Source organism: Terriglobales bacterium, assembly GCA_035624455.1.
Classification (GTDB): Bacteria; Acidobacteriota; Terriglobia; order Terriglobales; family Acidobacteriaceae; genus DASPRM01.
The window spans coordinates 115344-173014 of record DASPRM010000025.1 but is presented as its reverse complement, the minus strand read 5'-3'; the positions used below and the strand labels follow the sequence as shown (position 1 = coordinate 173014).

The following is a 57671-nucleotide window of genomic DNA, read 5'->3' as shown; positions in this document are numbered from 1 at the left end:
AGAAGGCGGCGATCGTCAGTGGCGGCAACTGCAGCCAGCCGCGCATCTCCGGGCTGGCCACCAGGCCTGGCGCGGCAAGCAACGCGCCAATCACAATCCAGATCGCGATCTGCGTCAGGCCGACGGCTCCCACGCCCAGGACCTTGCCCGCCATCAATTGCCGTGAAGTTGCCGAGGAGAGCACGACTTCCATCACCCGCGAAGTTTTCTCTTCCAGCACTGAGCGCATCACCGCCATGCCATACACCAGCAGGGTGAAGTAGAGCAGAAAGGCCATCATGAAGCTGATGAAGAATTGCTGCACACCGCCGGAACTGCTTTCTTTACCTTTTCGAATTTTCACGGTCTCCACGTTGACGTCCTTGACCAGGTTTTCGGCGTCGGCTGCGGCGATACCGCGCTCGGCCAGCCGTTCCTTCATCACAGCCACGGTGAGCGCAGAGCCCAGGCCGGCGTCCTCGATGAAGTCGCTGGTCTCGCGCGCGGCGTAGGTCACCTTGCGTTTGGCGATGGCGTCGTCAGAGAGCCACAGGAATCCGTCGAGCGAGCCATCGCTCACCCGATTGCGCAAAGCTTCGCGCTCGTTCTCGCTGACGTCGCTATCGATCTCGATTCGATAGGCTCGTTCCCCCTCCTTTCCCTTCGTGAGCTGGTGTTTTACTGCTTCGCCCAGTTGCGGATTCGACGTGACCAGCACAATGTGACGGGTTCCTTCGGCTTTCATTCCTGCCAGTTTGGCCGGCAACACCGTCACCGCCAGCATGAACAGCGGCAGGATCAGGGTGCTGATCAGAAATGATTTCGTGCGCACGCGCTCCAGATATTCGCGGCGGATGATCAGCCAGATGTTACGCATTGCCCGCCCCCACCACGTCGATAAAGATTTCCTCCAGCGAGGGCTCCACCAGCTCGAACTTGCTGACACGGGTTCGCGAGGCCGCCAGCTGCAACAGTTCCTGCGGATCGGCGCCGGGTTTCAGGCGCACTTCCACGTAATTCCCATAGTTGTTGAAGCGCTCCACCAGAGGGCTCTGCTCGAGAAAGTTGCCGTTGCCCTCATATTCGAGCTGAACGTTGTTCTTGCCGTACTTGCCCTTGATCTGCTTCAGCTCGCCTTCCAGCACCGCCCTCCCATGATTGATCAGGCAAATGCTGTCGCAGAGACGCTCGACCTGGTCCATGCGGTGAGTGGAGAAGAGAATCGTCTTCCCAGCTTTCTTCTGCTCCAGCAAAATGTCTTTCAAGACCACCGCATTGGCGGGATCGAGGCCGGCGAAGGGCTCGTCGAGGATGAGGAACTCAGGCTCGTGCAGGATGGCGGCGATGAACTGCACCTTCTGCTGCATGCCCTTGGAGAGCTCCTCTACCTTCTTGTGGATCCAGTCGTTCAATTGCAGCCGCTCGCACCAGGACGCAGCTCGGCGGGCCGCATCCTTCGCGCTCACTCCTTTCAACTCAGCCAGGAATACCAACTGGTCCAGCAGCTTCATTTTTCGATAGAGACCGCGTTCCTCCGGGAGATAGCCGATGCGCTTCAGCAGCTCGCGGCGGAAGGGCTCACCAAAAATTCGCACCTCGCCGGAATCCGGCAGGGTGATGCCAATCATCATGCGCAATGAGCTGGTTTTTCCGGCGCCGTTGGGACCGAGAAGACCGTATACACTCCCCTGGCGGATGTTAAACGAGAGATGGTCGACGGCTACGAAATGATCGTAGCTTTTGCTAATGTCTTGGAGTTTTAGAGTATGGGTCATTAGTCTGCCAGGGGATCCCCCGAATCTAGTCAGGTAAATTGTAATCGGCCTTTTATCGACAACCTTTCCGAATACGCGATAACAGGAAGGGAAAACCGGATGCCAAAACATAGAATGAAGAGTAGGAAACCGAGCGTAGCCAAGTCGGTTGACGAGTACATAGCGGCGCAGCCTGAAGGAATCCGGCCGAAGCTCGAACAGGTGCGCGCCGCGATACGGATTGCCGTACCGGAAGCAGTGGAGTACATCGGATATGGCATGCCCGGATACAAGCTACACGGAAAGGCGATGCTGTATTTCGCTGGCTTCAAGGAGCACTATTCCCTGTTTGCGGCATCAGGAACGTTCTTGGCGGCGCTGGAAGGTGAACTCAAAAGCTATGAGCTGGGAAAAGGAACGATCCATTTCCCATTCACAGAGCCGGTTCCGGTGAAGCTCATCACCCGGATCGCGAAGCTGCGTGCGGCTGGCATCGCCTCCACGGCCAAAAAGCCACCACTGGGCCGACAGGCAGAAAGGCGCAACTCAGCACAGTAGGAGACATGGTAGCCCACCCGCGCGCGGTCGTTTTGCTCCTTAGCCCTGATTGGTGTAAACGTAATCTGCAAAGCAGGCGCGGCTGCGGTTGGCCGGTCAACTGATGTCCAGATATTCCTCAATCCATTGTTTCACGCTGAGCCGGCCGTCATCCGCAATGTCGAAGCGCAAGCCTGACATCTGCTGCTCGCTGTCCACCCAGGAAACCACGGCCCGGCAGGAAAGACCGGGCTTGCCTGGCAGATCGAATTTCAGCTCGGTTTCCTCGCCCAGCACAAACTTGCCCTCGTGCCGCATCGACATGCCCCCGCCGCTCACTTCCACCGTGCTTCCTTGAATTTTGCGGCCAGCCATGCGGGCCTCCAGCTTCACGATTACAGGGATCCTGACGTAGCGGCGGAACTCATGCAGGATGAGCAGGTGAGTGGATTTCACCGCGCGCAGGGCCGCCTGCCGCTCGACTGGACTCTCCAGCAGCACGTTGAGCCCGTAGCGCGAGTGCTTTATCGCTTCCCCCAGGCTGGCACAAACGGCAAAGATCAGCATGCGGCGGTTGTATTTAGATTCGCGGGCTGCTTTCAGCACCTCGGCTGCATGCTCATCGATGCCCACGGCACAGGCGTCGAACTTTTCATTCAGCAGGCGCTGTGCTTCGTCAGCGGTCAAGATATCTGTACCGATGCCAAACTGCTTGAAGCAATCGCGTAGGATTGCCGCCGACTTACTGTCGAGATTGACCAGGGCGGCCCGAGCGTGGACCTTCTTTGCCTGCGGCAGCTCCGCAAATCCTATTACCATCTTCGATCGATTAATCCCTTGATTCTTGAGCCCACAAAATACAGAGATGCTTCGCCACGCTCAGCGCCCGCCAAGGGCGGCTGTGAGACGGTCCCAGCAACGCTTCCAGAAGACTAGTGCGTCCAGCGCCGGAAGATCAGGCATCCATTGGTGCCGCCAAAGCCGAAGGAATTCGACATCGCGTACTCAACGTCATGCACCCGACGAGCCGTGTTGGGTACGTAATCCAGGTCGCACTCGGGGTCCGGAGTCTCGTAGTTGATGGTCGGCGGAAGCATCTGATCGCGCAACGCCAGCACGGTGATTCCCGCCTCCAGGCCGCCCGCGCCGCCCAGCAGATGTCCGGTCATGGACTTGGTGGAGCTCACCGGCATCTGGTAGGCATGCTCTCCAAAGGCGCTCTTGATGGCCATAGTTTCCAGCTGATCCCCAATGTCGGTCGAGGTTCCGTGTGCGTTGATGTATCCCACCTGGCTGGGCTGAATTTTGGCGTCCGCCAGCGCGTTCAGCATCACGCGGTATCCGCCTTCGTGTCCGGGGGCCGGCTGGGTGATGTGGTAGGCGTCCCCGCTCATGCCATAACCTGCGACCTCGGACAGGATCGTGGCTCCCCGCCGCAGGGCGTGCTCCAGTTCCTCCATGACCAGGATCCCCGCACCTTCGCCTACGACAAAGCCGTCACGATCCTTGTCCCAGGGACGGCTGGCACGCCCGGGGGCATCGTTGCGGGTGGAGAGTGCGCGCATGGCGGCAAATCCGCCAATGCCCATGGGAGTGATGGCGGCTTCCGTTCCTCCTGCGATCATCACGTCGGCATCGCAGCGCTGAATGATCTTGAAGGAATCGCCAATCGAGTGCGCACTCGTGGTGCAGGCAGTGGCGGTTGCCTCGTTCGGGCCCTTGGCCCCGAAGCGCATGCTCACGTGCCCGGCCGCCAGGTTCACGATGGACGCCGGAATGAAGAAGGGTGAGATTTTGCGCGGCCCCCCTTGCAACAGATTGGCGTGCTCGCGCTCGATGATGTCGAATCCGCCGATGCCGGAGCCGATATGTACTCCCACGCGGGTGGCGTTTTCCGCCGTCACTTTCAGGCCCGACGTCCGCATGGCTTCATCCGCAGCGGCCATAGCCAGGTGGATGAAGCGCCCCATCTTCTTGACTTCTTTCTTCTCGATGAAGTTGAGGGGATCGAAATTGTGGACTTCGGCGGCAATCTGGCAGGCGAAATCGGAGGCGTCAAAATGGGTGATGCGTGAAACTCCGCTCTGGCCGGCGAGAAGGTTCTTCCAGACCTCTTGGGTGGTATTGCCGACATCACAGATGAGCCCAATGCCAGTGATAACGACGCGGCGCTGCAACTATTTCCCGCCTTTCGCGTGCTTCTGAATGTATTCGATGGCGTCCTTGACGGTGCGGATTTTTTCCGCATCTTCATCGGGAATCTCCAGATCAAAGGCCTCTTCGAAGGCCATCACCAGCTCGACCGTGTCCAGGGAGTCGGCGCCCAGATCATCCACGAAGGAGGCGCTGGGTGTGACTTCGGCTTCCTCCACGCCCAGTTGTTCCACGACGATCTGCTTCACTTTGTCGTCTAAGGCTGCCATCGCAGAGAATCTCCGGTGCCTGGCTCGCTACTGAACGCAGTATGGCCTCGCCGAGCGGGAGACCGACGGGAAATTGAGCGGAACAGGTTTTACTGCTTAACCTTGGCGTTCTTGCTGATGTAGTCGACGGCGTCTTGCACGGTGCGGATCTTCTCCGCATCCTCATCGGGAATCTCCAGGTCAAAGGCTTCCTCGAAGGCCATCACCAGCTCGACCGTGTCCAAAGAGTCGGCGCCGAGGTCGTCCACGAACGACGCGTTCGAAGTTACTTCGGCTTCATCCACTCCTAACTGTTCCACGATGATCTGCTTTACCTTTTCGTCAACCGATGCCATCGTCCTTGGCGCCTCCTATTAGTGAACGGCTAGTGTAAATGGCGCTGGAACGCCTGTAAAGAAAACGCCCTGCACACGTTGCTGTCCCACCCGGAAAAGACGGTCGGACTGCGACTGCCACTTCACGCCGGTCACCCATGCTAGCGACTGCCCGGGGGCGCGGTCAAACTGGAGGAAGATCAGGGAATAAGCGGTTGCCAGCAGCTGAATGGTACGTGCGCCATCGATATCAGCCGGAAAAGCAGCTCCCTCCACGCGCGATCTGATTGGCAGAGCCAATCCGATCGCTTGGTGGGATGATAGGTTTCAGGCAACAAAGGGCCCCCACGGCTCCGTGCAAGTGACCTGTATCACCATTCATAGCGACGAGGGCCATCGCCGGATACCCGACGGATACATTATGGTTGCGCGATAAAACGACGCTGTCATCCCGAGCGCAGAGATCGTTCGCTTAGCGAACGATCTTCGGAGTCGAGGGACCTGCTGTTCGAAATGGAATAAGGAAATGAAGGGCCATGTACGGTGTCTACCTTGTTGCGAGCAAGTCGCGCGCCTTGTACATCGGGGTGACGAACAACTTAGAGCGCCGCGTTTGGGAACACAAGTACGATTTGATTGATGGTTTCAGCAGTCAATATAAGTGCCACCGTCTGGTGTATTACGAATTGTTTGACGACGTTCATAAAGCGATCAGCCGAGAGAAACAACTGAAGCGCTGGAGTAGGGCGAAAAAAGAATGGCTGATCAAGCGACATAATCCGACGTGGGAGGATCTAGCGGCCGAGTGGTACGTGCGGCATCGGTATCAGCCGGAAAAGCAGGTCCCTCCACGCGCGATCCGATTGGCACAGCCAATCCGATCGCTTGGTCGGGATGACAGATAAGGGAGTGCCCGCTGCCTCTACTTTCGTCCGCTTCCCTTTGTTGGCACCATCTCCGGTATGGTCACGAACCTGTAACCTTCACCCAGATAACGTGCCACCAGCCGATCGAGGGCTTCGACTGTGGCCACACGATTTACCGCGAACTCAGTGTGCCCGCCGTCGTGCATCAGGATCACATCGCCGCCTCGGATCTGAGATACAACTTTTCTCTCGATCTCGCCCGCCGACTTCAGCCTCCAATCCCAGGCGCTGGCGCTCCACATTACGGGGGTGAGGGCGAGACTGCGAAGCGTCCGCAGCACCGCCGGTCGTCGTCCTCCGTAGGGAGGGCGGAACAGAGGAGCCAATTTCTCGCCCACCGCGTCTTCATATGCGCGTTCGCAATCCCGAATCTGGCGCCGCAATTTACTCTGTGACTGGAAAATCAGGTTGGGATGGCTGTATGTATGATTCCCTACGATGTGTCCTGCCCGGCGAATCTCCCGGGCAATTTGCGGCCTCTGCTTTACGAAACGGCCGATAACAAAAAAGGTGGCGCGAACGCTGTGCCGGGCCAGTACCTCGAGGATTCGGTGGGTGTAGGGATCGTTCGGTCCATCGTCGAAAGTCAGCGCCAGTTGCCGGTTTCCGGGCTTCAGGCCGATGAAGGTCCGCCCGTACAGCTGCGACTGCGGGGCCATGGTGTTGTACCCGGCCACCACTGCAGCCACCGTTCCCAAACTGGAAGCCGCCACTAATCCCAACATTCCATTGGGATTGTATCGCGACGAGAAAAAGTGACATCTTTTGCGCTTGCAATCGCACGGGTTCGCCCTATACTGACCATCAGTTTCCCGGGTGTTTTCTCAGCCCGAACCAGCCTAACGCTCCTGTGCTCGAACGGGAGGAGGGCATGAGAGAGAAGTCGATTTTCGCTGTGTCATCCAACCAGGCCAAACGGGTTCTCTTAGTAGATACCACGCGCACTGATGCAAGAATCTGCGCCGAGCACCTGCGCCGCTTCGGCTACGTTGTTGATTGCGTCGACACCGCTGGTCTGGCCTGCTCCTATACCCGCAACAATCGTTATAACGTGATCGTGATTGCGCTCGCCGGCGATGCGCGCTCCTCGGAGAGTCTGTACCGCAAGCTTCGCCGTATCTCCCCGGGCTCCGCTGTAGCTTATCTGATGCGTCAGGACGGACCGATTCCTCAGGTCCCCTGGCACAACTTGCTGTGGAGTGAAGAGCGGCCGGAGTATTTTCTGGCTCGCCTCGAAGCGATTACTGCCGCATAGAAAAAACCAGCATTCAGCGATGTTTTCTGATCAGTGTCCAGCCGATTTCCTGAATTGGGACGCAACGAGCAAATCTGTCATTGAATTGGCTGACTGCTGATTGCAGAATGCTGCTTTCGATTGCTGTTTTCCACAATTGTGTCGGACGAACTCCCGAGCTATCCTGCAGGAGATTCTTCGCGGGACCCTGATTCATGGCCAAGCTCTTCGAACTTCCCCGCTATATTGCGGTAGAAGGTCCCATTCGCGTTGGCAAGACCACTTTGGCCAATGTCATCGCTGACCGGCTGCATGCGCAGCTGATCGTGGAGCCTGAGGATAATCCCTTCCTCTCTTCTTTTCATAAGGGCAATGGCGGAGCCGCATTCCAGGCCCAGTTTTCCTTCCTGATCCGGCGCTTCGAGCAGTTGCGGGCGCTTGACGTGGGGCCACAGTCGCAGAAGGTGGTTGTGGCTGACTACATTTTCGAAAAGGACAAACTCTTCGCCTGTTTGAACCTGAGTGACCCCGAGCTTGAGCTTTATAACCGCTACTACTCGCTGTTTCGCGAACAGCTGCCTTCGCCCGACCTGGTGATTTATCTGCAGGCCACTCCCGAGGTGCTGAAGAAACGGCTGCGCAAGAAAGGGGCTTCCGCCGAGGCCGCAATCAGCGACGATTACATCGAGGCGATCGCCAAGGCTTACGAACATTTCTTCTTCCACTACACCTCATCCGATCTGCTGATTGTCAACACTTCGGATATCGATTTTGTGGACCGCAACGAAGACCTGCAGGAATTGCTGCGCAAGGTGAGCGAACCCGTTCGCGGGACACAGTATTTTTTGCCCCTCGGCAGTTCCCGCCCGGCCGCGGTCTGAATCAGGCTGCCGGTTTGTCCGACCACCGTTTACCAGGTTTCCCGGATCACCTGATTCCCCTTCGTTACTTGCCGTGTTACCTCGAAACGCGCAAACTTAGTGGGTTTACGGGCATAACTTGATCTGGGAGTTGGGATAAGACGAGGTCTCGCTGATGACTCCTTTTCGCTCCTCAACAGGGCTTGCGAAACCCCTGTGCTTCCTGCCGGTGATGATTCTGGTGGCGGCTCTCGTCGCATGCGGGAATGGCGGGGGTACGGGCACATCCAAGGGAACCGACGGAGGCGGAGGAACCACCGGAATTCTGCTGGTGCAGCTAAGCGACGCAACCGCGGACCAGGTGGCTGCTCTCAGCCTGTCGTTCTCGTCGCTTACTCTGACTTCGCAAGCCGGCTCGACTGTCACTGTGCTCTCGACTCCGGTCACGATTGAGATCACACGGCTGGCGGGTACCTCGACTCCGCTGGCGGTGCTTAGCAGCATTCCGCAGGGAACCTACACCTCGCTCACGCTGGTGGTAGGCTCTCCCGCACTCACGCTGCTCTCGCCCACAACCCAGCAGCCCAGCCACCCGAACCTGCCGGCGGGGCCTTTCACCGTGAGCCTTACGTTCAGTCCTGCTATGGTCATCTCCACCACGCCAATGGTTCTCACGCTGGACGTGAATACAGCCGCTTCGCTCACCAGCGATTCGCAGGGCAATATCAGCTTCAGTCCGTCCGTGAACCTGACGACCGCGGCACTGGCTTCCTCCAACCTGAATCCATTCAATGGTCAGTTGGAGCACGTGGTGGGCCAGGTTAGTTCCGTCAGCACAAATTCTTTCACTATGACCCTGCGCTTCGGTGATCAGTCGCTCACTTTCAACACCGATTCCAACACGAAATTCACCGGCATCACCGGCTTGAGCCAGCTCACGACGGGCCAGCTGGGGGTGGTGGATGGCTCACTGCAGTCCAATGGTTCCTTTCTGGCCGGTAACGTTAAGGCGTCGAGTTTGCCTCAGTTTGCTTTTCACACGCAGGGACTGCTAACCGCCCGAATTCCTGCCGCGCCCGGGGACGTAACCAACTTCCAGATGGCGGCGCGCGAACTCACCGGCGGCGGCTTGCAGTCGAACTTCCTGGGCAATGGGCTGAACATCGCCGTGACGAACACGGGAAACACGCCCACGGTGTATGTCATCAACCAGGCGGGGGTCGATCTTACCAACCTGCCTTTCACAGCTACATTTGACGCCACCACCGTAGTTCCGGGGCAGGCGGTTGAGGCCAGCAGCACCGGTCAGTTATTGCCTGCGAGCACTACGTTCAGCGGCGTGGGCGCGTTCCCCTCGCAACTTGTATTCGGGGAAGTTTCCACGTTGGAAGTGGATCTGCAGCAGCAGTCGTTGAGCGGAACCGTTTCAAACCTGACGGGGAACACGTTTACCCTGACGCTCACGTCAGATTCGGTCTTCGCTACCCTCACCGGCGCAACCACCGCTGTGGTCTATATTCAGCCGGACACGCAGTCGATTGGCATTACTGTCGCCGATGGCGCGAGCGTGACCGTCCACGGCCTGCTGTTTAAGGATTCTTCGACTTACAGGCTGGTGGCTGCCCGCATTCTGCCCAAGGTCTAATCACCGAGAGCGCGATCCTTCATCCATCGCCTGGTTAGCTAAGCGGTCTGCATCTGCGTTTTTTCCGCGCAGTACGTGCTCGATCTCGAACCAGTCCAGCTGACGAATCAGATTTTTGGCGCGGCTGTGCAGCTCTTTTAAAGTTGGATTGCTGACCTTGTACTCGCCGCGGATTTGTTTCACCATCAGCTCAGAGTCACTGCGGACCTTGAGCGCTTTCCAGCCGTGCGCAATCGCGTACTCAAGAGCAGCGAGAAGGGCGGAATATTCAGCGTAGTTGTTTGTCTGATGACCGAGGTACCGGTTCAGCTCCGCCACGAGTTTTCCAGTCTGATCTTCGACAACCACTCCATATCCGGCGGGTCCGGGGTTGCCGCGCGCGCCTCCGTCGGTGCTGGCCACCAGGTAAGTTTGCGGCCGCGGTGGAGTTGAATCAAACAGGCCGCCGGTCTTGGGTTCTTTCTTTGTCGCAGGATGCTGGCGGAAGGGCATGCAGGCGAGTTTATCAGGCGCTATGTGAGAAAGCAGCGCTCAACAATAGACAGCTCGCCACTGAGGAAACTGCAGATTCCTCGTCGGACTTCGTCTTCCTCGTGATGACAGGGGAGAGCATTGCTTGCGCTCGTATTTGACCTGCAGTTCGTTTTGAGGCTAGATTCAATCGCTTTCAGCAGAGGGGAAACCATTGCGTCGCAAAATTCTGATCCTTGTCCTTATTTTCTTCCTCGCCTCACAGGTCTATGCCCAGCAACCCGATCAGGCGCATCGCATACAAGCTAATGTTCTCGGCATCGACACACACAACGATACGGTGCAGCGAGTGGTTTTCGAGCGCGTTGACCTCGGCCAGCGCCTGCCTGACGGCGCTATCGACCTGGTTCGGTTGCAGGAGGGCGGCATACACGTTCCTTTTTTCGCTCTCTGGGTTCCTACCTACTATCCCGGAGCTGAAGCCGTGCGCCGTACCCTCGACTTCCGCGACGCTATGCAAGCGGTTTTCGACAAATACCCTGATCGGATCGAACTGGCCACCAGCGCACGCGACATCGAGCGAATTGTCGGCCAGAAGAAAATCGCCGCGGTGCTGACCATCGAAGGCGGCCACCAGATCGATAATGATCTCGCGGTTCTGCGCATGTACCGCCGCATGGGCATACTCTCCATGACGCTCACGCACTTCCGCAACAACGATTGGGCGGACTCCTCCACCGATAAGCCCCTGCACAATGGGCTGACGGATTTCGGGAAGCAAGTGGTGCGGGAGATGAATTCGCTGGGCATGCTGGTCGACATCTCGCATGTCTCGGATAAGACTTTTTATGACGTGCTGCAGGTCACAACCAAGCCGGTCATCGCTTCGCACTCCTCCTGCCGCTCTATCTCTGACATTCCTCGCAACATGACTGACGACATGCTGCGTGCGCTGGCCCACAACGGTGGCGTCGTAGGTATTAATTTCGGGGCAGCATTTCTGAATGCCAAGGATGGAGAGGATTTCAAGCAAGTGGTCGAACGCCGAAACGAAACGGAGCCCAGTCTCACAGGCGCGGCCTTGGACGAATTTGCTGCTGCGGATCATCGCAAGAGCGCCATCGGCCATCCGCGAGTTGGCCAGGCCACGGTGGACGACGCCGCCGCCTGTATCGATCACATCGTCAAAGTGGCGGGCATCGATCATGTCGGGATCGGCAGCGATTTTGATGGCGTCAGCATCGTGCCGCGCGGGCTCGAGGATGTCTCCAAGATGCCCAGTCTCACCGCTGCCCTGCTCGAGCGCGGCTACAGCGAACAGGACATCCAGAAGATCATGGGTGGGAACTTCCTGCGGGTGATTCGCGAGGTGGTGGGAAATTGAAGGCGCGTCTTGGCCTCCCACCATAAGCACCAGTGAGTCTGCCACTCTCAGTAGCCGAAATTTTGCGCGCCGAGCCAAGGCGTCGATAGGTCTAGACGTGTGAATCGTCGTGGGCTGCCTGCCCGCATAGAAGTTCTCCTCACCTTCCCCTATGACACTCATCACAGCCCTGGCGTGAGAGTGGGAGTTGAATGCTCCCAGCCGAGGTGTACGACCATGAAAACCAGGGCTGTATGGGTTGTTTTCTTTGGCTTCGCCTTGCTGCTGCTTGTCCCTGCTCTTTCTATTCGCCCGGCTCCATTCAGCAGCGCGCTAGTGGCACAGGTGGCTCCGCAGCTGCCGTCACAGATGCCCCGAGGCCTGGCGGGTGGACGTCCCGGCATCTTTCGCTTCATTCCCCGTGAGCAGTTGCTGGCCGATCGTTCGGAGATCCAGCAGTTGCGTGCTTCTCTCGAGCGCTGGCAGGTTCTGGCCGATGGCGTGCAGGATCCGACCGCCCGGCGCCAACTCGAGGCCGATCTCGAACTCTGGCAGACTCATCTCGAACGGGCGCAACTGCGTCTGACTGCCAGCGCCAGTCCGACCGCGCAATCCGTGGAGATCCAGTTGAACGACATGAAGGGCACGCGCATGTGCGGGGTCTGCCACGAAGGTGGGATGTTGGCCGAGTCTCACGCCGGGTGGGCGGCAAGGTAAAAGTCGGAAGAGCTAGCCGCGGTTTTCACTGATGCTTACGCGTCCCAATCATTCAATCCAACCCCGGAAAAGGCCGGATCGGCAATCAGGTCGGCGTTTCGCGAGAAGGCTTACCAGCGAGGCCTTTAGACAGATCTAAGAAAATCCGTGAAATCCGTGGCTAAGGCTTCACGGTTTGCCGCAGCCACTCCAGCACCAGTGGGCTCACGGTTTCGCTGAAACGTCCGCCGGTCCCGTTGAACGCCGCCACCGGGGTTTCGTAAACGTTGTAGCCATGGTCCATTTTCGGGATTTCGACAAATTTGCCGAAGCCCGGTTTGTTGGCATTGACGATTCCAGCAATCATTTGGTGATCCTGGCCGGTCATGATCCAGTCATATTCGCCGTGCACCGAGAGCACCGGAACGTTCACCTTCTGCCAGGCCGCAGCCAGGTTCAGATCCTGTAATTGCTGATAAAACGCTGCCGGCCGCCCGTATTGATGGCCGCCATCCTCGGTCCATAATGGCGCCAGGTTGGGCTTCTCGCGCAGAACTTCTCCCGGCGTTTTTACCCCGTTCAGATAAAGATCGTAGAACTCCTCGTAGCCGCGCATCTGGTCTGAGACCTCACCCGGATTTTTTCCTGACAATGTAAGCCTGCGCCGTTCGATCTCCAGCATGTGCTCCAACCAGGTCTTCACCCAGCCTCCGCTGACGACGTAACCCGCCACCGGATAATCGCCTGCTACCAGCGGCAGCACTCCGCCGCCGTTGCTCATACCCAGCATGACGATTTTTTTCGGATCCACATATTGAGAGCGGGTGAAGCTCTCGAATGCTGCACGGTATCCGGCCAATTCAGTCAGGAAATCCGTATCTGAGCAAATTCCCTCACTGTCGCCGACTCCCGGTTTATCCATGCGCATCATGACAAAGCCGGACTGTGTAATCAGATTGCGAATGAAGCGCGCGAAGCCGTCTTGTATCCCCAGCGGCGCCTCCGCGCTATCGCAGCTCAGCCACCCGACGAGGAAGATGCCCGGCAGGCGCCCGGTGGCGGATCTGGGTCTGGTCAGGATAGTGCGCAGGCGCAGGCCTTTGTCCGCGGTGACCGAGCCATAGATCACGTCGAAGTCCTGAATTTCTTCTTTGGGCAGCGGGGGAACGGTCACTACGAGAGCTGATTCTTTGCCATCGCGCAGCACGCCCAGCTTGACCTGATCGCCGGCGCGGAGCGTCTCCCAGGCGCGGTCGATGGCAATTGGATCATTCAGAGGGGTCGAGTTCACGCTGAGAATTCGATCCCCGGATTTTAGGCCCAGCTGCGCGGCAGCCGTCCCAGGCGTGACTCGTCGGATTTCCGCACCCGGCTTGCCGGGCTGTGGATCGTGTAGCGAGACACCGAGGTAGCCTTTTCGGGGCAGATCGGGTCGCGGAGCTGCAGTGGGCGTGCTGTTTTGCGAAAATCCGGCCGCCAATAGCAGCAGAACGGGAAGCACCCTGGCAGATTTCATGCGAGCTCCTCCCCGGGGATGGTCGGAGGATTGGACGAAGGAAGTGGAATTTCGTCGCGTTTACACCGCCAAATGGTTCACCAATCACACCAGCCTGCGGGTCTTCAATTTCACCGGAATCACTTGCCCGCCCCGCTTCACTTCCAGACGGTATTCACGATCAGGCTGGCGGAATAGTCGGCGCACCTCCTCGAGTGTGAGTTGCGCAGCGGGCCGGCCCTCGATGGAGGTGATCACGTCGCCGATCTGAAGTCCCACCTGTGCCGCTGGTGAGTTCGCGATCACACGGTTCACGCGGAACGTCCTGAAATCCGAGGCTTCTGCCACCAGTTGCAGGCCGCTCATGTCAAACTCGAAAGGCTCACGCAGCGAGCTGTTGGGCTCGAGAATTATCTTTTGCTGTCCGTAATCGAAAACCACCCGGAAGCGGCGGAGGACTTCGCCGCCCATCAGTCCGGCATCGTCGGGGTTCGCTTCGCCGCCCTTGGTCTCGAGCGAGAAGCTGGCGACGGGCCGCTCCAAGGTGATCGCGCCAATCTTGAGCGCAGCCAACCGCCCGACACGTTGCTTCGTTTGTCCACCGAGTCCAAAGCCAAACGGAGCATCGATGGTTCCCGGAACCTTGTCCAGAAGCCGATTGCTGGTAATGAATGGTGAGTACAGGTTGAGCGCCATACGCGCGCCCGTATCGACCAGCAATTTGGCGGAAAGGGATTTGCCGTTGGGCAACGCAAGGCTGGCGGTGATCTTCGGCAGGTTGCCTTCAAAGATGAACGGCACTACATCACCATTGCCGCTGTACCGGTAGGTGCGCGGATCGTGAAGGATGATTTTTCGCGCCGCGTAGTCGATCTCTACCACGAAACTGCTGATGACGTCATACCCAAGGATGCCGTCGATCGCGCGGCCCTCGATGGGCTGGAGCGGACCGAGGGGAACGGCGGCGACGGGGCGCGGAGTCATGGTGACTCCCGGCAGGACGATTACGGCGTTATCGACGATGCCGGTTTCCACCGACTCTTCTCCAGCGCCTCGTGACTCCAGGGCTCCTTCCATACGGAGACCCAGCGCCTGCGCCCGGGCGCGGTCTATCACGGTGGCTTCGGCGCCGCTGTCGAAGATCATCCACAGGGGAGGCGAGCGATTGATGCGGACTTCTACGTAGATGTGGTTACTGCTGAGTTCGAAAGGAATGCGCGCGCTCTGGCCAGAGAGAAACTGGAAGTCGGGCGCGGCGGTTGGCGGCTTGCCGAAAAGATCGGCTGCCAGTTCCGGATTCCACTCCAGCTTCTCGGTCACCAGCACGGTGTCGAATTTGGGATCGCCCGTGCTCTGTCGGCCGCGTGTCCAGAATTTGATGCCATCATGATCACGCCACTCGGAGTATGAAAAGGTAGCAGTGCGGTCCTGCTGCTGCCGCTCTTCTTTCGCAGGCAGACCGGTCTGCTTGTCGAGGTAAACCGTGACCACCTTCCCGCCCTTCGGCGCGATGCGCAGCTTGTAGAATTGGGCATCTTCACCGAGCAACTCGATCTGCCCAGGCCAGCGCTCAGGGAAGAATTGCGCATTGCTGGCGAAGTAGGCGGCAGTGACTTCGTCCTCGAGTTCCGTTCCGCCCAGCGAGCGAACTTTGCCGGTTTGATCGAGCTGCCAACCCTGGCTGCCGTCAAAGACCGTGGTCTGCTGAAACGCTCCCAGCACCAGTTGGGTTTTGTGCTGTCCGCGAGAGTTTTGCCAGATTTCGAGGGAGCCGTGGAGGTTGCCGGTGTCCATCGAGAGGCGGACATATACCGATCGCACGGATGCAAGCTTCTCTTTGCCGCCTAGGGCCGCCGCCCAGCGGCCGAGGACTTGTTCCTTGCTGGCAGCGGCGGGCGCTTGCGCCAGTAACAATGAAGAAGCTCCGGGAAATGCAAGGAGAAGGGCTAACGCAACGATGCAACGGCGGAAAATCTTCATGGGTTGATTGATTACGATACGCAATTGGGCCCCCACGAGTTCGGGAGATTTTGGGGCACGAGTCTGTATGAGAACTGAAATAGTTTCAGCCTCTCATCCTGAGCGACGCGCCCGTCTTGCTTTTTCGACCCGCGCTTTTCGCAGGTCGCGGGCGCGGAGCCGAAGGATCTTGCGTTTCTGTTCCCGTAATTCCATAACGGCTGAGGGCTGAGTGCTGACGGCTACCTTCTGCGATAATCGTAACGACCTCAATTTCTATGCTCCGCAGGCTCACTCTCATTCTTATCGCACTAATTCCCACGCTGAGCGCGGCCGACATTATCACTGACGTCCGCTCCGCCGACGCTCGCCGCGATTTCCACGCCGCCGAGCAACTCATCCGTGAATATCGCGCGCTGCAAGGCGTGACCTCGGAGATGCTGGAGGCGCTCTCCTGGGTGGCGCGGGACACTCTCGCCGCGCGCCAATACGATAAGGCGCTCGCGTCCGCCCGCGAAACTCATCAGCTTGCAGTGAAGATGGCGGGGACGCGCCCGATCGACTCGGATCCGCATCTTGCGACCGCGCTGGGAGCGGCGATTGAAGTGCAGGCTCAGGTGATGGCTGCCCGCGGCGACCGAGCTGCCGCGGTCGAGGATCTTCGCGGTGAGTTGAAGCGGTATCAGTCAACCAGCATCGCCGCCCGCATACAGAAAAACATCAATCTGCTCAGCCTGGAAGGGAAACCTGCTCCGGAGTTGAGCGAAAGTGTATATCTGGGCGCAAAGCCGGCGTCCCTGGCGGCCCTGAAGGGCAAGCCGGTGGTTCTGTTTTTCTGGGCGCACTGGTGTCCGGATTGCAAGATTGAGGGACCGATCCTGGCCAGGCTGAAGTCAGAGTTTGCCGCCCAAGGTCTAAGCTTGATTGCTCCCACTCAGCAGTACGGATTCATTGCCGGCGGCGCCGAGGCTAACCCGCAAACTGAACTCAGGTACATCGATCAGGTCAGGCAGCAATACTACTCGAGTCTGACTGATGTTCCGGTTCCGGTCAGCTCACAGAACTTCCGTACCTACGGTTGCAGCACCACACCCACGCTGGTTCTGATCAACCGGGCCGGCCGCGTCGCGCTCTATCATCCTGGACGGATGACGTACGAGGAGCTTCGTCCGAAGATCGAGGCGCTGGTGCGGTAGGGATCGCGGGTTATTTGATCGCGCTCAGTTGCGCTAACGCCTGGTAACAACTGTAATCTAGACGCTGGTGGTCCACCCTGCGAGAATGGCTGTGTGGATTGGGAATTGCTCTTGCCGTTTGGTTTTGCTCTGCTTGCACCAATGGGATTCCTGTGCAGCGTGCTTGGCGGGTATCGGTATTGGCGATTTGAGAAAGGTGACGGATCGCCTAATGTACCAACTGGAATTGTGATCTTCGCAACTCAATACGCTCTTGTTCTTGTCTTGTACATGGTGCAGGGCTACCTCCTATTACCAACGATCTTAATGTCCCTTATAGCAGTGGCGTTGATCACAGTGCTCCGGCTTGGTTTACAAGCTCACAGTCCAGCCGGAAGGAGGTTGTCTCTCGCCGGGTTGCTTACCCTCTGTGCATATCTCTCCAAACTGGGCAGCGATTATTACCAGTTTCTAAAATTCCATTTTCCGCTATAGAGAAGATCTCTTCACGTTTATCTCTTAGGTAAGTGAATCTGCGTTGCTGTCGCCGGACTGACGTATAATCCCTGCCGCCATGCACTATCGAGCGATCGGCAAAGCGACCTGCCGCAGCTGTCATAACGTTTGGGTAATCGACACCGACCAGAGTGAGCCGGGATTTATCGACGCCGAGAGCGAATCGGCAGCCGCCGAGCGCTTCAAGCTGATGAATCGTCTCTGCCCGACATGTCTTAAGGCCGGCAATCCGGTCGCAGTCGAGTTCGACACTTACATTCACGTCGACCGCCAGCCGTTGTTTGGAACCAAGTGACCTTGGCTTCACTGGCGGCCTCCGCAGTCGCTAATCCCCTGCACGAACGCCACTAGAGGTCTGGTGAACGCGCCAGAAGCAGGCCCAGTCAGCTAATGAATCCTCGTGCTCAGCAGTAGCAGCGCCAGCGCCAACAGGATCGCCAGCACCCCCAGGACGGCGGCGAAGAACATCCAAGCCGCCTCCATGCTGCGACGCAGCTTCTTGTGCTTCTGCACCACTCCGAGGTCGCGCTGGATCGCCGGCTGGTATGGCGAAGAAGACGCCGTCTCCTGAATTTCTCTTACAGGAGCCACGAAGCGGTAACCGACCTTGGGGATGGTTTCGATGTAGCGAGCGGGATGGCTCGTATCGCCCAAAATTTTCCGCAACAGACACACATTTCTTGCCAGGCCACTCTCTTCCACTACCGCATCGGGCCAGACATTTTCTATCAGATCATCCTTCGTGAGCAGATGCCCTGCGTGGCTGACCAGTACCAGCAGGGTTCGATAAACCTTGGGCGTGAGCTCCAAAGGATTTCCTTCGCAGATCAGCATGTGTTCTGAGGTATCAAGGACGAAGGGGCTGAAGGAATACGATACCCCACCCGCTGTGGTGCGATGTGCCGCGCTTTTCGTGCTTGCGGGCATAAGGGTCCCTGGGGTGCGCCGGGATCCCCCGACTGCTGAGTTTCCCTATTCGAGTAAATGCTAGGTCCGTTCGATACGGGAGCACGGGAATTATTCATCTAGACCTGAGACTTACCCACTACGGGAATATAGCCCTGTGCAGAATTTCATCAGATCGGAGCGGCTCAACCCCCTGAGCCGCATTCGCCAAAAGTAATCAATCTGTAAGAAGGGCGTAAAGACAAGAATCTTTCTTCGAAGTAATTGGTGTGATGATTCCTCTTTTCTCCCCTGGTCTCCGGTCCCTCTTCTCAGAGCGATGTTCACCCCACGCAGTCTCTTCCAGAGGAGGAAGTCATGCGCCCGCCACTTCGCCCTTCCGCCCTGCTTCTGGTCTTTGCTGCCCTGGCACTTTGCATGCCCGTACTCAGGGCGCAGGACAACATCGAGATCCACAATGGCTACAAGGTCGCTGCCCGCGAAGCCATCGTTCGCTTCGAAGGCATGACACCTGGCTGGCTGCAACGCTTGTGGAGGGATCACGATCTGGATTCGGCAAAACCAGTTGGAAGGCTGAAGCAGGTTTATCGCCTCCACTCACGCTCGAAGAAGCTGGCCGTCCTGCTCCAGCAATTGAGAAATGCCGAGGGAGTCGTTTACGCGGAGCCCAATTACATCATCGATGTAATCGGCGAGCCGAATGATCCTCGGTTTGTAGAACTCTGGGGGCTGCAAAACACCGGGCAGTCGTTCGGGTACTCGCCGGGAACACCCGGAGCTGACATCAGCGCCGCTTCCGCCTGGAATATCTCAACGGGATCCTCCGATGAGGTGGTGGCGGTGATTGACACAGGAATTGACTACACCCACCCCGATCTCGCCGCTAATGTCTGGTCTGCGCCATCGGATTTCTCCGTCGTCATAGCGGGGCAGACAATCACCTGCCCAGCCGGCTCCCACGGCTTCAATGCCATCACAAATTCCTGTGATCCCATGGATGATCATGGTCACGGGACGCACGTCTCGGGCACAATCGGCGCGGCCGGCAATAACGGGTTAGGTGTGGTGGGGGTCAATTGGACGACCAAACTGATCGGAGCCAAATTCCTGGATTCCAGTGGTTCGGGGACGGCGGCGGATGCCATCGAGGCCATCGAGTTCCTGGTGCAGGCCAAGCAGGCTTTTGCACCCACGAAGAGCGCCAACATTCGCGTGGTTTCGAACAGCTGGGGCGGAGGCGGCTACTCCCAGGCGCTGGCTGATGAAATCCAACACGCCGCCGACAATGACATGCTGTTCGTTTTTGCCGCAGGTAACAATGGATCCAATAACGACGTCATGCCCTTCTATCCCGCCGCTTACAACTTGCCCAGCCTGATTGCCGTGGCCGCCACGGACAACAACGATAACCGGGCGTCGTTCTCGAATTACGGAGCAGGAAGCGTTCACCTGGGGGCGCCGGGAGTGAGTATTCTCTCTACGATTCCCGGAGGCAACTACCAATTGATGAGCGGAACTTCGATGGCTACCCCGCACGTCTCCGGCGCGGCTGCACTGGTGCTGTCGCGCTGCCCACTGAGCACCTCGTCGCTCAAAGCGGATCTTCTGAATAATGTCGATAACATCGCTTCCATGACGGGGATCACGGTCAGCGGAGGGCGCCTGAATGTGGATAAAGCGCTGCAAGCCTGCACGGCTCCGGTAAGCTTGTCGCCGGCAGCGGTTTCTTTTGGCAATCAGAATCTGAACACCACCAGCGGCCCACGCACGGTAACCCTCACCAACAACCAGACCACGCCGCTGACCGTGGTCAGCATTGCTGCCACCGGCGATTTTGCGCAGACGAATGCCTGTCCCACGAGTCTGGCGCCGGGCACGAACTGCGCGATAACGGTCACCTTTACCCCAAGAACAGCGGGTTCCCTGAGTGGCGCTCTCACCGTTACCGACGATGCGCCCAACAGCCCGCAGATTTCAGCGCTGTCGGGTATCGGTTATGTGCCGCCGCCGGTCACTCTGGCGCCTGATGCCCTCGATTTTGGCAGCGTGCCGATCGGCAGTACCAGCGCGCCCAAGCAAGTAGTGCTGACCAACAATCAGACGCAAACCCCGCTTCACATTGTTAGCATCGTGATCAGCGGTGACTTCAACCAGAGCAACAACTGTGGAAGCACTGTGGCGGGTAGTGGAAGCTGCACGATTACGGTGACATTCACGCCGTCGGCGGTAGGAAATCGGAGTGGCAGCCTGACCGTCTCACATGACGCCAGCAACAGTCCGCAATCGATCAGCCTGCAAGGTTCGGGAGCAGGATTGCCAGACCTGGTTGAGACCGCGGCAAGTCTGACAGGGCCGCTCGCCGCCGGAGTGTCGGTGCAGGTTTCCGATACCGTGCTGAACCAGGGAACCGGCAATGCGGGTAATTCCTATACCGGCTATTACCTGTCCACCACACCCAACAAGACCAGCTCCAGTGTGCTGCTGGGAACGAGCCGCTCCGTACCGGCTCTGCCGTCGGGAGCCAGTTCTTCCGGTCTCGCCACGGTAATGATTCCCCTGAACACGGCGGCTGGTAGCTATTACGTGCTTGCCTGCGCTGATCAGTACAACTACGTGAGGGAGAGCGACGAAACTAACAACTGCGTGGCTACAGCGGCTCCGCTTCCGATGGGTTTGCCCGACCTGGTTGAGAGCAGCCTCAGCGTGCCGGGACCGTTGGCGGCCGGAGTTGCGGTGCAGATTTCCGACACCGTGATGAATCAGGGGACGGGCAACGCGGCTGCTTCCTACACTGGCTATTACCTGTCCACCACACCGGCTAAAACCGGATCGAGTGTGCTGCTGGGAACCAACCGCTCAGTTCCGGCATTGGCGGCGAGCGCCACCTCTTCGGGAGTGGCTACTGTAACCATTCCACTCAACACAGCGGCCGGCAGCTATTACCTGATTGCTTGCGCCGATCAATATAACTACTCGAAGGAGAGCGACGAAACCAACAACTGCCTGGCTACGTCTGCGCCTCTGCCGATGGGCATGCCCGACCTGGTCGAGAGCAGCGTCAATCCCCTCGGGCCGTTAGCTGCGGGAATTGCGGTGCAGATCTCCGACACTGTGCTCAACCAGGGGGCCGGCAACGCTGCAAGTTCCTACACCGCCTACTACTTGTCCACCACACTGAGCAAGAGCGGGTCCAGCGTGCAGTTGGGTGCGACTCGTTCCGTGCCAGCGTTGGCAGCGGGAGCCAGTTCCTCAGGCGCAGCTACCGTTACTATTCCGCTGAATACCGCCCCGGGCAGCTACTATCTGATTGCCTGTGCCGACCAGTACAACTACGTGAAGGAGACCGACGAGACCAATAACTGCGTGGCCACCTCCGCGCCTCTGCCGGTAGGCGTGCCCGACCTGGTGGAGACCAGCGTCAGCGTGCCGCAAACCTTGACGGCGGGGGCCGCGGCGCAGCTCTCCGATACCCTACTGAATCAAGGGAGCGGCAACGCGGCTGCTTCTTACACCGGCTATTACCTGTCCACTACTCCAACCAAGAGCGGATCCAGCGTGCAACTGGGCGCGACTCGCTCCGTGTCGGCGCTGCCGTCGGGAGCCAGCTCTGCGGGCACAACTATGGTCACCATTCCGGCAAGCACGGCTGCGGGCAGCTACTACCTGATCGCCTGTGCCGATCAGTACAACTACGTGAAAGAAGCCGATGAAACCAACAACTGTCTGGCATCGGCGCCGGTAAGCGTGTCGCACTAAACATAAACTCACCCTTCCGAATTCGATCCCTGCAAAGGGTTGCGATTCCTGACCCAGGAACACCAAACGCCTGCATTCGCCCGAAGCGGGATGCCGCCGCGGCAAGCCTGGCTTAGAGCGCTCCGGCAGCGGGAACCGCTGTACAATGGCTCCGCCTTTTATCTCCAAAATTTATTTGCGCCGAGCGCAGGAAAACGACCATGACTACAGCTGAGCAACAGGTCGAGGCCGCCAGGCAATGGTTTGCCGATCCACGGTTTGCGGGCATCGTCCGTCTCTACTCGCCACGCCAGGTGGCGGAGCAGCAAGGAACGATTCCGGGTGACTACACGGTCGCGCGGCGCGCTGCCGAAGCGTTCTACGCGCGCTTGCGCGAGCTGTTCCAGCAACGCAAGCAGATCACGACCTTCGGTCCTTATTCCCCCGGGCAGGCCGTGACCATGAAGCGCATCGGGATGGAAGGGATCTACCTGGGAGGTTGGGCGACGTCGGCTAAGGGATCGTCCGACGAGGATCCCGGCCCCGACCTGGCAAGCTATCCGCTCAGCCAGGTGCCGGACGAGGCAGCCGGATTGGTACGCGCGCTGCTCACGGCTGACAAGAATCAGCACTTCGCGCGCATGCGCATGAGCGAAGAGCAACGCAAGGCGAACCCAGTGGTTGACTATCGTCCGTTCATCATCGCTGACGCCGATACCGGCCACGGCGGCGACGCGCATGTGCGCAACCTGATCCGGCGGCTGGTCGAGGCCGGCGTACCCGGTTACCACATCGAAGATCAGAAGCCCGGAGCCAAGAAGTGCGGCCACCAGGGTGGGAAGGTGCTGGTGGCGGAAGACGAGCAGATCAAACGGCTCAACGCCGCCCGCCTGCAGCTCGACATCATGCGGGTTCCGGGCATCATCGTGGCGCGTACCGACGCCGAATCTGCGACGTTTCTGGAGAATCGCAGCGACGAGCGCGATCAGCCCTTCATCCTGGGCGCGACCAATCTCGACCTGCCCAGCTACAAGCTTGGGTATCTGGCTATTTTGCGGAAGCTCTCTGAGTTGGGAGTGGAGGAGGTCCGCGGACACTTGTTGTTCGCCGTCTCCGAGGCCGCATACCAGGCCGCATTCGCCTGGCTGGAGCGCGTGGGGCTGATGCCACTCATCGCGGAGAGTGCGAAGTCGCTCAAGAACGCCAGCGCCAACTGGCTCGACAACGCGCTCGACAAGATTGACACCCGCTACATGGAAGTGTGGCAGTCAGAAGCGGGGCTGAAGACTTATGCGCAGGCAGTCGCCGAGGTAATGGAGTCGCGCACCTACGAGGGCGTGAGCTTCGACATGACCGTCGAAGAATGGCTCGCCTTCTCGCGGCGCGCTTCGTTTTACGATGTGCAGGAGCGCGCGAAAGCCATGGGAGTTCGGGTCAGCTGGGATTGCGAGCTGCCGAAGACTCCCGAGGGCTTCTACCAGGTCGAGGGTGGAATCGATTACGCAATCGCCAAGTCCCTGGCGGCGGCTCCCTTCGCCGACATTCTGTGGATGGAGACTAAGACTGCCGATCTCGAAGACGCCGCGAAGTTCGCGGACGCAATTCGTGCGGAATTTCCAGACAAGATGCTAGCCTACAACTTGTCGCCATCGTTCAACTGGGACACCACCGGCATGAGCGACGAAGAAATGCGGCGGTTCCCCGAAGAATTGGGGAAACTGGGCTTCGTTTTCAACTTCATCACCTATGGCGGGCATCAGATCGACGGTCTGGCTGCCGAGGAGTTTGCCACCGCGCTGAAGCAGGACGGAATGCTGGCGCTGGCGCGCCTGCAGCGCAAATTCAGGCTGCTGGAATCGCCGTATCGGACTCCGCAAACGCTGGTGGGAGGACCACGGCTGGACGCCGCATTGATCGCGGTTTCCGGACGCACCGCTGCCACCAAGGCGATGGGCAAGGGATCGACGCAGTTCCAGCATCTGGTGCAGACGGAGTTCCCGACCAAGGTGCTGGAGGAGTGGCTGGCGGAGTGGCGGAAGCATTTTGCTTATCCGGAAAAATTGCGCGTCGAGCTGCGTCCCCATACCGCCGGTTCCGAGTTGCTGGAAATAAGCGTGCTTAGCGACGCCGATCGCGAGAAGCTAGCCAATGTTGTCTTTGCCAACATTCAGGATCGGCGCGGGCGCAACATCCTCTCGGTTCGCGACCAGAACACCACCCCGGCGCTCCGCAAGAAGCGGCTGATGACGCTGGTGCAGCTGTTCCTGATTCACCGCTACAACGCAGGCGCAGTGCACTACGTGACCCCGACCGAAGACAACCAGATGCAGACCCAGAGGATGAAGAGCCTCGGTATCTTTTCGAACGTCAATACCGAGATCGGGCAAATCATCGTGGCGGACGTAAACAGGGAAGGTGTGGCCGAACTGCTCAAGCCGGAGCGCGTAGCGCTCATGGAGATGATCCAAAAGGCGACGTCGCCGGCGCTGCAGGCTCAGAGCTGACGCGTGGTTGGACTTTCCGCCTGCACGCAAAAAATCCCCACTCAATGGGTACCCCATTCAAGCTTTTATTTGGCTTGAGTGGGGCAGTTTCTTAGTGGGTGGGCGCGTGGCCCACTTGGCCGATCGGCAGGATTGGCCGATCAGCCGGATTGCCCCAGGCTGGAGATTACCCGATTACCCATTACCCGATTCCCACTCAGCCGATTACAATTCGGCAGGTTGTGGGCCGATGTATCTTGTCTACAGTGCGCTGCTGGCGCTGGCGCTTCTGGTTAGCCTGCCTTATTGGCTGCTGCGCATGCTGGCCAGCGGCAAATACCGCGAAGGCTTGAGAGAGCGGTTCGGAAGCCTGCCACAGAGACTGAAATGGGGCAGCGCTGACATGTCCGCTATCTGGGTGCATGCCGTCTCGGTGGGCGAGGTGCTGGCGGTCAGCGGCCTGATTGCAAGCCTCCGTGAGCGCTTCCCCGACCACAAGATCATGGTTTCCACTACCACCGCCACCGGACAGAAGCTGGCCCGCGAGCGCTTCGGAGAACGTAATGTCTTTTATTTTCCGGTGGACTTCGCTTTCGCCATCCGGCCGTATCTGAAACTGCTTCGCCCGCGATTGGTGGTGATTGCGGAAACCGAGTTTTGGCCGAATTTCCTTCGCTTGGCCAAAGATAGTGGAACGCGCATTGTTGTGGTTAATGCCCGCCTCTCGGACCGTTCCTTTCCGCGATATCAGCGCTTTCGGTCGCTGCTGCGCGGCGTGCTCGGCAATGTGGACGCGTTCCTGGCGCAGAGCGAAGAGGATCGCGGACGTCTGTTTCTGATCGGAGCGGACGCCCGCAAGGTCAAGGTTGTAGGCAACCTTAAGTTCGATATTCCCGCCGCCAAACCGGTGGCGATCACCGCCACTCTGAAAGCAGCACTGGCCAAGGGGGAAGCCAGTCCTGTCGTCGTGTGCGGAAGTACTGTGCAAGGCGAAGAACGCATGGTGCTCGATGCATTCCAGCAGGTGCTGGAGCGCTTCCCTAAGGCGCTGCTGATTCTTGCTCCGCGCCATCCGGAACGCTGGCCCGAGGTGGCGGAATTCGTAAAGCGCTCAGGGGTGCAGTGGTGGCGAAGGTCGCAATGGAAGGAGACTGACCCTCAGCTGCTGCGCTCGGGCGTGTTTCTGCTGGACAGCATCGGAGAGCTGGCGTCGGTTTATTCCTTAGCGACTTTGGCTTTTGTGGGCGGCAGCCTGGTTCCGCGTGGCGGACACAACATAATGGAACCTGCCCAACATGGGGTGGCAATTCTGGTTGGCCCTTATACCGAGAACTTTCGCGAAGTGGTCTCCGTTTTCATACGCGCTGGCGCAGTGGATGTCGTACAGCCTGATAGTGTCGGCAAGGAAATGCTTCATTTATTGTTTCAGGAAGAGAAGCGGGCTCTGCTGGCGAAGCATGCGCGCGAAGTTGTGACTGCCAATACTGGGGCAACCGAGCGGACGCTGGCGGTGCTGGAAAAGCTTCTCGCTCCCGAACCCCAGCCCGCGGTGGCGCCGTCCGCGCAAAAGCCAGTGGTCACGAATCGGGGGCGCTGATGGCGAGCGCTCTGCTCTCCGCCGCGTTCGGCGCCGGAGTGCGTACCCGCAACGCACTGTACGACAAGGGTACCTTACGCCCCAGATCGCTTAAGGGTCCGGTGGTCAGTGTTGGCAGCCTGAGTGTCGGAGGAGCCGGCAAAACACCGTTCGTCATTCTGCTGGGCGAGTGCCTGAAGAAGCGCGGCATCGCCTTCGACGTCCTTAGCCGCGGATATCGCCGCCAGACCAAAGGAGTTGCTCTGGTTGACCCCAGCGGCCTGCCCGCCCAGTTCGGAGACGAGCCGCTGTTGATGTCACGCAAGCTCGCTGTGCCAGTGATTGTGGGAGAAGACCGCCATCTCGCCGGCGAATTTGCCGAACGCCAATTCGGACCGCGTCTGCACCTGCTCGACGACGGCTTCCAGCACAGGCAACTGGCGCGCGATTTTGACATCGTGCTGGTGACTCCGGACGACACAAGTGATCGTCTGCTGCCGGCAGGCCGTTTGCGCGAGCCGCTCTCGGCCTTGCGCCGGGCGGATGCTGTGGTGCTGACCAGCGGAGCTACTCCCGACAAGTTTCCGATCCAGAACAAGACGGTTTGGCGGGTTCGCCGTGGAATTGTGATGAAAGATTTTCCTTCCCGACCGGTTGTGTTTTGTGGGATCGCCCGGCCGGCGCAATTTCTTGCCCAGCTGCGCGTGGCCGGCGTGGATGTCGTGGCGGAAGCTAGTTTCCGCGATCATCACGCCTACACGGAGGAGGACGTCCGCGATCTCCTGCAATTGCGCTCGCAAAGCCAGGCTGATGGCTTCATCACGACGGAGAAAGACGCCGTCAACCTGGGGGGATACTTTGCAGCCCTTGAGCCCATCCGGGTAGTAGTGGTGAAGATGGAGTTGGCAGATGCCGATCGCGCGATCGATCATATGTTGGAGGTTTTGGACCGGCGAGTAAAGCCACGGCGGGACAAATAGTGCCGCCCTTCCAATTACCTGATAACCAATTACCCGATTACAATTTCCATCTGCCCCAATGAAGACGACCCGGCAATACGAACGGCTGCGTCACCTCGTCGAATCGTTTCCCGATGTGACGGTAACCGTGCTGGCCGACCTGGTGGCCGACGAATTCGTCTTCGGCGAAATCTCCCGCGTATCGCGCGAGGCTCCTGTACTCATCCTCAAGCACCGCGAACGCACCGTAGTTCCTGGCGGCGGCGGCAATGCCATCTGCAACCTGGCCGATCTGGGAGTGAACGTACTCCCCGTGGGCATCGTAGGACTCGACGAACCTGGGCGGCTCTTGCTGCACAGTTTCCGGCAGCGCCACATTCCGTTGAGCGGAATCCAAAAGCTGCGTGGGTATCCCACCGTGACCAAGACACGCATTCTTGCGGGCATGGCGCACACCTCTCGTCAGCAAGTAGTACGTGTCGATCGCGAAGCAGAGCGCGCCATCGATCCGCGCACGGTGCGGGAGTTGGTTATCTCGGCGCGTCAATACGCCCGCGTTTCCGACGCCGTACTCATTTCCGACTACGGTTATGGCGCCGCCACTCCGGAGATTCTGGCGGGCCTCGGCCGGCTCGACGGCATTCCGGTCACACTGGATTCGCGCTATCGACTGCTGTCGTATTGCGGCGTCGCCTATGCGACTCCCAACGAACCGGAGGTGGAAGAAGCCCTGGGGATAAAAATCGGCCATGACCGCGAAAAGCTCTTCGCTGCCGGTGATGAACTGCTGCGCCGCATGAAGCTGCAGTCGCTGGTAATCACCCGGGGCCGTGACGGAATGGTGGCCTTCGCGCGCCGCCACAAGCCTCTGGATATCCCCATCTTCGGCGAGGACCAGGTGGTCGATGTAACCGGCGCAGGCGATACCGTCATTGCCACCCTCACCGCCGCTATCGCCGCCGGAGCCAATACCGAAGAAGCAGCCCGGTTGGCCAACTATGCAGGGGGAATCGTGGTGATGAAGCGGGGTACTGCCACCGTCACACAGAAGGAATTGCTGGCGGCTCTGGAGAAGGACCTCTTGCACAAACCGCATCACGAATGAGCACGCCCCAAACAAAAATAGTTCGCCGCGAAGAGCTGCAAGAAACGGCAGCCCGCTGGCGTGCCGAAGGCCACCGCATCGTTCTGGCTAATGGCGTCTTCGATCTGCTGCACGTGGGCCACACCCGCTACCTGCATGGCGCCAAACAATTGGGGGATCTCCTACTTGTGGCAGTGAACTCCGATGAAAGCGTGCGCCGGCTGAAAGGCACAAATCGGCCAGTTACTCCCGCTGGCGAAAGAGCTGAAATCCTGGCTGCGCTGGCCGATGTCGATGCGGTGGTGATTTTCTCCGAACCTGATGTCCGAGCCATCATCCGGGAGGTTCGGCCCGATGTGCACGCCAAAGGTACGGATTACACAGTCGAGACCGTCCCCGAACGCGACGTGGTACGCGAGTGCGGCGGACAAGTAGCCATCGTCGGGGACCCCAAAGACCATTCCGTTACTGACATTCTCGAAAACAAGCTGCCGCAAGCGGGCCGCTCGCAGGAGAGTTGATGGAGACTGGGCAGCCAATGCAGCCTCGCAGCATCCTTGTATTGCGCCTAGGCTCCATGGGCGACATCATTCACACTCACGCTGCTTTCGCGACTTTGCGTGCGGCGTTCCCCGCTGCCACTCTCGGCTGGGTGATCGAAGATCGCTGGCGTGCGCTATTGCCATCGGGTGTTGACGTGGTGCACGCTGTCGATACCAAAGCCTGGCGAAGTGCGCCATTATCCGACGAAACCTGGGAGGAGATCCTCGATGCGATTCGCGGCCTGCGCAAGATTTCCTACGATGTGGCCGTGGACTTTCAGGGTGCGATTCGCTCTTCCCTGATTGCCCGCTTCTGTGGGGCTCCGCGCAGAATAGGATTTGCTCAGTCACGAGAAAAAATAGCCACCATGTTCTATACGCATCTGGTACGACCGCTGGCTCGCCATGTGGTGGAGCAGAATGTCGAATTGGCGCTGGCCGTAGCGCCCAGGATTCGCCCGCAATTCCGATCGTCACTCTACAGCACGAGCGCAGCCCGCGACTGGTGGTCTGACCAAATGAAGCGTCTCGGTTTGCACGTCCAGGGCTATGCGGTGGTCAATCCGGGGGCGGGCTGGGGAGCCAAGCGCTGGCCTCCGGAGAGATTCGGCAGTGTCGTCGAGATCCTGGGGGCAAACGGATTGCCGTCGGTTATCAACTTTGGCCCGGGTGAAGAAGAGTTGGCGCAGGCTGTGGCGTCGGCCAGCGCAGGCTTCGCTCACGCGGTTCTCTGTTCAGTCGAAGAACTGGTTGAGGTGACGCGCTGTGCCCGTATCTTCGTCGGCGGCGACACCGGGCCCGTGCACCTGGCTGCAGCTCTGGGCAAACCTGTCGTAGCCATTTTTGGACCTACCGATCCCGAGCGCACCGGGCCGTTTGGCGTGGAGGCGGTGGTGCTGAGGAGCTCATCCAGCCGGACGACCTTCAGCCATCACCGTGAAACCGAACAAGGCTTGCTGGAGATCACCCCCGAGCAGGTAGCGAGTGCTGCTTTAGGATTGCTGCAGCGCCAGAAGGAAAAGTTGCATTCCACCAACGAAACTGCGCTCTATCCGGAGCAGCTTTCGTGAGTTTCCAAACCGGATGGGGCCACATTGCACGCCGCGCCCGCGTACCTCTTGGCTTCCTGTTTGCCATTGTGTATTTGTGCCTGGCTCGTCCGAGCGGGGGATCGATCCTCGTCGGCGGCGCCGTTGCAGTCTGCGGGGTACTGCTGCGGGCTGCCGCTTCCGGTCATGTACAAAAAAACGAGGCGCTTACCACCACCGGTCCCTATGCCTACACGCGCAACCCGCTGTATCTTGGCTCGGTGATCATCGCCGCCGGATTCGCCATCGCCGCGCGCAGCTGGTGGATAGTCGTCGCGCTTCTGCTGCTGTTCGTCACCGTCTACCTGCCAGTCATCCACTCTGAAGAAGCTTTTCTGCGGCAGCGCTTCCCTGAATTTGCCGACTATGCACGCCGTGTTCCGCGCCTCATCCCTCGTTTCGCGAACGTGACCAAAGGCGCTGGCACTTTTTCCTCACAACTCTACCTGCAACATCGCGAGTACAATGCTGCCATGGGCACCGCGGCGATGCTGGCAGCGCTGGTGGCCAAGCTCTTGTGGTTTCAACACTGATGCCAGGGTATCGAATGCGGCCCCAGCGGTTTCGAATGGTTGCGCTTCTCGCCTTGCTTAGCCTGGCTTCACTGCTTGGGGCACAGCGCAGGGACCCAGGGCAGTCTCATTCCTCTTCGGCTTCGCCAGTCACAGCCCCGCCCGCTGGTGCTGTCATCGGGCCGCTCTCCATGATTCATCCTCCAGCGCCTGACCACGCCTTCCCCAACGGCGAGACCTACAGTTACTTCGCGGAGTGGCGGATCTGGACCGCGGGAACGGTGAAACTTGGAATCAGCAACGACAGCAGTGGACAAAAAGTTCACGGCAGTGCTGACTCACTTGGGGTGGTGTCTGCCCTTTACCCGGTACACGACCGTTTTGATTCCATATTCGACAAGGCATCTTTCTGCTCCCAGAACCTGAAGAAGCACATCGAAGAAGGCTTTCGCGCCCACGACAGCCTCATCACCTATAACTATCAGCGGCGCAAAAGCATACTCGACGAAACTAACTTGAAGACTAAGGAGCGCAAACGCGTGGAAAACGACATTCCCGGCTGCGTGACCGACGTCGTCTCAGGACTCTACTACCTTGGCGCGCAACCGCTGATTCCCGGCGCGAGCTACCGGTTTCCTATCAATGACGGAGGTCAAACCGTGGAAGTGCAGGCCAAAGTGGAGGCCAAGGAGATCCTGAAGCTTCCTGCTGGGACCTTCAACAGCATTCGTGTTTCCTCGGAAGTAGTGAGCGGCCCACTCAGCAAGCGCGGGAAAGTCTGGATCTGGTATAGCGACGATTCCCGCCGGATTCCGGTGCAGATGCGCGGGCGGATGTTCTGGGGCACACTTACCTTTAAGCTGCAACAGATCGAGAACAAATAGCCCAGCCGAGCCTCTACTGCAGGCGGAAGCGCTCATTCATGAGGCGCTGCAGCCGCGGCCGGTAAATCAGATCGTAGGCGAGTTCCTTGTCGGGAAACAAGGCGAGAGCTGCACGCTTGCTGCTGGCGCAGAGTTCACTTGCCTCCTCCACGCTCAGGTTGGGATCCTGGCTGAGCACCGACATCACCATGCTCATCATGATTTGCAGCCGGCGCAGTTTTCGGTTTTCTTCCTCGACTTCTGCGGAATTGGATTTGCCTATGTCCGAGTTATCCATGTGGCCTCAAAACGGGGTTCCTTCCCCAGTACTTGGCTCATTGGCCTAAAGGCGAGCGGCGCCTCAAGAAGGTTGGCTCCCCGCTGGCTTTGCCAGTCTATTTTTTGGATGATTCCTCGCCCCATCCTGTTGCGCCCTTTTGGCCTGTTAAAGCTATCGTCCGCCGGAATGCTCGGACGCGCAAGATAACTCTTCGTACACGGCCCATTGGGATTAGTCCAGAGATTTAATCGACACGATTTCGGCGCCTCGGTGGGTCAGGTGACATGCTGTCTTTTCCCAGGGCTGGTATCATTCGCATGCAGCGTTTCGAGCAAAAACGGAGCAAAACGGAGAAATTATGGCGACACAACCCAAGTCCAACCAGGAAGCAAAGGAACTCGTTCCCGTGTTCGACACGCAGGAGGAATCGGAGGCGATGATCGTGCGTGGCTTGCTGGAAAGCGCCGGCATCGAATCGATTATCACCGGGCTGGACGCTCCCCAGGACATCCTTCCGGGGGTGGGCGGCGTTCTGGTGCAGGTACCGTCCGAGAAAGCGGATGACGCCCGGCAGATCATCGAGGACTACCGCACCGCGGGCGACGCCGAGGCCGGCGAACTCAGTTCGGAGGAATCCGGGCCTTCTTCGGAGGAATAACGACATTCCCGTCCAGGTAGAATGTGAGACTGCCGCTCAGGTCGGTGCGGTAAGTGGCAATGCCTGCAGCTTGCAGCCGCGCCAGAACCTCAGGGCGGGGATGATGGAACTGGTTGCGATATCCCACTGAGATAGCCGCATACCGCGGCTGGGCTGCTGCCAGGAGCTCGCTGGAAGTTGAGGTCAGGCTGCCATTATGGGCCAGCTTCAGCAGATCGGCGCGCGGCCTGAATGCCAGCATCAGCAACTCCATCTTCCTATCGGCATCGCCCTCCAGCATCAGAGCAGTCTTGCCGTAAGTGATTTCGAGTGCCAGGGAGTCGCTGTTGCGCACCTGGGCCGAGGGTCTCCAGTCGCGCGGAGGAGAGAGCACCCGAATCTCGGCACCACCCCAGGTAAATTCGTCGCCGGCAAGCAGATAGCGGACCTTCATGTGCAACTTTTCCGCCTGGTTATACAGAGCTCGCACCGGCTCTATGTCAGCATTGGGTCCGATCCACAGTTCGCGCGGACGAAAATTCTGGATCACCGACCGCATGCCTCCAATGTGGTCGGAATGGGCGTGCGTGACCATCACCGCGTCGAGCCGCGAAAAACTCCGGGACCACAAGTACGGCGAAACCACATTCTCTCCGAAATCAAATTCCGAACTGCTGTTGCCCAACGGACCCGCCGCATCGATCAGCAGCGACTTCCCTTCAGGCGACACTAGCAGAGTCGAATCTGCCTGGCCGACATCGATGGCTGTGAACTCCAGCACGTGGGCGCGAATCTGTGGAGGTGCGGGGAAGGCCACGATCCACACGGCGCTGGCAGCAAGCGTTCCCAACCCGGCAACTACCCACCTCCGCCGTCTCCACACCGTGGCCATTGCGAACAAAAACGCGGAAGCAGCCAACAGAGAAGTTGCCAGTGTGGGGTCGGCAACGCGCACGTCGGAAGCATGCGGACCTCCCAGCCAGCGTACTGTGCTGGTGATTCCCTCCAGCGACCATCCGGCAACCCACGCCGGGACGATCGCGAGAAAGCGAGAAACATAGCCCAGTCCTAATGCCGCGACTGATGCTGGCATCAACACTTCCGCTAAAGGAAGCGCGGCTGCATTCGCCGGCAGCGCCAGCAACGTTGCGCGATGAAAATACGCTGCCATCGGCAGCGCCATCGTGACTTGCATGAGCGCGGAAATCAGCAGGACTTCATAGATGGACAAAGCCGCCGAGACCGATTTCACGACGGCGAATTTCGAGATTGGCCGACCGAAGCCGCTGCTCAGGCGCTCCCCGAGGGTTCGCAGCCCTACACGGAATTCCGCCAGGCGAGGCGCCAGCGTGAGATCGTAGCTCGTGGACTCCAGCAGCCGCAGCGCGCTTTTCCATGGCTGCGAGGTCCGCTCCAGCAGCGGTATTCCAAGTCCCCCGATCACCAGGACAGAAAGAAACGTCATCTGGAAACTGGCGTCAAAAAGCGCCGGCGGATCTGCCACCAACACGAACAGGGCGGCCGCTCCCACCGCATTCAGAGGTGAGCGATTTCGGTACAGCAATCGCGCTCCTAGATATATGCAGAGCATCAGCGTGGCCCGTAAAATGGGCGCACCACCGTCGCAGACGAACGCATAGAACGCAGACAGAATTACAGTAAGCAGCGATGCGCTCCATTCGCCCAGGCGCAGCCGGCGCAGCAGCCAGAACACTACAAACGCGAGGATCGCCACGTTCATTCCCGAGACCACCAGCAGGTGGTAGGTCCCCGAACGCTGAAAGTCGGTGTTCAATTCGCGTTCGATGTAAACCCGTTCCCCGATGAGCATGGCATCCATCAGTGAAGCTTGCTCGGGTGGCCAGATGGTGTGCACCATGTGCAGCACGCTGCGGCGCGTGCGATTCTGCCATTGCCCCGGGAGCGTGCCAGAGAAGCCGGGAAGCGGTTCGATTTTGTCGGCACTTACAGAGCCAAGCGCGAAGATATTCTCGCGCGCAAGATATGCCTGATAATCGAAGGCGCCGGTATTGCGAAAATTTCGCGGCTCGCGCAGTTTGACCGGAAAACGAATGCGCTCACCATAATTCAGTGGCTTGACCAGAGTAACCTGCTCCCCATGCGGCGAGTGTGGCGACGCGGCTTTCCGGGGCCGGTAAACGGACATCCGGATTCCTCCTGCGGCAGGATGTTCGGCTCCTGCAAGTCCGATGGTCTCGCTCTCCACATCCACCATCTGGCGATCTTCATTAAGGCGTCGCGGAACTCCGTTCGCGGCTGCGACTCTCAGAGTTGCGTCACGCAGCACGTGAGCTCTGATCAGCACTTCTTCGCCAGTCGCGAACGGGGCAACTCCGTTCTGCCGGCCTCTGGCTGCCTGCGCCAGATGCGCTCCTTGCAATGCAAGCGCGCCAAGTAACGACAGCACCACGAGCGCGAGCGAAAGACTCGCCCACGGTCGTCGCGCCAGGAAGTAAAACCCGAAAACACAGAGCAGAACCGCGCCGGCTATGAGCCAGAGAATTGGGCGCCAACAGTAGCAGGCGAACACAATGCCGGAAGCGAACGCCACCGCGGCCGGCAGCATGGGAGACCGCGGCCGCTTCAGAAGCTCGGGTTTCAGAAGCTGGGGCGCGGTCTGAATGTTCGGACGAGATGAATCGTCAGGCACAGCTCAGAGGCAATTATCTGTGCGCGCGAACACGACGCGGTCTCGGTAACTGCGGCTCCTCAGAGGTCTTCACCGCCGAAACGGGAGACTAGCAATCGACTTACCGCGCCAGGCGGAACACGCTTTCGATGTGAAACGTCTGCGGGAAAAGATCGACCAGATGGGCCTCTTGAATCCTATAGCCCGATTGGAGCAGCACGGGAAGATCGCGGGCCAGGGTGGAAGGATCGCATGACACATAGGTCAGTTGTGGCGAAAAGAGCTTACCGAGCCTTTCTGCTACCCGCCGTCCCAGCCCAGCCCTCGGGGGGTCCACCACAACATAGTCTGGGGGTTTGCTTCCGCGCTCCAGATAGTGCTCGGTGGCGGCTTCCAGTGCCTGTACATGCGGTGGCGCATTATGCTTCAAATCCGCAGCGGAACGGGGAGCCGATTCCACAGCCACCACTCGCTCGAACTGCCGTGCCAGTGGAAGCGAGAACAATCCCACTCCCGCATACAAATCCAGTGCAAACTTTCCAGCGCGATCCCGCGTAACCAGCTCGACCACGGTGTCTGTGAGGAATCGATTGGTCTGAAAGAATGAGCCTGCACTTACGCGATATTCGCCCGATGCCGTTGTAAAGGGCAAGGCATCTTCGCCGAAAACGGCCAGCGGCTTACCCGCCGCCGAACTCGCGGAGAGCTCCGGAGCAGCTGTGGCTTCGCCCGCGTCGATGGATGCGTGGCCAGCTACCACGCCTCGAAGCTCGGGGATAGCGGTGCGCAGGCCTTCGGCCATGGGTTTGAACCTGGCCGGCGAAAACATCGCTCGACGATCGACCTGACCCTGCACCAGCAGCCCAGTGTCGTCATTCGTAGCAAATAGCTCCACCGCCACCAGCGCCTCAGGGAATCCTTCGGCTTCGCCGATCTTCCATATCTGCGCCAGCGCGCGATTGATCAGAGGCGAACTGATAGGACACTCCCGCACCGGTTCCAGCGCATGCGAACCCAGGCGGTGATACCCGATTTCAAACTTGCCGGCGCCATTGCGCACATGCAGCCGCGTGCGATTGCGGTAGTTCCAAGCCGGAGATGCATGCGTGGCCAATTCACCGACTTCCAGCTTGGCAATGCGCGCCAGCGTTTCGCGCAAGATTTCTCCCTTCAGCCGCAGTTGATCCTCGTAGCTCGCCTGCTGATAATGGCAACCGCCACATCTGGCAAAATAAGGACAAAGTGGCAGAATTCGAAACGGCGCCGAGTCCAGCACCTGCTTGAGCTGGGCTCGCGCGAATGCAGGCCGATCCTCTACGATCTCGGCATCCACCCGCTCCCCGGGCAACACCAACGGCACGAACACAGTCTTCCGGCGGCCCTGCTCGTCAGGCGCGAGACGTGCTAGTCCATCGCCGCCATACACAAGTTTTTCAATGGTGAGTTCCAAGGGACGAATTATAGGCGGCGGAGGTCTTCCGTGCGGGGTGCTGCGGGCTTCGACCTTATTTTGGACCCGCATTTGTCTTGACCTAGCCGGCACGGCTGAAGTTGCGCGCCAATTCAGAAGGATTTGTGAGATGGCCTCTGAGTGCTGAACGGTGATACTGAATTCACATGTAGAACAGACTCAGCCTCGGCAGCTGCCACCTCTCCAGCAGCCGCTTGTGCATGAATTGTCTCTGTAGCTGATCGATCTGCATGGACGGCATGTTGCGGCGATAGGGCGCCATCTCGCGGTCAGCTTCCGCTCGCAAAGACAGCAGCTCTTCCTGAGAAGTGCAGCTCACCACAGCCGCATGCAGCCTGTCTTCAATTGCGCTCAACCGCTGCTCCAGGTCCTGGAGGCGTGTTGTCCTCTTCTGCAGCAGATCCCCTGCAATTGTTCGCAGGTTGTGCGCCACGTCGTTGGCGATCTCCTGGCCAACGGCGGGAAGCTCCGCTCGCTCGATCTGCCCGGCATTATGCAACAGAAATTCGCAGATCCGTGGAAGTTCGAGTCCAGTCTCGACTGCCTTTTTGGACTCTGACGACTCTGCCGGCGTGACGGTTCCGGCGGCTGCTTCTTTCATTTCCTCGGCAGCCGCCAGCACTTCCTGGGCGCAGTAAGCAAGGCTGTTCACCTTGCGGGTCTTGCTCGGACGCTGGTCATAGCGGTGAAACGCGGAATCGATTCCGCGAATCACGGCTTCGAGCGGCACCCCGGCATCCTTCCAGGTTTCAATCAGCGCCCAGTCCAGCGTGCTCAGCAGTAGCCCGGTACCGCGGCACTGTTGAAAGTGCTCCTCAATTTCCGTGAAGTAATTGAAGTAGTTTTCCACCGAAGATAATGTAGCAACCGGCGGAGTGGATGTCAGCCAGAGCCCAGGTTGATTCAACTGGACTGCACGACGCTAAGTCGCGGAACGGGGATCGTGAACTGGATTGTTCAAGGTATGTCGGGGCTCAGCGCTGATCTGGGCGTGGTTCTGGAAGATTACCAACCGCCGCCTCCTCCGCCTCCCCCTCCGCCTCCGGAGGATCCTCCACCGCTCGAGCCCGAACTCGATCCGGGAGGAGTAGCCGCACTGGATATCGCGGAGGTGAGTGCATCACCGATGCCGGAAGCAAAACCGGCGGCCGAGCCGCCAGCGACCTCAGCGGCCAGAAGTCTGGTGGTGGCATCAGAAGACGCTCCTGCCCCGACGGGAACCAGGGTCGATGCCAGCACATGCGCGAATTTCGCCGACCATTGTTGTTCCACGTCCAAAGCCACGGCGTACGGCAAAAGGCGGTTGAAGGTATCGAGGTTCCAGTTCACCGGCCCCAGGCGCTTCAGCTGATCTTCTTCGGTGGCAGCGAGGAACATCTTGAAGCCCTGAATCTTGTCCAATAATTCGCGCCCCATATGCGTCGGCGCCTTGAGCAGCTCGTGATAAATGAAGTTGCAGGCAATGAGCAAAGCAAACACGCTCACGCACAAAACGGAAGTGGCATGCACGAGCATGCCGATTCCGAACAACTCTCCTGCCAGGAAGGGAAGCGCAAACAATGTAATGAAAATGGCGCCGCCGAACTTCAACGCTTGCTGGCCTCCGCCATGAAGCGCCGAGCGCCACACGCTCACAACCCGCATGGAGAGGGCGGCCACACCCAGGGTCCAGAAGCCGAGCCAGAACATCATGAATAGAGCCACCGGTTTGAGCTGAGAGTCCGCATAGTAGGCGATGGCGAGAAAGCTCAGGATGGTCAGCACGACACTGGGTGCCATGTATCCGGCATTGCGCACGAAATAGATTCTCTCCATGCGCGTCGACAGTGACGTCTTCAGCGCCTTCATCGCCTCCGAGAGACTTTCACGGTTCAGTGGCGTCAGCAGGAGCCGGTCATTGGTTGTGAAAAGACGTCGCGCCACCAGTCTTTCTTCCGCGGTAAGGGCGCTCTCCGCCGCGGGATTACTGCTCTTCACCAGGGTGTACTGTCCCGTTTCGTCCTGCTCGATAGACAAGTATTTCTTCGCCGCCAAGCCCAGGATCTCTGCCGCAAAGGCGCGATTGTCGAAGCCCATCTTCACCATCTCGCGCACCGCAGCGGCAGAAAAACCGTCAGGGGGAATGTATTGCGGCACGATGGTTCCGGCCGCCGGATCGCGCCCCACCATGATCCAGGTGATCACTTGATACAGAAGCACCAGCACCAGTCCGATCACGGCAGCAACAGCGGGAGCATTATCGGCGAAAAAGTATTCCAGCTTGTCGGTTGGCGGCTGGATATAGCCGCGCGGCCACCATGCGACTACTGTGAAGCCCTCGTGCACGCCTAGCGGCGCCCTGGTCTCATAGTGCAGGCGCCCCAGGCCGTCTTTAATGGCGTAAAAGTCGCGCCCGGTGTAGCCTTTAGGACCGGTGTAGCCGTAGGTCTCAACAAAGTTGCGCGGAATCTGTAACGGCAAAACCACCGTCGCGGTGGCGTGATCGATGGGAAAGGCCCAGCCGTTCCCGGTGACATTCCAGTAGAGCTCCTCGCGATCGCTATAAAACCCCATCTGCCGCGATGTCACGTAAGAAAGACTGTAGGTGTATTCGCTGGGGATGAGGGTCGCCCAGCGGCTGCCCATGTACACGCGGGTGCCGTTCAGCAGACGCTCGGTGTGATAGTCCTCGGGCTGGTTGTCCCGGCGCACCTCGACGATATCGAAGGGAACGGTATAGCGGTTGCCCAGCTTGTCGGTGTAGCGGGTGGGGAAGTCGCGATAAATTCCGTGCCGGATCTGAACACCCAACGCACGCACGCGGATATTTTCGGTGACGTGAATCGAGCCATCTTCCATCAGCGTGATTTCGCTGTCATAGGAAAGGATGCGCTCTCCGCCCGGCACCATCTGCGCCGACGCCAGCACAGGCGCGAGAAGAAAGACCAAAAAACAAAATTGCAGAACACGTTTCATGCGAGCTTCCCACGAGACACCAGGGCACACGCCGGGTTGCCCACCTAAAGTGTCCCGTACATGCTGGCTTCCGAAAAGGGGAATTGCGATCCAGGGAGTTACATGAGTGTGCGACCTCCAGGTAAGGTGCACCAGGACCTGAAGGAGCTGGAAACGACCTGTTGCAAGAGAAAATGCAGGGCAGCTCAGGCCCAGGCTACCTTCGCAGCTCCCCATCTCCGGCGATTGCAAACAGGCCCGATTGGGCGTAGCGCTCGGAAAAGGCCGCCTGATCCATTGTCAGGTAAGCTCCATCGGGTTGCTGATGAGTGCGGCGATAATCACGGGCATGTTCTTCTGACCAGAAGAATACGGTCTGATTTCAATAGTCGTGGATGATGTTTATTCCGCGAAAGCTCGCCCAGTTAATGTCAGGCTCGAACAGCAACGGAGAAGCGCCGTCCGAGAGAACCTGCCACCTGAGATCATCATCGACTTCGATTGCCAGCGGGCGCGCGCAATGCTGGCATTCGGAATCGATGCGCACCCGCAGCTTTTCTCCCCGAAGGCGTCCTTCGACGAAGGACGTAGCGAAGGCATCCTCCGCTCAAGCGCCAAAGGTATGCTCGCCAGTAGAGAATGTCAGCCGATGTGGCGTCCGATCTGTGGTCACGGGAAATGCCCAGTTCACATTCCCACCGGCGTCGCGCACGAGAAAAAAAAGATGCTCTTCCAAATCTTGCAGGATGGCCGATACTTTCGCGACTTCCAACGCCGTGACCTGCGCAATCTGCGCCGGCGAGAGCGGCTGTGGCTTCACTTGTCGCGGCAGTTCCCGCACCACGAAGTCGCGGATGACGTGGTGATCCGGTGACATGAAGGCCAGTCGCTTCGCCATTCGATCGGGAAGATTTCTGATCGCTTCTACAAATTTGTCATCCGAAGTAGTCCGAAGTTCCCGGCCAACGCCTAAGAGAATTTTCCCGCTCATCAGCAAGCTCCTTTTACTCGCTCTCCGATCGCCGGACGCCCGATTATCTTCCAGCACAGCCGCCCGATCGGCACTCAAAAATTGCCCGCCGAGACTTACTCGGTCATAAGAAAAACCCGAAGCTCGAACCGTTGGTTCCGGGATCGATGCTTCGGGTTAGCTGCCGCTCAGTTGAAGAAAGACAGATGCATCAGGCCGCGCGCGCACCGAAAGACTCGAGGGCGGCTTCTTCGTGCTCGTGCACATCCAACACTTGGTACAGATTGGTGATCGCAAACACCTCCCGCAGCCGCGCGTCCAGGTTGCAGATTTTCAACGCCAGCCCGCGGGTCTCGGCCCGCTTGCTGGAGGCCACCAGTACTCCAAGACCTCCGCCGTCAATCGTCGTGACCTCTTCCAGGTTCAGAACCACCGACAACCTCCGATCCAGCAGTTCCACTACGTGCTCAGAGAGTGCTCGCGCTTCATCGCGGAAGACCAACTTCCCCGCCAGGTGCACCACTGCAATCTCTCCGAGAACTCGCGTCTCGACCGTGAGACCCACGAACTTCCTCCTTGAGTTGTGCCGGTTTGTCCATCGTGCGGCTCGCCGCACGCTATCCATTCCTTTCTGCAGCTTACTGAATTTTGATTGCAGCATGATTGAGCCACCGTAAAGACCAGGTGAAAAGTCTTCCTCTGTTTGCTTTTTTGATTCGTCCCAACACCCCTAACAATGTTCATTTACTTAGACGATTACGGGAGCCGGTTGTTATCAATTTCTTTTTCTGGAATTCACCGAACATTTACAAGAATGCAATCGTCGGTTAACACGAAACAGCGACATTAGAGCCTCGACATGTACCTCCTAACCCAGATGGCTGGACAGTCCGGCAGCTCCGGCTGGACTGTCCGTTTTTTCTAAGCAATCAGCCCTCAGCATTCAGCAATCAGACATCAGGCTGCCGCTTCTAAAGACGAATCCGCCGGCATTTTTGAGAATTCTCGATGTGTCAAACCACGTGGAAGCGGAGGTCCCGTCCGCTCAAGGCGAGCGCAGCTCGGCGCCGCGGATACAGCAAGCCTGCCCTATCGCGTCGTAAACGTCAGCGCACTCTCGGCGGGAATGATTGCCTCTTCTTTCCCGGTGGCAGCAGCCACGCCGGTTCCTCCTGCTGCCCCAACGCCAGCGCCAATCGCTGCGCCTTTTCCGCCACCCGCGAGTCCTCCGATCAGCGCTCCCGCTGCCGTTCCTCCGCCAATCTTGGTGACGTTGCTCTTCGTATGGCTCTTCCCGGTGCGCGCGAGGGAATTGGTGCTCACCTTTCTTCCATGCACCGAGATCAGCCGGACACTCAACTGTCCCGGGGCATGCAGCCGTCCACTCGATTTTGCGTTGGTCACCTTGAGCTGCGCCGGTGCTCCCGATTTCGCGATCGTCGTTCCGTTGACCACCAGACTCTTGGCCAACGTGCCCTCGAAGATCTGGCCAGCTTCAGCCTTTCCTGAGCTGATTTCGCTATTCACTCGCACCGTGATTTTCGTTCCCGCAGGAATCTCTACCGCTCGCGTTGCCAGCGCTCCCATTAGAATCACTAACAAGGCGGTGGTCAGACGTCGGATGCTCATGTTCTCCTCCAGGTGAAGTTTCGGAGCTGGTACCAGCTCCGATCAGTGTTCTGAGATGCGCCCAAGAGTCAAGCCGATTACAAAACTGGCCTCATGGAAGTCTGCCATCGTACCGTACCGGGAGCCGGAGCCGGGTTCGCACGCCACAGGGGACCAAATTTTGTCAGCCGATTTTTACGCCCGTGAGCCACGCCTGGTTTCGCGTGACCTGCTGGGCAAGGTTCTCATCCGCCGCGAAGCCAGGCGAGTGTTGGCTGGGCGGATCGTGGAAGTCGAGGCCTATCTTGGGGAAAACGATCCGGCTGCTCATGCGGCCGCCGGGCGTACCGCGCGCAATTATGTCCTGTTCGGACCGCCCGGCCGAGCCTACGTATATTTCATCTATGGCAATCATTATTGCCTGAATGTCTCCTGCGAGCCCGATGGCATCGCGGGTGGGGTTTTGTTTCGCGCTCTGGAACCAATTGCTGGAATCGAGTGGATGGCCAAACAGCGTGGAATTTCAATCGACCGGGGAAAGCCGGCGAGTTTGCGTCTGTTGACCTCGGGGCCTGGCCGGCTGGCAGAAGCATTTGGGGTCACGCGGCTGCGCGACAACGACAAAGACCTGACCTCGCCGACATCCGATCTGCAGATCGTTGACGACGGCTATGCTTCGCCTCGCGTGGTGGTAGGCCCACGCATCGGAATCACCAAGGCCGTTGCGCATCCACTGCGCTACATCATCGCCGGAAACCCATTCGTCTCGGGAAAGAGAGCGCCTGCAGATCCGAGGAGTCAGCGGTGAGTCTTGCCGGACGAAAATCTTGAGGGTTCGCCACGTTCGCGCCGCTTTTTTCGGCGCTAACTGGGAGCTGGCAAAATCCGCGACAGGTCTACCCGGGCAAAAAAATGTTATCGATCAGCCTCGTGCTCCCCACCCATGCTGCCACAGCGACCAGCGCACCACGCGAAACTTCGTTTACCGGATCCAGCGTATCTGGATCAACGATGGCGAAATAATCCAAGCGTGCCGCAGGTTCCTCCGCGATCGTCCGCTTACCACATTCGATCAACGGTTCCGACTGCTGCTCTCCGCGATCAAACAGCGAGCGTACCTGACAGAGTGACCGGTACAGCACCGTCGCTCTTTTCCGCTCGTCCCCACTGAGATACTGGTTGCGCGAGCTCATAGCTAACCCATCCGGCTCACGCACGATCGGACAAGGGACGATCTGCACGTCCATATTCTGATCGCGGACCATCCGACGAATGATCGCCAATTGCGCCGCATCCTTCTGTCCAAAAAACGCCAGATCGGGCTGCACGATGTGAAAGAGTTTGGCTACGACGGTAGCGACGCCGCGGAAATGTCCGGGACGCGACTTGCCGTCCAGTTTGTCACTCAAGCCTGCGACTTCGACGAATGTGCTGGCACCTGGGGGGTACATGGCCTGGGCGGACGGAGCCAATAAAAGATCAACTCTTTCCGCTTCCAGCAACGCACGGTCGCGCTCGAACGTTCGCGGATATTTCGAATAGTCCTCTTTTGGCCCGAACTGCAGCGGATTCACGAACAGAGACACGGCCACAACATCGCACTGCGCCCGCGCGGCACGCACCAGCGATAAGTGTCCTTCGTGAAGGGCTCCCATAGTAGGCACGAGGCCGAGCCGTTTTCCGCTGCGGCGCACGTCACGGCAGACAGACTGCATCTGCTCCAGGGATTCGATGGCGCGCATGGAGGTAGTTGTTAGCAAAGCGAAACTACGCCACCCTGGTCAGAAGACGGCGAGAGTGGGCCACCCTAAAGATTCTTGCGACAACGTGACCGTTGCAGACGACCGCGCTCACCGCATCGCCCGCTTGCGCTCGTTGATCGTTTCCAGCACCGCCTGCGTTTCCTTGGGCAGGTGATAGGACTCGTGCTCCCCAGGATACTGCCCGGAGACGACATCCGCCTTGTAAGCCTGAAGCGCCTCGCTGATCACTCCGCGCACATCAGCATAGCGCCGCACAAACTTGGCGGGCGGCGTGAAGGTCAGGCCAAGCAGGTCATGGATCACGAGCACCTGCCCATCGCAGTCCCGACCAGCTCCTATCCCGATGGTTGGAGCGGAGACCTCGGCAGTGATCATGGCGGCCACCTCTCGCGGCATGCCTTCCAGGACAATGCTGAAAACGCCGGCCCGGTCGAGCGCCACGGCATCGCGCATGAGTTGCTCAACGGCGCTCAGCGTCTTGCCCTGCACCCTGTACCCGCCCATCACGTTCACCGATTGCGGGGTCAGGCCGATGTGGCCCATTACTGGGATCTCGGCATCGAGCATGCGCCGAACCAACTCCGAGCGCTTCTCGCCGCCCTCCAGCTTCACCGCCTCGGCCCCGCCCTCCTTGATGAAGCGCGTGGCATTGCGGACAGCTTCTTCGATGCTGGCATGGTAGGCGCCATAAGGCATGTCGGCCACCAGCAACGCGCGCTTTACCGCCCGGCGAGCGGCGCGCGTGTGGTGGACCATTTCGTCCATGGTGACGGGCAGGGTGCTGTCATAGCCCAGCACGACCTGCGCCAACGAGTCTCCGACCAGCACGATATCGATGCCGGCCTCATCTACCAGGCGGGCGGTGGCGTAGTCATAGGCCGTCAGACAGGTGATGGGTTCACGGTGCTGTTTCTTTTCGCGAAGGGTAAGAGGGGTGACTTTCAGACGGCTTTCGCCGATGGATGTGATGCTCACTGTAACCTCCAGTGCAGTTCCGCCTTGCGGATACCGCCTGTTCCGGCCGCCAGGTGGCAGCCCCTAACGCATACAGATGCGAGCAACACTATTGTAGCTCCGGAATAAGAAAGCGCAAGTGGCGGCTGGTAACGCCTGCCGGTAACACAGGACGAGCGTTGGGCCTAAAGCAGATCAAATATGCGTCTTTCGTAGCACATCACACCCTCGTGCCTTTGCGCTCCCGTTTGTAGTCGTAGGTGCGTTCGTAGTCAATTTTGCCAAATAGCGTCAGGATCTCTCGTTGCTTTCGCCGTGCGATGTACTCCCCCAAGAGCGGCAGTAACCGCTCCTCGCCTGGTGCGGTGCCCGCCCAGCCTTTGCGCTTCTTGCAAAAGTCGGCTGTCGATCGCGACATTGATCAGCATTGATTTCCCCACGTGCATGTAATCACTGGGCGGGCGCAGCACGCTACATAAGCTCCGCCCCGCGGCTGCCGAATCGTCTGAGCTTCTACTTCACCGGCTGGTACGTCAGGTACTTCTCCATGGGGATTTCGAAGTACATCAGCTCCTGGCCATTGTTGTCTTTGAGACCGGAAACATACAAATGCGAGCCTGCCAGGGGCTGCGAGATGCCCTCAACATCGAAAAACACGAACCCGGCCTGGTTTTCATGTGGCTCCACGGCCTTTGCCTTGAACATGGAGGCCTGAAATTCGTCCCGTCCTTCCGCCGAGACACCGGTTTTCGGTCCCTTGCGGGGCAGCGGAATGGGTGTGGGATTGCGGCTGGGCTCGTCGCCCCGGCGCTCCAAATGCGAAAACCGCCGATACAAGTCGTCTTCGGTCGCCGGCAGCAGCTTCGCCTTGCGCGTTCCGGTCACATATTCGATTTTCAGGTTCAACACCGAGATGGGCGCGTCTCCATCATTCGATATGACCAGCAGGATCGGCAGGAACCCGTTCTCCTTGTACTTGAGATGGAACGCGGCCTCCTCCTTCTCCTGCAGATCGTAGGGATCGCCAGCAACGGTGATCTTTTCCATCGGATGCTCGTCGCGCGCGGGATAGGTTTTGGCGTTATAGATGCGCGGCGGCGTGTACTGCTTGGCGGCGTAGGCGAGGGTCGCCAGAATGACCAGCGGGCCCAACATGGCCAAAAGTAGCTTGGATTTCCTGCTCTGCAATTTTTGGCACGCGCCCGGCAAAATGCCGGAACCACTCAGTTCAGAAGTCATGTTGGAATGCCTGTGAGGCTGGCAGAAACTTCTATCACGAAGTTGGATGGGAAGTCATGCGGTATGGTTGGGTGGACGATCCAGAACCCGGGGACACAACCAATTGCTTTCTGAAAAATCTGGTTGAGATGTCAATGTGTTTGCGAAGACTTGCCAGCGGGAACGTACAACGACTTGAGCACGTTTGCATAGGCAGCCAGTTCGTCCTGAGTTGCAGGAACCTTCTCCTTTGTCATCGAAACCGAGAGAGTGAACCAGGAATTTGGTCCAGGGTTGAGATAAGCAACGTAGTCGTAGAAGTCGCCTGGAAACAGGAACAGTTTTGCGTGGGTCCGATATTCGGGATGAGCTACGTCTAAGGCAGCAAACTGCACCTTTGGGTATTCTTTCTTGTATTGGCGCATATCGGAATTCAAATCCTCGAGCGTGTTCTCGTCCACCTTCTTATTAACCCGGACGCGGATCTCAACGCGGTGCGCTCGTGAGTCTGCTGAACTCGGAAATAGCACGGCATTAGCCTGGTACTGAGTTGCGCGCTGCCCTCAAATGCAGCGCCAGCTCTGCGGCTCCTTCAGCGCAAAAACGAAACCGTCTCCGCAGACCAGGATACTGTCCAATGCTGTGTTGGAACGCGGTGAAGTAGATTGGGCAGATGCGGTGATGCCGAGCATGGCGAGTATCATCGCCGCTACAAAATTGCTTGGTCGAAGCATTCCAGAATTATCGTTGCCGTGAACGCTACAGTCTCGGAACGAAGGTCGTGAGACACCGGTAACGAGTCAAGCACCTGAGCGCCGGAGTCCCGGGTGGGATACAACAGTTCGGCACGCTTATGATGTGATCCAACCGAGGTACAAACCAGCTAAAACCACCAGCGCGTAAATGCTCATTACGGTCCAGTAGGTTCTGGGTCGTGTGCGCCTGGTGGCCCAGACCGCCCATCGCAAGTTAAGCAGTTTTCTCGAAGCTAGCTGGTAAATGAGTATTGCGAGCAGCGCCAGGAAGCCAACCCAGGGGAAGCCTCCTCCCCCTAAGTACGGCAAGAGAGCACAATGACGTAATCATGGAATTGTGTTAAAAGCCGAACCGATAAAGAGAACGGATCCAAGCGACTGCAGTGCACGCACCCTAATCCATCCCAATCGGTTCCCAGCGGTACTTCTTCCCGTCAAAGAAAATCAGCGCCGAAAGCCCCGCCGCCTCGTGTGTGGTTATCGCCGAAACCATCTTCTTCTTGAGAGTCGCGTGCGACATGGCTGCCTGCTCGAAGGGAACATTGACCAGCACAAACTTGGCCTTGGGCGTCTGCAGTTTCCATCCGTGTACGACCAGAAAGTGCCGCTCCTGCGGACCTCCAGTGGTGTACTGCGCCATGATGCGGGCATTGCCGAAACCGTAGTAGGCGTCGTACGGATCCTGGACACGATACTGAAACTGGCCTTCAGCCCCCATCACATTCTTGCCGCGTGCGATGAGGATTACATCTTCTTCGCCGTCCCCATCGAAGTCGCCCACAAACGGGGCGAATGCAGGATCGTATTTGAGATCCGGGCCAAAATTCTTTTCGATGAACTGCTGAATCGCTTCCGACCTGGCGGCCTGCTCCGGACTGGTCGCCGAAGCAGCCGGCGCGGGCGCTGCCGATTGCGCGGCAGGCGCGGCCTGGGCTGCCGCCAACGAACAGATTGAGAGCCCAGCAAAAATCGCAACCAGCCAGTGCGGAACAAATCGCATACGGTTACTCTATCCTGTGCAGCAGCTATGGCAAGCTGTTGAACCTCTAATGCCAACTCTATCGTAACTTTGGGACGGCCAGCGCAGTCTCTGTGTGCATTTCCGCCAGGAGATTCCGAAATGAGAATCATCGTCAGCGGCGCCAGCGGGCTTATAGGCTCAGCACTCGTCACAGCCCTGGAGAAAAGCGGTCACCAGGTCACGCGACTTGTTCGCCGCAATTCCAGCGCTCCCAATGAAGTCGGCTGGGATCCCTACGGCGCTATCGACCCTTCATTGTTCGAAAGCTCCGATGCCGTCGTTCATCTTGCAGGTGAGAGCATCGCGACCCGGTGGACTGAAACCATCAAGAGCCGCATTCAGAACAGCCGGGCGCAGGGAACGCAGACCATCTCCTCCGGCATTGCGCGCGCATCAAAACGGCCCGCGGTATTAATTTGTGCTTCGGCGGTCGGCTACTACGGGGAGCGCGGCGACGAGATCCTGACCGAGAACAGCCCTCCCGGGACCGGATTTCTGGCGGAAGTCTGTCGTCAGTGGGAAGCGGCCGCCCAGCCTGCGGCAGCGGCCGGCGTACGCACCGTGCACCTGCGAACGGGATTCGTCCTGAGCCGCATCGGCGGAGGACTTGCCAAGATGCTCACCCCCTTCCGGCTCGGCGTTGGGGGACGCGTAGGCGGCGGGCGCCAATGGATGAGCTGGATCGAGCTCGCCGACGTCATCGGCGCGATCCAGCATGCGCTCACCGACGCTCGCGTCTCAGGCCCGGTGAATGTCACGGGGCCCAATCCGGCAACCAATGCTGAATTCACCAAGACGCTCGGACAAGCCCTACACAGGCCGACCATGTTCCCCATGCCGGAATTCGCGGTGAAGCTTGCCTTTGGTGAAATGGGCGAGGAGATTCTGCTCGCCAGCCAGCGCGCCATGCCCGCCAAACTCACGACCGTGGGATACCAGTTCCGATATCCGGAATTGAGCGGGGCACTGAAGGCGGCGCTGGCAGACTAGGTTGGTTTCGGTCGCGGATTTTTCAGAAATTCTCACGAATCAGAAGCAGAGGATGACTAGTATTGAACAACCGCGAGGTCCTTCGACTCGGACGCGGCTTCCACCCCAACAAACCAACAGCGGGTTTGCCGGGGCCCCGGGTTTTGCCGCGTCCTCGCTCAGGATGACATCGAAAGTTGTTGCGGCATCAGTCGCTCTGCTTCTTCCATGCGCTCATGAACCCCTCCACCCGCTCGCACACACTCTTCACGTGCTGCGGAAGCGGCAAGCGGCTGCCCTCTTCGAGAATGGGGATCAGCTTGTCGAAGTCGGGTCCGGAATGCGACCCGGTCAGAATGATGCGCACCGGATGAAACAAGTCTTTGCCCTTTGCGCCGGACTTCTCCTTCACCTGGTTCATGATCGCCTTGAAGCGTTCCGGCGTGAGTTCGTCCGCTCCGTTCGAGCAAACGGCGCGTGCAAACGACTCAACCACAGTCTCTGACGTGGCCGCCGCGAGCACTTGAGGGTTCTCATCGTGCACCAGAGCATGCTCCGGGTCGTAGCGAAAAATGAGTTGAGCTCGATGCGGCAATTGTTCCAGGCGATCAACCGCCGGAGCGAGCAATCCCACGACCTTCGCGAACCAGCCACTCGTCGGCTCATCGAGCTTGTCCGGCAACAAGCCCTCCTGCTGGAAGAAGGGCAACGCCAAATCAACGATCCTCGATGGCACGCTTTGCTTGATGTAGTGCCGGTTGAGCCAGTAGAGTTTCTCCACATCGAAAACCGCGGCCGATGGGGTGACGCGCTTCAGATCGAAATGCTTGATCAACTCCTCGTGATTGAAAATCTCGCGCATGCCTCCCGGCGCACCCCAGCCAAGCAGGGCAAGATAATTCATTAACGCTTCTGGCAACACTCCCGATTCGCGGAAATTAGCGATCGAAGTTGCGCCGTGCCGTTTAGAAAGCCGGGTGCGGTCGGCTCCGAGAATCGTGGACAGATGCGCAAACTCCGGCGTCTTCCAGCCTAACGCCTCGTAGAGCGCCACCTGCTTCGGAGTATTGGAAAGGTGATCGTCGCCGCGGATCACATGGGTAATCTTCATCAGCCCGTCGTCGATCACCACCACGTAGTTGTAAACCGGCATTCCCGAAGAACGGAGAATGATGGGATCGCTTACCACTTCGTTGGGAAACTCGACGTCGCCACGCACGATATCGCGGAAGCGTATGGGATGCTCAGGAATCTTCAGGCGAATGGCGGCGGGCTCGCCCTCCGCACGCTTGCGCCTGGCTTCTTGCGGATCGAGCGCGCGGCATTTTCCGGAGTAGGTTTGCTGCAATCCCTCCGAGATGGCGCGGTCGCGCTCAGCCTGTAAATCCTCTTCCTTGCAGAAACAGAGATACGCTTTAGCGTCCGCGAGCAGTTGTTCAGCATGCTGGCGGTAGAGATCGAGTCGGTCCGACTGCCGGTACGGCTGATATGGGCCACCCACATCGGGGCCCTCGTCCCAATCAATGCCCAGCCACTTCAGATCGTCCAACAATTGCTGTTCGAAGCGCGCTTCGCTGCGCTCGACATCGGTATCTTCGATGCGCAGCACCATCGTGCCTTTATGTTGACGCGCGAACAGCCAGTTCACCAGCGCCGTGCGGGCATTCCCCACGTGCAGTTGACCGGTTGGAGAGGGCGCGAATCGCACCCGGACGATTTCCTGCGTACTCACCAGATTGATGTTATCAGAGGACAACAGGCTAGCTTGGGGGCGTGGGAGGCTCTTGCCTATTGTTGAGTTGCGCTTGCAATTCTCGCAATAGCTCTTCTCGTCTGTTGCCGTCTAACTCCTTCTCGAGTTCCTGCAGGGCCAGAGCTACCACGTGGTAATGATGCAGGCCGGAATACTTCGGATCGGAAGTGATATTCAGCCACAGCTTATGCATGAGCTGCACATCCTCCTCGCGCATGCGCGGAGCATGCGGTCCCAGCAGATACTCCCTGTGCGTGGCGTCTGGTTCCACCACCTCCAGGGTGACGCGAGGCCGGGGCTCGGGCAAGCGCTCCCATGCGTCTCCGGTCAACTTGCCCTGTTCTTCGGAACTCAGGTGGGAGGAGAGCCCACAGACTACACGCGTTGAATCCAGCCGCTGCGCCGTCATCATGATGGTGTCAAAAACATTCGTGCCAGGCACCACCAGCAGGTAGACGGGCTTGCCTTCTTTTTCCGCTACCGCCACCACGCGCGAAAACAGCTCCTGCTCATAGGTGTCGAAGACGTCCTTGGCCTCGTACATGGTGTTGCCGCTGAAAGAGTGCTCGCGAGGAGAAAGGCGGGCGGTCATCACCACCACATCCTGCTTGGTGGTGTCTGTACGCTGCAGCACATCGCGCAGGTAGTAAAGATTGCGCGGATCGCGCACTGAAACCAGCACGTTGCCCGGCCGGACGCGCAATGCGGTGTAGTCCAGCTCGGGATTTCCGAAAACCCGGAACTGCTCCACGTTTTCGTGGTGCCCGTGCCGGCGCGCGTTGTAACGCTCCGAAGCAACCAGGATTCCGAAGAAAATGGCGCTGAAGGTTACGCCGGCAATCGTGGCCTCTGTCTTGGTGAATAGATTCACAATGGCAGTCATAAACAGAATCACCGTGATCACCGCCAGCCCAAGCGGGACCTCCCTGCCACCGATCTGCAGATTCCCGGGCACCTTCCACTGCCGGTTCTCAGGCTCGGTAAAGCGCAGCACGAAGACGGCCAGGGCCTTGAACGCGAAGCTCCAGATCACACCGAAGGCATACAGCGCCGCCAGCAGGTAGACATTCCCCCGGCTGACGATGATGGTCAAGACTTGGAGCCCCACAATCAGGTTGATGATGCGGTAGCTAGTGCCGTAGCGCTTCTGCGGCCGCTGAAACCACGAGGTCAGAACTCCGTCTTCGCTCAGGCGGTTCAACACGCCATTGGCGCCAACAATAGACGTATTCAGCGCGCCCGAAAGAATCAGGATTCCAACCAACACTACGAAGGCATGAAAGACCAGCCGCAGAACTTCCGGCCCCGCCAGATAGATCGCAATCCCACCGATCAGGTTGCTGAAGTAATCGGGCCGAATCTGGTCGGGAATGATCATGACTGCGAAGAATGACACAAGCGACGTGAACAGCAGGCTATAGAGAAAGATCACCAGCCCGGCTCGCTCCAGGTTCTTAAGCTTGGGGCTTTCGATCTCGCGATTGACCTGCGCGAGCGTCTCTTCGCCGCTCATCGCCAGCACCGAGTGCCCAAACCCTACCAGAAGAGCGATCAATGTGATTTCACTAAGCCGTGTCCCGGTCAGCCATCCCCACGCCTCTCGGCTGTGATGCATGTTTGCCAGATTCGGCAGCGGCGGCAGGTGCGCGCTCGTGGACTTCAGGATGGTAATCACGCACCATACGATCAGCATCACCACCATGACGGTGGTGATCTTCATGATCTTCATGGCTTTGTCAGACGACTCGTGGATGCCTTGGGTGTTCTTCCACCAGAAGTAGAGGGATACAGCTACGGCAAACGCTGCTGCAAAATGGTTGATGTCATCGTCGTTCCAGGAAAGCGGGTGATGCACATATCTGGAGACATCGATGATAAAGCCGCCGAGATATTGGCCAGCGGAGACGCCGCTGATCGGGCCTGTGAGGACATAGTCAAATAGCAAAGCGGATACGGAAAACTTGGCCAGGCTACCGCCCATGGCCTCTTTGACTACCCGGTACACTCCGCCGCGCACGAACATGCTGCTCGACTCGATGTACACCGCGCGCACGGCGTAGCTAAACAGCATCACCGCCAGGATGAACCAAGGGGCGCTTTTGCCGATCACCTTCTCGGCGTCACCGCCCGCGTAATAAGCGGACGAAGCCAGGTCGGCAAGCACCACCGCCGCCACCCGCCAGAAGGAGATGAAGCTCAGCATCACCGTGGTGGCGATGAATACCGGTACGGCTGGACGCTTCAGATCCTTAATCGAGGTGGACATAAGAAACGGGTCATTTCGTGGCAGATCGTGGGTATTCGGAGTAAAACTCTACCTCGGCCAATCCTCGCAATAGGATTCACTAATATACGCCAGATGCTGGCCTTTTTTGAGCGGTACGGCTGAATCTGCAGGCGGGAGGAGAGGAATTACGCTGCGAGAGCGCGCCAGGCATTCAGTGGGGCCGGGATGCTACATAGGTGCGCGTAATGCGGTCGTGCCAGCAGAGTGTGTCGGGATCGTAAAAAGCCCATAGGAAGCCGAGTCCAGCGGGACAGCACGAGACTAGCAGCATCAGCGCGCGGTATTGCCGCAAGTGTCTGCGGACACCCTCCCCTTCGAAGTGCAGAATGTGCAATCGCATAAGGCGCATGCCCGGAGTGATGCCGGCGTAGGCGAGAAACACGTATTGATAGATGATCCACAGCATTGCAGGGATAGACATGGCCATTGCAAGGGTGGATCGCCTGTCCTGAAGCAGTTGTCCAGGCCCCACTTTCAGCGCCACGACCGCGAAGACTGCGGTCGCAAGCAGCACGATGAGTCCGTCCAGCAAGGCCGCTGACAACCTGCGCGACACCGGGGCCACCCGCAGGGGTACCTCGAGTGGTTGTTCATTGGTTTCGGCTGGCGTTTCCAGGCATAGACCATCGAGCGGCGGCGGGTCAACCGGAACACTCTCCGGTACATCCAGAATCCGCGGCGACGTAAGCACCGGTTCAGCCAACTCGCTGACCGTGTGCGTCATATAGGAGGGTCGCGGAAACTCGATCAGTTTGCCTTGTTCCGGAACCGGGCCTCGTGCCGGTCGCGACCGCGGCTCAGGCCTTTCTTGTTCTGATTCTTCTTCAGTTACCAGTTCGTGTTCAGGGGCTTGCGCAAGCGCTGAGGCCAGATTCGAAGGGCTGGAAGTGACAATGGCATTCCCTGCCTCGATCCGTTTTTCCGGCTCGGTAAAGTTCGCAGGCGCGACGTCAAATGGAAACTCGGGCTTAAGGAAAACGTGATTGCCGGTCGTAGACTCGAAGTTGAAGTGCAGCGATCCCTGGCCGAGCTTCCGGTATCGCCTGGCTTTGTAGCTGCGGATGCGGGAAGCAACGGCATCTTTCCACAATTCGCTATCATCCACAGAGTCCGTCGCAGGCTCGTGATTGGAAGGCTCGGCAGGGGCGATCACAAGCGAATCCGAAGTGCTCTCGACGCCTGCACCAGGATCGCTGCTCGCACGTCCTGCAGCCGTTGCCAGGCTCGAGCCGGCTAGCTGCTGAGTCTCACTCCCGCTCTCTGGCGGAGGAGATTCGTCCGGCTCGAGGCTTGAGGCAAACTGCTGCTCGCTGGGATCAAACCCTTCCGGATCCACTAGAACGATGCTGCGTGATCCAGCTGAGTTCCCCGGTGTGCAGCGGCAGAATTCGCCACAGGTAGGGCAGGCCATCGCAAGTAGAGAAATCGCTGAGCCGCGATCACATCATCGCAATCTTACGGGCGGTTCACGCCTGCGGATTCTCTTTCCCTGGCGAACGTGTTACCTTGCCCGGAGTGTCCCCTGCGCGCCTGTCATCCTGGCTTGTCGGCAAAGGTGGCCGTGCGCCGCTGGGAAAGCTCACGCGCATGCGATGACTTCCCGCATACGAATCCTTATCACGGCTATCTTCCTTTGTCATCAGCTTGGCTCGCCTCGGCTAGTTACCAGCCAGTTGCCACGACTGGCGGTCCCGCCCCAAGTGGAAGAAGTAACGATCAAAGCCGATCAGCAGGAAAAAGTGGGTGACGTTTACCGCCTCATGGGAAGCGTGGAAGTCGATTTTCGCACTTTCGTTATTCGTGCCGACAGAGTTACTTACAACTCCGACACCGGCGAGGTCACCGCTGAAGGGCATTTCGTCTTTGATGGCGGTCCGCACGACGAGCACATTGAGGCCACTCACGGCACATATAACGTGCACACCGACAGCGGCACATTCTATGACGTAGTGGGCAGCACCGGTGCACGGGTTCGCGGCGCCAATGTACTGCTCACCTCCTCCAACCCCTTCACATTTGCGGGACAGATTGTCAAAAAGACGGGTCCCGACCATTTCGTTGTGGAGCATGGTTATGTGACCTCATGCCAGGTCACCAGCCGGAAATGGACGTTCAATTCCGAAAAAGTGGTGGTCGAGGTTGGGCAGGACGCCAAGCTGTACCACAGCAATTTTCGTTTCTTCCATGTTCCCCTGATTTACTTTCCTTATGCCCGATTGCCGGTAGAGAAGATCGGACGCCAATCAGGATTTTTGATCCCCGTACTGGGCCAGTCTTCGCGTAAGGGCACCATCATTGGCGAATCCGTGTACTGGGCCATCAATCGCAGCATGGATGCCACCATTGGCGCGGAATATTTCTCCCATCGAGGTTGGGCGCAGCACGGTGAATTTCGCGTCAAGCCAAGTGAAACGTCGTATCTCAACGTTCACTACTTTGGCGTGCTCGATCGCGGGTTCGGTCAAGCCCAGGCGGTTCCAGGGACACCCAGTGGGTGCGTGAGCATCAGCGCGAGCGGCAGCTGCAATCAGGGGGGAGAGGAAGTTAGCGTCAACGGCGAAGCCAAGCTGGCACATGACATCCGTGCGGTGGCCGATCTGAATTATCTGAGCTCGTTTGTTTTCCGCCTGGCGTTTGCAGAATCATTTACTCAGGCTGTCAATTCTGAAGTCAAGTCCGTGGCGTTCCTCTCTAAGAGCTACAACGGCTACTTCTTCAATGGCATGGCGTCCCGGTATCAAAACTACCAGAGTACAGATCCAGGAGACCTGATCACCATCATTCACGCGCCGAGCGTGGACCTGGGCAGCGTAGAGCATCGGCTCGGCCCCACTCCGGTGGAATGGTCTTATGACTTCAGCGCCCAGGGTGTCTCACGGCGCGAGCCCGATTTTGTCACCGATAACCTTGTCGGCCGGATTGACGTGCATCCCCACGTCGCCGTCCCCTTGCACTGGCAAGGCTGGGATTTTCGGCCCGAACTTGCACTGCGGGACACCTACTACACGCAAGATCGAATTCCAGGTCCCGGGATCGGCACCCCCGGAACGGGAACAGTGAATCGCCGTGCCCTGGAGACTGCTTTTGAAATCCGGCCACCCTCTGTCTCACGCATTTTTCGGCGCAAGATCCGCGATTACAGCATCAAGCACATCATTGAGCCGCGTGTGACCTATCGCTATGTGACTGGGGTGGACAACTTCGCCAACATCATCCGTTTCGATGCCCAGGACATTCTCAGCAATACCAATGAAATCGAGTACGGGGTCATTAACCGCATTTACGTGAAGGGCGGCAAGCAGGCCAACTGCGAAGTTCCTGCGCAGCGCCCGAGTGAAGCTCCCCAGCCACCCTCCTTGCCCGGTACTTCCGCCGAGCAACAAATCCGCGCTGCCGGACGGACCACACCCTGCCAGGTGGCAAGCGCCCGCGAGATCATCACCTGGGAAATCAAGCAAAAATACTTTTTTGATCCCACGTTCGGAGGCGCGCTGGTCACCGGCCAGCGCAACGTCTTCACCACTACCGCCGAATTCGCCGGCATCGCTTTCCTCACCGATCCTCGCAACTTTTCGCCCATCGTCTCCCGCTTGCGCGTCAAGACCACATCCAAGACCGACGTGCAGTGGGAACTCGATTACGACACCAAGAAAGGGCGCATCAATTCCAGCACCGCTATCGTCAGCTACCGGATTGGAGACTATTACATCGCCGGAAGCCATTCCTACTTCCTCACACCCGGCGAGGTTTCGGTCTCAACCTCGGCGCCCGCGCCAACCGACTTCAACCAGTTCCGCTGGTTGGTGGGATATGGCAACCCCAACAAGAGAGGAATTAACGCCGCCGTTAATATTGGTTTCGATGTGAACACCGATTTCCTCCAGTATTCGGCAGTTCAAGCCAGCTATAACTGGGACTGCTGCGGACTAAATTTTGAATACCGACGCCTGGCGCTGGGGCAGGTGCGCAACGAAAATCAATACCTGTTCGCATTGACTTTGACCAATATCGGCACCTTCGGCACCTTGCGTCGTCAACAGCGCCTGTTCTGAACCATGGACCAGGTGGGAAGGGACGCCCCCGTCCTTCCAGGTCGAGGCGCCGCGTCGACGGCGTTCGCGCAAGGGCTCGCCTTTTCCGCTAAGATAATTTTGTGGACTTGCACGCTAAACAGGCACGGTTGCGCTCAGGCCTGGACCGTCTGGGAAGAGTTCTGATCGCGTATTCCGGCGGCGTCGACTCCGCTTACCTCGCCTGGGAGGCTCATCTTGCCCTGGGCAGCAATATGCTCGCGGTGATTGCCGACTCTCCCTCTCTCGCCCGTTCCCAGCTACAAGACGCGGTTGATTTCGCCCACGAGCAGCAGATCCCTCTGCAGGTCATTTCGACGTCCGAGATGGAGCGCGAGGAGTACGTCCGCAATGATTCCGAACGATGTTTCTATTGCAAGGATGAATTGTTCACGCTGATGGAACGCTTCCGTGTGGACCGCGGTTTCGACGTCATTGGCTACGGCGTAAACGTTGATGACCAGGGTGACTTCCGGCCGGGCCAGGCAGCTGCGCGGCAGCACGGCGTCGCCGCGCCGCTGCTAGAAGCCGGGCTCAGTAAGCAGGAAATTCGGGATCTGGCCCGTGAGGCTGGCCTGCGAATCTGGGACAAGCCGGCATCCGCCTGCCTTTCCTCCCGTATCGAATATGGCCGGCCGGTTACGCGCGAAGCGCTGTCCTCCGTGGAGCAGGGCGAAGAGGCTCTTCGGGTTCTGGGATTTCGGCAGTTCCGCGTGCGCCATCATGGCCAGATCGTGCGCATCGAAATTTCGCCGGAGGAGATGGCGCGCGCGCTGACTCCAGAAATGAACCGCGAGTTCGTCCGCATTTTCAAAGCACTGGGATTTGCCTACGTCACGCTGGACCTGGAAGGCTTCCGCTCAGGATCGATGAATGCCGTGCTGCCGATATCCAAGCTGAATCAGCGGTCCTGATGGAAAACGCAAAGATCCTTCGACTCCGCGCCCGCGACCTGCACAGGTCACAAGGAATCGGACTTCCGCGGCGTTATGCGCGATTCGACTAGCGTGCGATAATGGGTCGTTTGCAGCTTCCTATGCACAATTCCATACTGCAACTGACCAAGCGCTTTTTTGCGCTTCTATTGTTTCTCTGTCTCGGCTGTGCGGCCCAGTCTACGCCTGCCGATGTGAATCGCCGTATTGAGCGTCAAGTGCGTGCCTACTACAACGTTCCCATGGACATCAAGCTGAGTGTAGGTCCACGCAAGCCAAGCGAGTTTCCCAATTACGATAT

General features: G+C 58.7%; 53 protein-coding genes (2 of these 53 cut by a window edge). 24 read left to right on the top strand and 29 right to left on the bottom strand.

From position 1 onward, the window contains the following. Together VEG30_03280 and VEG30_03275 are read right to left on the bottom strand one after the other, a co-directional pair. Positions 1–856, bottom strand: partial view of an ABC transporter permease gene (locus VEG30_03280; protein HXZ78924.1) — the 5' portion only. 395 nt of this gene lie to the left of the window's left edge; the window shows 856 of its 1251 coding nt (coding positions 1–856); the start codon lies at positions 854–856; its stop codon lies off the left edge, out of view. Beyond that, positions 849–1754 (bottom strand): ATP-binding cassette domain-containing protein, encoded by a 906-nt coding sequence (locus tag VEG30_03275; GenBank protein ID HXZ78923.1) that lies wholly within the window; start codon positions 1752–1754, stop codon positions 849–851. Before VEG30_03275 ends, VEG30_03280 begins: the two co-directional genes overlap by 8 nt. Positions 1755–1868: 114 nt before the next feature. Here VEG30_03275 and VEG30_03270 point away from each other — a divergent pair, with 114 nt between their 5' ends. After that, positions 1869–2291 (top strand): DUF1801 domain-containing protein, encoded by a 423-nt coding sequence (locus VEG30_03270; GenBank protein ID HXZ78922.1) that lies wholly within the window; start codon positions 1869–1871, stop codon positions 2289–2291. A 96-nt stretch (positions 2292–2387) separates the two neighbouring features. Here VEG30_03270 and VEG30_03265 read toward each other — a convergent pair whose 3' ends face one another. The 5 genes from VEG30_03265 to VEG30_03245 form a co-directional block, all read right to left on the bottom strand. Further along, positions 2388–3089, bottom strand: coding sequence for a PilZ domain-containing protein (locus VEG30_03265; protein ID HXZ78921.1), 702 nt, complete (start codon positions 3087–3089; stop codon positions 2388–2390). A gap of 113 nt (positions 3090–3202) precedes the next feature. After that, the gene (gene fabF / locus VEG30_03260; GenBank protein HXZ78920.1) at positions 3203–4447 is read right to left on the bottom strand and encodes a beta-ketoacyl-ACP synthase II; all 1245 of its coding nucleotides are present in this window, start codon (positions 4445–4447) and stop codon (positions 3203–3205) included. Continuing rightward, the gene (gene acpP, locus VEG30_03255; GenBank protein HXZ78919.1) at positions 4448–4693 is read right to left on the bottom strand and encodes an acyl carrier protein; all 246 of its coding nucleotides are present in this window, start codon (positions 4691–4693) and stop codon (positions 4448–4450) included. 89 nt (positions 4694–4782) lie between these two features. Further along, a complete protein-coding gene (gene acpP, locus VEG30_03250; GenBank protein HXZ78918.1) occupies positions 4783–5028 on the bottom strand; it encodes an acyl carrier protein in 246 nt (81 codons plus the stop codon). Between the two features lie 18 nt (positions 5029–5046). After that, positions 5047–5307 carry a hypothetical protein gene (locus tag VEG30_03245; GenBank protein HXZ78917.1) on the bottom strand — a complete coding sequence of 87 codons (261 nt, stop codon included), beginning with the start codon at positions 5305–5307 and terminating at the stop codon, positions 5047–5049. 236 nt (positions 5308–5543) lie between these two features. On the opposite strand from VEG30_03245, the gene VEG30_03240 reads away from it, so the two are divergent. Further along, positions 5544–5912: a GIY-YIG nuclease family protein gene (locus tag VEG30_03240; protein HXZ78916.1), complete on the top strand. Its 369-nt coding sequence runs from the start codon at positions 5544–5546 to the stop codon at positions 5910–5912. Between the two features lie 17 nt (positions 5913–5929). On the opposite strand, the gene VEG30_03235 is transcribed toward VEG30_03240, so the two are convergent. After that, complete coding sequence (locus VEG30_03235) at positions 5930–6658, bottom strand: polysaccharide deacetylase family protein (GenBank protein ID HXZ78915.1); 729 nt, start codon at positions 6656–6658, stop codon at positions 5930–5932. 146 nt (positions 6659–6804) lie between these two features. Between VEG30_03235 and VEG30_03230 the strand changes: the two genes are divergently transcribed. The 3 genes from VEG30_03230 to VEG30_03220 all read left to right on the top strand — a co-directional run bounded on the left by VEG30_03230 (position 6805) and on the right by VEG30_03220 (position 9672). Beyond that, complete coding sequence (locus VEG30_03230) at positions 6805–7188, top strand: hypothetical protein (GenBank protein HXZ78914.1); 384 nt, start codon at positions 6805–6807, stop codon at positions 7186–7188. A gap of 194 nt (positions 7189–7382) precedes the next feature. Continuing rightward, the gene (locus VEG30_03225; protein ID HXZ78913.1) at positions 7383–8048 is read left to right on the top strand and encodes a deoxynucleoside kinase; all 666 of its coding nucleotides are present in this window, start codon (positions 7383–7385) and stop codon (positions 8046–8048) included. Positions 8049–8202: 154 nt separating this feature from the next. Then, a complete protein-coding gene (locus tag VEG30_03220; protein HXZ78912.1) occupies positions 8203–9672 on the top strand; it encodes a DUF4382 domain-containing protein in 1470 nt (489 codons plus the stop codon). On the opposite strand, the gene VEG30_03215 is transcribed toward VEG30_03220, so the two are convergent. Beyond that, positions 9673–10164, bottom strand: a complete 492-nt coding sequence (locus tag VEG30_03215) for a ribonuclease HI family protein (GenBank protein ID HXZ78911.1) — start codon at positions 10162–10164, stop codon at positions 9673–9675. Between the two features lie 193 nt (positions 10165–10357). On the opposite strand from VEG30_03215, the gene VEG30_03210 reads away from it, so the two are divergent. Next, positions 10358–11527 carry a dipeptidase gene (locus tag VEG30_03210; GenBank protein ID HXZ78910.1) on the top strand — a complete coding sequence of 390 codons (1170 nt, stop codon included), beginning with the start codon at positions 10358–10360 and terminating at the stop codon, positions 11525–11527. Between the two features lie 216 nt (positions 11528–11743). Then, positions 11744–12223, top strand: coding sequence for a hypothetical protein (locus VEG30_03205; GenBank protein HXZ78909.1), 480 nt, complete (start codon positions 11744–11746; stop codon positions 12221–12223). Positions 12224–12383: 160 nt separating this feature from the next. Here the strand turns inward: VEG30_03205 and VEG30_03200 are convergent, their stop codons facing one another. Together VEG30_03200 and VEG30_03195 are read right to left on the bottom strand one after the other, a co-directional pair. After that, positions 12384–13718, bottom strand: a complete 1335-nt coding sequence (locus tag VEG30_03200) for a PDZ domain-containing protein (protein ID HXZ78908.1) — start codon at positions 13716–13718, stop codon at positions 12384–12386. An 84-nt stretch (positions 13719–13802) separates the two neighbouring features. Continuing rightward, on the bottom strand, positions 13803–15677 hold the full coding sequence (locus tag VEG30_03195; GenBank protein HXZ78907.1) for an aspartyl protease family protein: 1875 nt from the start codon (positions 15675–15677) through the stop codon (positions 13803–13805). A 257-nt stretch (positions 15678–15934) separates the two neighbouring features. Between VEG30_03195 and VEG30_03190 the strand changes: the two genes are divergently transcribed. Then, positions 15935–16852, top strand: a complete 918-nt coding sequence (locus tag VEG30_03190) for a TlpA disulfide reductase family protein (protein HXZ78906.1) — start codon at positions 15935–15937, stop codon at positions 16850–16852. A 553-nt stretch (positions 16853–17405) separates the two neighbouring features. Further along, on the top strand, positions 17406–17642 hold the full coding sequence (locus VEG30_03185) for a hypothetical protein (GenBank protein ID HXZ78905.1): 237 nt from the start codon (positions 17406–17408) through the stop codon (positions 17640–17642). A 92-nt stretch (positions 17643–17734) separates the two neighbouring features. Here the strand turns inward: VEG30_03185 and VEG30_03180 are convergent, their stop codons facing one another. Then, positions 17735–18274, bottom strand: coding sequence for a transcriptional regulator (locus tag VEG30_03180; GenBank protein ID HXZ78904.1), 540 nt, complete (start codon positions 18272–18274; stop codon positions 17735–17737). A gap of 336 nt (positions 18275–18610) precedes the next feature. Between VEG30_03180 and VEG30_03175 the strand changes: the two genes are divergently transcribed. The 9 genes from VEG30_03175 (at position 18611) to VEG30_03135 (ending at position 31116) form a co-directional block, all read left to right on the top strand. Then, positions 18611–22009: a CARDB domain-containing protein gene (locus tag VEG30_03175; GenBank protein ID HXZ78903.1), complete on the top strand. Its 3399-nt coding sequence runs from the start codon at positions 18611–18613 to the stop codon at positions 22007–22009. Positions 22010–22209: 200 nt separating this feature from the next. Then, positions 22210–24492 (top strand): isocitrate lyase ICL2, encoded by a 2283-nt coding sequence (aceA, locus tag VEG30_03170; protein ID HXZ78902.1) that lies wholly within the window; start codon positions 22210–22212, stop codon positions 24490–24492. A 229-nt stretch (positions 24493–24721) separates the two neighbouring features. Continuing rightward, on the top strand, positions 24722–26068 hold the full coding sequence (locus VEG30_03165; GenBank protein HXZ78901.1) for a 3-deoxy-D-manno-octulosonic acid transferase: 1347 nt from the start codon (positions 24722–24724) through the stop codon (positions 26066–26068). After that, positions 26068–27027 carry a tetraacyldisaccharide 4'-kinase gene (gene lpxK, locus VEG30_03160; protein HXZ78900.1) on the top strand — a complete coding sequence of 320 codons (960 nt, stop codon included), beginning with the start codon at positions 26068–26070 and terminating at the stop codon, positions 27025–27027. The genes VEG30_03165 and lpxK overlap by 1 nt, the downstream gene beginning before the upstream one ends. A gap of 58 nt (positions 27028–27085) precedes the next feature. Then, positions 27086–28111 carry a PfkB family carbohydrate kinase gene (locus tag VEG30_03155; protein HXZ78899.1) on the top strand — a complete coding sequence of 342 codons (1026 nt, stop codon included), beginning with the start codon at positions 27086–27088 and terminating at the stop codon, positions 28109–28111. Continuing rightward, on the top strand, positions 28108–28611 hold the full coding sequence (locus VEG30_03150) for an adenylyltransferase/cytidyltransferase family protein (protein HXZ78898.1): 504 nt from the start codon (positions 28108–28110) through the stop codon (positions 28609–28611). Before VEG30_03155 ends, VEG30_03150 begins: the two co-directional genes overlap by 4 nt. A gap of 17 nt (positions 28612–28628) precedes the next feature. Further along, positions 28629–29702, top strand: coding sequence for a glycosyltransferase family 9 protein (locus VEG30_03145; GenBank protein HXZ78897.1), 1074 nt, complete (start codon positions 28629–28631; stop codon positions 29700–29702). After that, complete coding sequence (locus tag VEG30_03140; protein HXZ78896.1) at positions 29699–30253, top strand: isoprenylcysteine carboxylmethyltransferase family protein; 555 nt, start codon at positions 29699–29701, stop codon at positions 30251–30253. The genes VEG30_03145 and VEG30_03140 overlap by 4 nt, the downstream gene beginning before the upstream one ends. A 170-nt stretch (positions 30254–30423) precedes the next feature. Then, positions 30424–31116 (top strand): DUF3108 domain-containing protein, encoded by a 693-nt coding sequence (locus VEG30_03135; protein ID HXZ78895.1) that lies wholly within the window; start codon positions 30424–30426, stop codon positions 31114–31116. Positions 31117–31129: 13 nt separating this feature from the next. Here VEG30_03135 and VEG30_03130 read toward each other — a convergent pair whose 3' ends face one another. After that, entirely contained in the window at positions 31130–31393 is a 264-nt protein-coding gene (locus tag VEG30_03130) for a hypothetical protein (protein ID HXZ78894.1), read from the bottom strand. Positions 31394–31733: 340 nt separating this feature from the next. Here VEG30_03130 and VEG30_03125 point away from each other — a divergent pair, with 340 nt between their 5' ends. Next, the gene (locus tag VEG30_03125) at positions 31734–32033 is read left to right on the top strand and encodes a DUF2007 domain-containing protein (GenBank protein ID HXZ78893.1); all 300 of its coding nucleotides are present in this window, start codon (positions 31734–31736) and stop codon (positions 32031–32033) included. Here the strand turns inward: VEG30_03125 and VEG30_03120 are convergent. The 7 genes from VEG30_03120 to VEG30_03090 form a co-directional block, all read right to left on the bottom strand. Beyond that, the gene (locus tag VEG30_03120; GenBank protein HXZ78892.1) at positions 31996–34683 is read right to left on the bottom strand and encodes a ComEC/Rec2 family competence protein; all 2688 of its coding nucleotides are present in this window, start codon (positions 34681–34683) and stop codon (positions 31996–31998) included. The two genes, VEG30_03125 and VEG30_03120, sit on opposite strands and share 38 nt — an antisense overlap. Before the next feature lie 100 nt (positions 34684–34783). Then, positions 34784–36112 carry a 23S rRNA (uracil(1939)-C(5))-methyltransferase RlmD gene (gene rlmD / locus VEG30_03115; GenBank protein HXZ78891.1) on the bottom strand — a complete coding sequence of 443 codons (1329 nt, stop codon included), beginning with the start codon at positions 36110–36112 and terminating at the stop codon, positions 34784–34786. 163 nt (positions 36113–36275) lie between these two features. Further along, on the bottom strand, positions 36276–37040 hold the full coding sequence (locus VEG30_03110) for a hypothetical protein (protein HXZ78890.1): 765 nt from the start codon (positions 37038–37040) through the stop codon (positions 36276–36278). Positions 37041–37138: 98 nt separating this feature from the next. Further along, positions 37139–39088, bottom strand: coding sequence for a DUF2207 domain-containing protein (locus VEG30_03105; protein HXZ78889.1), 1950 nt, complete (start codon positions 39086–39088; stop codon positions 37139–37141). Positions 39089–39674: 586 nt separating this feature from the next. Then, positions 39675–40058, bottom strand: coding sequence for a hypothetical protein (locus VEG30_03100; protein HXZ78888.1), 384 nt, complete (start codon positions 40056–40058; stop codon positions 39675–39677). A 190-nt stretch (positions 40059–40248) separates the two neighbouring features. Next, positions 40249–40602, bottom strand: coding sequence for an STAS domain-containing protein (locus VEG30_03095; GenBank protein HXZ78887.1), 354 nt, complete (start codon positions 40600–40602; stop codon positions 40249–40251). Positions 40603–41126: 524 nt separating this feature from the next. Further along, entirely contained in the window at positions 41127–41666 is a 540-nt protein-coding gene (locus VEG30_03090; GenBank protein HXZ78886.1) for a hypothetical protein, read from the bottom strand. A gap of 55 nt (positions 41667–41721) precedes the next feature. Here VEG30_03090 and VEG30_03085 point away from each other — a divergent pair, with 55 nt between their 5' ends. After that, positions 41722–42453: a DNA-3-methyladenine glycosylase gene (locus VEG30_03085; protein ID HXZ78885.1), complete on the top strand. Its 732-nt coding sequence runs from the start codon at positions 41722–41724 to the stop codon at positions 42451–42453. A gap of 88 nt (positions 42454–42541) precedes the next feature. Here VEG30_03085 and panC read toward each other — a convergent pair whose 3' ends face one another. The 6 genes from panC to VEG30_03055 all read right to left on the bottom strand — a co-directional run bounded on the left by panC (position 42542) and on the right by VEG30_03055 (position 47335). Then, entirely contained in the window at positions 42542–43387 is an 846-nt protein-coding gene (panC, locus tag VEG30_03080) for a pantoate--beta-alanine ligase (GenBank protein ID HXZ78884.1), read from the bottom strand. Positions 43388–43495: 108 nt separating this feature from the next. Further along, the gene (gene panB / locus VEG30_03075; protein ID HXZ78883.1) at positions 43496–44383 is read right to left on the bottom strand and encodes a 3-methyl-2-oxobutanoate hydroxymethyltransferase; all 888 of its coding nucleotides are present in this window, start codon (positions 44381–44383) and stop codon (positions 43496–43498) included. Positions 44384–44582: 199 nt separating this feature from the next. Further along, positions 44583–44780 (bottom strand): hypothetical protein, encoded by a 198-nt coding sequence (locus VEG30_03070; GenBank protein HXZ78882.1) that lies wholly within the window; start codon positions 44778–44780, stop codon positions 44583–44585. A 95-nt stretch (positions 44781–44875) separates the two neighbouring features. Continuing rightward, the gene (locus VEG30_03065; protein HXZ78881.1) at positions 44876–45523 is read right to left on the bottom strand and encodes a hypothetical protein; all 648 of its coding nucleotides are present in this window, start codon (positions 45521–45523) and stop codon (positions 44876–44878) included. A gap of 209 nt (positions 45524–45732) precedes the next feature. Beyond that, positions 45733–46110, bottom strand: a complete 378-nt coding sequence (locus tag VEG30_03060; protein ID HXZ78880.1) for a hypothetical protein — start codon at positions 46108–46110, stop codon at positions 45733–45735. Between the two features lie 619 nt (positions 46111–46729). Beyond that, positions 46730–47335, bottom strand: a complete 606-nt coding sequence (locus VEG30_03055; protein HXZ78879.1) for a hypothetical protein — start codon at positions 47333–47335, stop codon at positions 46730–46732. Positions 47336–47455: 120 nt separating this feature from the next. Here VEG30_03055 and VEG30_03050 point away from each other — a divergent pair, with 120 nt between their 5' ends. Next, positions 47456–48346: a TIGR01777 family oxidoreductase gene (locus VEG30_03050; GenBank protein HXZ78878.1), complete on the top strand. Its 891-nt coding sequence runs from the start codon at positions 47456–47458 to the stop codon at positions 48344–48346. 187 nt (positions 48347–48533) lie between these two features. Here VEG30_03050 and gltX read toward each other — a convergent pair whose 3' ends face one another. The 3 genes from gltX to VEG30_03035 form a co-directional block, all read right to left on the bottom strand. Further along, positions 48534–50057, bottom strand: a complete 1524-nt coding sequence (gene gltX, locus VEG30_03045; protein HXZ78877.1) for a glutamate--tRNA ligase — start codon at positions 50055–50057, stop codon at positions 48534–48536. 28 nt (positions 50058–50085) lie between these two features. After that, positions 50086–52344: an APC family permease gene (locus VEG30_03040; protein HXZ78876.1), complete on the bottom strand. Its 2259-nt coding sequence runs from the start codon at positions 52342–52344 to the stop codon at positions 50086–50088. 172 nt (positions 52345–52516) lie between these two features. After that, the gene (locus VEG30_03035; protein ID HXZ78875.1) at positions 52517–53701 is read right to left on the bottom strand and encodes an RDD family protein; all 1185 of its coding nucleotides are present in this window, start codon (positions 53699–53701) and stop codon (positions 52517–52519) included. Positions 53702–53957: 256 nt separating this feature from the next. Here VEG30_03035 and lptD point away from each other — a divergent pair, with 256 nt between their 5' ends. From lptD to VEG30_03020, 3 genes are all read left to right on the top strand, one after another. Then, positions 53958–56417: an LPS assembly protein LptD gene (gene lptD, locus VEG30_03030; protein ID HXZ78874.1), complete on the top strand. Its 2460-nt coding sequence runs from the start codon at positions 53958–53960 to the stop codon at positions 56415–56417. A 101-nt stretch (positions 56418–56518) separates the two neighbouring features. Then, complete coding sequence (gene larE / locus VEG30_03025) at positions 56519–57349, top strand: ATP-dependent sacrificial sulfur transferase LarE (GenBank protein HXZ78873.1); 831 nt, start codon at positions 56519–56521, stop codon at positions 57347–57349. 122 nt (positions 57350–57471) lie between these two features. Beyond that, positions 57472–57671: the start of a thioredoxin domain-containing protein gene (locus VEG30_03020; GenBank protein ID HXZ78872.1), read on the top strand. 751 nt of this gene lie beyond the right edge of the window; only the first 200 of its 951 coding nucleotides appear in the window; the start codon lies at positions 57472–57474; the stop codon falls past the right edge of the window.

Excerpts from the sequence above, each read along its gene's own strand:
- VEG30_03275 (HXZ78923.1), bottom strand. The coding sequence starts at position 1,754 with ATGACCCATACTCTAAAACTCCAAGACATTAGCAAAAGCTACGATCAT.
- VEG30_03270 (HXZ78922.1), top strand. The coding sequence starts at position 1,869 with ATGAAGAGTAGGAAACCGAGCGTAGCCAAGTCGGTTGACGAGTACATA.
- VEG30_03265 (HXZ78921.1), bottom strand. The coding sequence starts at position 3,089 with ATGGTAATAGGATTTGCGGAGCTGCCGCAGGCAAAGAAGGTCCACGCT.
- acpP (HXZ78919.1), bottom strand. The coding sequence starts at position 4,693 with ATGGCAGCCTTAGACGACAAAGTGAAGCAGATCGTCGTGGAACAACTG.
- acpP (HXZ78918.1), bottom strand. The coding sequence starts at position 5,028 with ATGGCATCGGTTGACGAAAAGGTAAAGCAGATCATCGTGGAACAGTTA.
- VEG30_03240 (HXZ78916.1), top strand. The coding sequence starts at position 5,544 with ATGTACGGTGTCTACCTTGTTGCGAGCAAGTCGCGCGCCTTGTACATC.
- VEG30_03235 (HXZ78915.1), bottom strand. The coding sequence starts at position 6,658 with ATGTTGGGATTAGTGGCGGCTTCCAGTTTGGGAACGGTGGCTGCAGTG.
- VEG30_03230 (HXZ78914.1), top strand. The coding sequence starts at position 6,805 with ATGAGAGAGAAGTCGATTTTCGCTGTGTCATCCAACCAGGCCAAACGG.
- VEG30_03225 (HXZ78913.1), top strand. The coding sequence starts at position 7,383 with ATGGCCAAGCTCTTCGAACTTCCCCGCTATATTGCGGTAGAAGGTCCC.
- VEG30_03220 (HXZ78912.1), top strand. The coding sequence starts at position 8,203 with ATGACTCCTTTTCGCTCCTCAACAGGGCTTGCGAAACCCCTGTGCTTC.
- VEG30_03215 (HXZ78911.1), bottom strand. The coding sequence starts at position 10,164 with ATGCCCTTCCGCCAGCATCCTGCGACAAAGAAAGAACCCAAGACCGGC.
- VEG30_03205 (HXZ78909.1), top strand. The coding sequence starts at position 11,744 with ATGAAAACCAGGGCTGTATGGGTTGTTTTCTTTGGCTTCGCCTTGCTG.
- VEG30_03200 (HXZ78908.1), bottom strand. The coding sequence starts at position 13,718 with ATGAAATCTGCCAGGGTGCTTCCCGTTCTGCTGCTATTGGCGGCCGGA.
- VEG30_03195 (HXZ78907.1), bottom strand. The coding sequence starts at position 15,677 with ATGAAGATTTTCCGCCGTTGCATCGTTGCGTTAGCCCTTCTCCTTGCA.
- VEG30_03190 (HXZ78906.1), top strand. The coding sequence starts at position 15,935 with ATGCTCCGCAGGCTCACTCTCATTCTTATCGCACTAATTCCCACGCTG.
- VEG30_03185 (HXZ78905.1), top strand. The coding sequence starts at position 17,406 with ATGCACTATCGAGCGATCGGCAAAGCGACCTGCCGCAGCTGTCATAAC.
- VEG30_03180 (HXZ78904.1), bottom strand. The coding sequence starts at position 18,274 with ATGCCCGCAAGCACGAAAAGCGCGGCACATCGCACCACAGCGGGTGGG.
- VEG30_03175 (HXZ78903.1), top strand. The coding sequence starts at position 18,611 with ATGCGCCCGCCACTTCGCCCTTCCGCCCTGCTTCTGGTCTTTGCTGCC.
- aceA (HXZ78902.1), top strand. The coding sequence starts at position 22,210 with ATGACTACAGCTGAGCAACAGGTCGAGGCCGCCAGGCAATGGTTTGCC.
- VEG30_03165 (HXZ78901.1), top strand. The coding sequence starts at position 24,722 with ATGTATCTTGTCTACAGTGCGCTGCTGGCGCTGGCGCTTCTGGTTAGC.
- lpxK (HXZ78900.1), top strand. The coding sequence starts at position 26,068 with ATGGCGAGCGCTCTGCTCTCCGCCGCGTTCGGCGCCGGAGTGCGTACC.
- VEG30_03155 (HXZ78899.1), top strand. The coding sequence starts at position 27,086 with ATGAAGACGACCCGGCAATACGAACGGCTGCGTCACCTCGTCGAATCG.
- VEG30_03150 (HXZ78898.1), top strand. The coding sequence starts at position 28,108 with ATGAGCACGCCCCAAACAAAAATAGTTCGCCGCGAAGAGCTGCAAGAA.
- VEG30_03145 (HXZ78897.1), top strand. The coding sequence starts at position 28,629 with ATGCAGCCTCGCAGCATCCTTGTATTGCGCCTAGGCTCCATGGGCGAC.
- VEG30_03135 (HXZ78895.1), top strand. The coding sequence starts at position 30,424 with ATGATTCATCCTCCAGCGCCTGACCACGCCTTCCCCAACGGCGAGACC.
- VEG30_03130 (HXZ78894.1), bottom strand. The coding sequence starts at position 31,393 with ATGGATAACTCGGACATAGGCAAATCCAATTCCGCAGAAGTCGAGGAA.
- VEG30_03125 (HXZ78893.1), top strand. The coding sequence starts at position 31,734 with ATGGCGACACAACCCAAGTCCAACCAGGAAGCAAAGGAACTCGTTCCC.
- VEG30_03105 (HXZ78889.1), bottom strand. The coding sequence starts at position 39,088 with ATGAAACGTGTTCTGCAATTTTGTTTTTTGGTCTTTCTTCTCGCGCCT.
- VEG30_03100 (HXZ78888.1), bottom strand. The coding sequence starts at position 40,058 with ATGAGCGGGAAAATTCTCTTAGGCGTTGGCCGGGAACTTCGGACTACT.
- VEG30_03090 (HXZ78886.1), bottom strand. The coding sequence starts at position 41,666 with ATGAGCATCCGACGTCTGACCACCGCCTTGTTAGTGATTCTAATGGGA.
- VEG30_03085 (HXZ78885.1), top strand. The coding sequence starts at position 41,722 with ATGCGCCCAAGAGTCAAGCCGATTACAAAACTGGCCTCATGGAAGTCT.
- panC (HXZ78884.1), bottom strand. The coding sequence starts at position 43,387 with ATGCGCGCCATCGAATCCCTGGAGCAGATGCAGTCTGTCTGCCGTGAC.
- VEG30_03070 (HXZ78882.1), bottom strand. The coding sequence starts at position 44,780 with ATGTCGCGATCGACAGCCGACTTTTGCAAGAAGCGCAAAGGCTGGGCG.
- VEG30_03055 (HXZ78879.1), bottom strand. The coding sequence starts at position 47,335 with ATGCGATTTGTTCCGCACTGGCTGGTTGCGATTTTTGCTGGGCTCTCA.
- VEG30_03050 (HXZ78878.1), top strand. The coding sequence starts at position 47,456 with ATGAGAATCATCGTCAGCGGCGCCAGCGGGCTTATAGGCTCAGCACTC.
- VEG30_03040 (HXZ78876.1), bottom strand. The coding sequence starts at position 52,344 with ATGTCCACCTCGATTAAGGATCTGAAGCGTCCAGCCGTACCGGTATTC.
- lptD (HXZ78874.1), top strand. The coding sequence starts at position 53,958 with ATGACTTCCCGCATACGAATCCTTATCACGGCTATCTTCCTTTGTCAT.